This is a genomic window from Pseudomonas fluorescens (assembly GCF_902497895.1).
GTDB classification, from domain to species: domain Bacteria; phylum Pseudomonadota; class Gammaproteobacteria; order Pseudomonadales; family Pseudomonadaceae; genus Aquipseudomonas; species Aquipseudomonas fluorescens_BP.
On record NZ_CABVHQ010000007.1, the window covers coordinates 113,436 to 154,312 of the forward strand.

40 protein-coding genes (1 of these 40 only partly in view) are annotated in these 40,877 nt (G+C 60.4%); 18 read left to right on the forward strand and 22 right to left on the reverse strand.

Going from position 1 to position 40,877, the window contains the following annotated elements:
• The 3 genes in view from ybeY to lnt are tightly spaced (at most 8 nt apart) and all read left to right on the forward strand, a layout consistent with a single transcriptional unit that may run on beyond the window.
• A protein-coding gene (gene ybeY, locus F8N21_RS05700; protein WP_150641203.1) for an rRNA maturation RNase YbeY crosses the window boundary here: on the forward strand, positions 1-9 show its 3' portion. The gene continues 486 nt to the left of window position 1, outside the view; the window shows 9 of its 495 coding nt (coding positions 487-495); its start codon lies off the left edge, out of view; the stop codon is at positions 7-9.
• A 5-nt stretch (positions 10-14) separates the two neighbouring features.
• Positions 15-854: an HlyC/CorC family transporter gene (locus F8N21_RS05705; protein WP_150641204.1), complete on the forward strand. Its 840-nt coding sequence runs from the start codon at positions 15-17 to the stop codon at positions 852-854.
• Between the two features lie 8 nt (positions 855-862).
• Positions 863-2,386 carry an apolipoprotein N-acyltransferase gene (gene lnt / locus F8N21_RS05710; protein WP_150641205.1) on the forward strand — a complete coding sequence of 508 codons (1,524 nt, stop codon included), beginning with the start codon at positions 863-865 and terminating at the stop codon, positions 2,384-2,386.
• Between the two features lie 128 nt (positions 2,387-2,514).
• On the opposite strand, the gene F8N21_RS05715 is transcribed toward lnt, so the two are convergent.
• Entirely contained in the window at positions 2,515-3,276 is a 762-nt protein-coding gene (locus F8N21_RS05715) for a YdcF family protein (RefSeq protein ID WP_150641206.1), read from the reverse strand.
• A gap of 129 nt (positions 3,277-3,405) precedes the next feature.
• A complete protein-coding gene (locus F8N21_RS05720) occupies positions 3,406-3,726 on the reverse strand; it encodes a hypothetical protein (protein ID WP_150641207.1) in 321 nt (106 codons plus the stop codon).
• Positions 3,727-3,997: 271 nt separating this feature from the next.
• On the opposite strand from F8N21_RS05720, the gene leuS reads away from it, so the two are divergent.
• The 5 genes from leuS (at position 3,998) to F8N21_RS05745 (ending at position 10,167) form a co-directional block, all read left to right on the forward strand.
• The gene (gene leuS, locus F8N21_RS05725; RefSeq protein WP_150641208.1) at positions 3,998-6,604 is read left to right on the forward strand and encodes a leucine--tRNA ligase; all 2,607 of its coding nucleotides are present in this window, start codon (positions 3,998-4,000) and stop codon (positions 6,602-6,604) included.
• 90 nt (positions 6,605-6,694) lie between these two features.
• Positions 6,695-7,300: an LPS assembly lipoprotein LptE gene (gene lptE, locus F8N21_RS05730; protein WP_150641209.1), complete on the forward strand. Its 606-nt coding sequence runs from the start codon at positions 6,695-6,697 to the stop codon at positions 7,298-7,300.
• Between the two features lie 42 nt (positions 7,301-7,342).
• Positions 7,343-8,380: a DNA polymerase III subunit delta gene (gene holA / locus F8N21_RS05735; protein WP_150641210.1), complete on the forward strand. Its 1,038-nt coding sequence runs from the start codon at positions 7,343-7,345 to the stop codon at positions 8,378-8,380.
• Between the two features lie 238 nt (positions 8,381-8,618).
• Positions 8,619-8,783 carry an alternative ribosome rescue factor ArfA gene (gene arfA / locus F8N21_RS05740; protein WP_150641241.1) on the forward strand — a complete coding sequence of 55 codons (165 nt, stop codon included), beginning with the start codon at positions 8,619-8,621 and terminating at the stop codon, positions 8,781-8,783.
• Positions 8,784-8,844: 61 nt separating this feature from the next.
• Positions 8,845-10,167 (forward strand): lytic murein transglycosylase, encoded by a 1,323-nt coding sequence (locus F8N21_RS05745; RefSeq protein ID WP_150641211.1) that lies wholly within the window; start codon positions 8,845-8,847, stop codon positions 10,165-10,167.
• 136 nt (positions 10,168-10,303) lie between these two features.
• Here the strand turns inward: F8N21_RS05745 and F8N21_RS05750 are convergent, their stop codons facing one another.
• From F8N21_RS05750 to F8N21_RS05810, 13 genes are all read right to left on the reverse strand, one after another.
• Positions 10,304-11,254: a S66 peptidase family protein gene (locus F8N21_RS05750; RefSeq protein ID WP_150641212.1), complete on the reverse strand. Its 951-nt coding sequence runs from the start codon at positions 11,252-11,254 to the stop codon at positions 10,304-10,306.
• A 178-nt stretch (positions 11,255-11,432) separates the two neighbouring features.
• Complete coding sequence (gene lipA, locus F8N21_RS05755; protein ID WP_150641213.1) at positions 11,433-12,452, reverse strand: lipoyl synthase; 1,020 nt, start codon at positions 12,450-12,452, stop codon at positions 11,433-11,435.
• A gap of 1 nt (position 12,453) precedes the next feature.
• A complete protein-coding gene (gene lipB / locus F8N21_RS05760; protein WP_150641214.1) occupies positions 12,454-13,101 on the reverse strand; it encodes a lipoyl(octanoyl) transferase LipB in 648 nt (215 codons plus the stop codon).
• A complete protein-coding gene (locus F8N21_RS05765; RefSeq protein WP_150641215.1) occupies positions 13,101-13,376 on the reverse strand; it encodes a DUF493 domain-containing protein in 276 nt (91 codons plus the stop codon). The genes lipB and F8N21_RS05765 overlap by 1 nt, the downstream gene beginning before the upstream one ends.
• 81 nt (positions 13,377-13,457) lie before the next feature.
• Positions 13,458-14,615 (reverse strand): D-alanyl-D-alanine carboxypeptidase family protein, encoded by a 1,158-nt coding sequence (locus F8N21_RS05770; RefSeq protein ID WP_150641216.1) that lies wholly within the window; start codon positions 14,613-14,615, stop codon positions 13,458-13,460.
• Between the two features lie 174 nt (positions 14,616-14,789).
• Positions 14,790-15,800: a septal ring lytic transglycosylase RlpA family protein gene (locus F8N21_RS05775; protein ID WP_150641217.1), complete on the reverse strand. Its 1,011-nt coding sequence runs from the start codon at positions 15,798-15,800 to the stop codon at positions 14,790-14,792.
• The gene (mltB, locus tag F8N21_RS05780; RefSeq protein ID WP_150641218.1) at positions 15,800-16,810 is read right to left on the reverse strand and encodes a lytic murein transglycosylase B; all 1,011 of its coding nucleotides are present in this window, start codon (positions 16,808-16,810) and stop codon (positions 15,800-15,802) included. The genes F8N21_RS05775 and mltB overlap by 1 nt, the downstream gene beginning before the upstream one ends.
• A 17-nt stretch (positions 16,811-16,827) precedes the next feature.
• Complete coding sequence (gene rodA / locus F8N21_RS05785) at positions 16,828-17,931, reverse strand: rod shape-determining protein RodA (RefSeq protein WP_191624215.1); 1,104 nt, start codon at positions 17,929-17,931, stop codon at positions 16,828-16,830.
• A gap of 31 nt (positions 17,932-17,962) precedes the next feature.
• Positions 17,963-19,858, reverse strand: a complete 1,896-nt coding sequence (gene mrdA, locus F8N21_RS05790) for a penicillin-binding protein 2 (RefSeq protein ID WP_150641220.1) — start codon at positions 19,856-19,858, stop codon at positions 17,963-17,965.
• A gap of 16 nt (positions 19,859-19,874) precedes the next feature.
• Positions 19,875-20,342, reverse strand: coding sequence for a 23S rRNA (pseudouridine(1915)-N(3))-methyltransferase RlmH (gene rlmH / locus F8N21_RS05795; protein ID WP_003185785.1), 468 nt, complete (start codon positions 20,340-20,342; stop codon positions 19,875-19,877).
• 9 nt (positions 20,343-20,351) lie between these two features.
• Entirely contained in the window at positions 20,352-20,846 is a 495-nt protein-coding gene (rsfS, locus tag F8N21_RS05800; RefSeq protein ID WP_150641221.1) for a ribosome silencing factor, read from the reverse strand.
• A 73-nt stretch (positions 20,847-20,919) separates the two neighbouring features.
• Complete coding sequence (gene nadD, locus F8N21_RS05805) at positions 20,920-21,642, reverse strand: nicotinate-nucleotide adenylyltransferase (RefSeq protein WP_150641222.1); 723 nt, start codon at positions 21,640-21,642, stop codon at positions 20,920-20,922.
• Complete coding sequence (locus F8N21_RS05810) at positions 21,611-22,882, reverse strand: glutamate-5-semialdehyde dehydrogenase (RefSeq protein WP_150641223.1); 1,272 nt, start codon at positions 22,880-22,882, stop codon at positions 21,611-21,613. The genes nadD and F8N21_RS05810 overlap by 32 nt, the downstream gene beginning before the upstream one ends.
• A gap of 176 nt (positions 22,883-23,058) precedes the next feature.
• On the opposite strand from F8N21_RS05810, the gene F8N21_RS05815 reads away from it, so the two are divergent.
• Positions 23,059-23,742, forward strand: coding sequence for a DNA-3-methyladenine glycosylase (locus F8N21_RS05815; RefSeq protein ID WP_150641224.1), 684 nt, complete (start codon positions 23,059-23,061; stop codon positions 23,740-23,742).
• Positions 23,743-23,784: 42 nt separating this feature from the next.
• A complete protein-coding gene (locus F8N21_RS05820) occupies positions 23,785-25,101 on the forward strand; it encodes a bifunctional DedA family/phosphatase PAP2 family protein (protein ID WP_150641225.1) in 1,317 nt (438 codons plus the stop codon).
• 229 nt (positions 25,102-25,330) lie between these two features.
• Here the strand turns inward: F8N21_RS05820 and F8N21_RS05825 are convergent, their stop codons facing one another.
• Genes F8N21_RS05825 through F8N21_RS05835 form a run of 3 tightly spaced genes read right to left on the reverse strand, consistent with a single transcriptional unit; the run spans position 25,331 to position 27,007 of the window.
• The gene (locus tag F8N21_RS05825) at positions 25,331-25,921 is read right to left on the reverse strand and encodes an LON peptidase substrate-binding domain-containing protein (RefSeq protein WP_150641226.1); all 591 of its coding nucleotides are present in this window, start codon (positions 25,919-25,921) and stop codon (positions 25,331-25,333) included.
• A gap of 10 nt (positions 25,922-25,931) precedes the next feature.
• Positions 25,932-26,648 carry an LrgB family protein gene (locus F8N21_RS05830; RefSeq protein ID WP_150641227.1) on the reverse strand — a complete coding sequence of 239 codons (717 nt, stop codon included), beginning with the start codon at positions 26,646-26,648 and terminating at the stop codon, positions 25,932-25,934.
• On the reverse strand, positions 26,645-27,007 hold the full coding sequence (locus tag F8N21_RS05835) for a CidA/LrgA family protein (protein ID WP_150641228.1): 363 nt from the start codon (positions 27,005-27,007) through the stop codon (positions 26,645-26,647). Before F8N21_RS05835 ends, F8N21_RS05830 begins: the two co-directional genes overlap by 4 nt.
• 181 nt (positions 27,008-27,188) lie before the next feature.
• On the opposite strand from F8N21_RS05835, the gene F8N21_RS05840 reads away from it, so the two are divergent.
• From F8N21_RS05840 to F8N21_RS05850, 3 genes are all read left to right on the forward strand, one after another.
• On the forward strand, positions 27,189-27,644 hold the full coding sequence (locus tag F8N21_RS05840; protein ID WP_150641229.1) for a MaoC family dehydratase: 456 nt from the start codon (positions 27,189-27,191) through the stop codon (positions 27,642-27,644).
• Positions 27,645-27,745: 101 nt separating this feature from the next.
• Positions 27,746-29,506, forward strand: a complete 1,761-nt coding sequence (locus tag F8N21_RS05845; protein ID WP_150641230.1) for a C13 family peptidase — start codon at positions 27,746-27,748, stop codon at positions 29,504-29,506.
• Between the two features lie 27 nt (positions 29,507-29,533).
• On the forward strand, positions 29,534-30,175 hold the full coding sequence (locus tag F8N21_RS05850; protein WP_150641231.1) for an oxidoreductase: 642 nt from the start codon (positions 29,534-29,536) through the stop codon (positions 30,173-30,175).
• Positions 30,176-30,260: 85 nt separating this feature from the next.
• On the opposite strand, the gene F8N21_RS05855 is transcribed toward F8N21_RS05850, so the two are convergent.
• The 4 genes from F8N21_RS05855 to F8N21_RS05870 form a co-directional block, all read right to left on the reverse strand.
• On the reverse strand, positions 30,261-30,545 hold the full coding sequence (locus F8N21_RS05855; protein ID WP_150641232.1) for a YceK/YidQ family lipoprotein: 285 nt from the start codon (positions 30,543-30,545) through the stop codon (positions 30,261-30,263).
• Positions 30,538-31,170, reverse strand: a complete 633-nt coding sequence (gene ubiX / locus F8N21_RS05860) for a flavin prenyltransferase UbiX (RefSeq protein ID WP_150641233.1) — start codon at positions 31,168-31,170, stop codon at positions 30,538-30,540. The genes F8N21_RS05855 and ubiX overlap by 8 nt, the downstream gene beginning before the upstream one ends.
• Positions 31,167-32,516 (reverse strand): UDP-N-acetylmuramate:L-alanyl-gamma-D-glutamyl-meso-diaminopimelate ligase, encoded by a 1,350-nt coding sequence (gene mpl / locus F8N21_RS05865; RefSeq protein ID WP_150641234.1) that lies wholly within the window; start codon positions 32,514-32,516, stop codon positions 31,167-31,169. The genes ubiX and mpl overlap by 4 nt, the downstream gene beginning before the upstream one ends.
• Positions 32,517-32,607: 91 nt before the next feature.
• Positions 32,608-34,524 (reverse strand): sigma-54-dependent Fis family transcriptional regulator, encoded by a 1,917-nt coding sequence (locus F8N21_RS05870; RefSeq protein WP_150641235.1) that lies wholly within the window; start codon positions 34,522-34,524, stop codon positions 32,608-32,610.
• A gap of 310 nt (positions 34,525-34,834) precedes the next feature.
• Here F8N21_RS05870 and F8N21_RS05875 point away from each other — a divergent pair, with 310 nt between their 5' ends.
• From F8N21_RS05875 to F8N21_RS05900, 5 genes are all read left to right on the forward strand, one after another.
• Positions 34,835-36,355, forward strand: coding sequence for an aldehyde dehydrogenase family protein (locus tag F8N21_RS05875; RefSeq protein ID WP_150641236.1), 1,521 nt, complete (start codon positions 34,835-34,837; stop codon positions 36,353-36,355).
• Between the two features lie 179 nt (positions 36,356-36,534).
• Positions 36,535-37,983 carry an ethanolamine permease gene (gene eat / locus F8N21_RS05885; protein WP_150641237.1) on the forward strand — a complete coding sequence of 483 codons (1,449 nt, stop codon included), beginning with the start codon at positions 36,535-36,537 and terminating at the stop codon, positions 37,981-37,983.
• A gap of 51 nt (positions 37,984-38,034) precedes the next feature.
• Entirely contained in the window at positions 38,035-39,429 is a 1,395-nt protein-coding gene (locus tag F8N21_RS05890) for an ethanolamine ammonia-lyase subunit EutB (RefSeq protein WP_150641238.1), read from the forward strand.
• Between the two features lie 11 nt (positions 39,430-39,440).
• Positions 39,441-40,262 carry an ethanolamine ammonia-lyase subunit EutC gene (eutC, locus tag F8N21_RS05895; protein ID WP_150641242.1) on the forward strand — a complete coding sequence of 274 codons (822 nt, stop codon included), beginning with the start codon at positions 39,441-39,443 and terminating at the stop codon, positions 40,260-40,262.
• 106 nt (positions 40,263-40,368) lie between these two features.
• A complete protein-coding gene (locus tag F8N21_RS05900) occupies positions 40,369-40,827 on the forward strand; it encodes a GNAT family N-acetyltransferase (RefSeq protein WP_150641239.1) in 459 nt (152 codons plus the stop codon).
• Positions 40,828-40,877: the final 50 nt, after the last annotated feature.

Consider the following 40,877-nt stretch of genomic DNA (forward strand, 5'->3'; position numbering starts at 1 on the left):
TCAGAGTAATCGCTATGAGCGAAGATCGATCGAGCAACGGGCAAAAGTCCTGGCTGGGTAAACTCACCCAAGCTTTTGCCCACGAGCCGAAAAACCGTCAGGAGCTGCTGGAGCTGCTGCGCGAAGCCCATCAGAACAAGTTGCTGGACAGCGAAGCGCTGGCCATCGTCGAAGGCGCCATCCAGGTCGCGGACCTGCAAGTACGGGACATCATGGTTCCGCGCTCGCAGATGATCAGCATCAAGGCGACCCAGACACCTCGCGAATTTCTTCCGGCGGTCATCGATTCCGCGCACTCGCGCTATCCGGTGATTGGTGAAAGCCACGACGACGTCATGGGCGTCCTGCTGGCCAAGGACCTGCTGCCACTGATCCTCAAGGAAAACGGCGATAGCTTCAACGTCAGGGATTTGCTGCGGCCGGCGACCTTCGTCCCCGAGTCCAAGCGCCTTAATGTGCTGCTGCGCGAGTTCCGCGCCAACCATAACCACATGGCCATCGTCATCGACGAATACGGCGGTGTGGCGGGCCTGGTGACCATCGAAGACGTACTGGAACAGATAGTCGGCGACATCGAAGACGAGCATGACGTCGAGGAAGACAGCTACATCAAGCCGCTGCCCAGCGGTGACTTCCTGATCAAGGCGCTGACCCCGATCGAAAACTTCAACGATTTTTTCGACAGCCAGTTCTCCGACGATGAATTCGACACGGTAGGCGGTCTGGTGATGAGCGCGTTCGGGCACCTGCCTAAACGCAATGAAATCACCGAGATCGGCGCCTATCGCTTCCGCATCCTGAACGCCGATAGCCGGCGGATTCACCTGCTGCGCCTGACACCCATACCCCGTTAAGGATCGACATGCTGCGCTTAACCCGTCCCGGCTGGCCCGGTAATCTGCTGGCCGTGGCGGCCGGTGCACTCACCACTCTGACACTGGCGCCGTACGATATCTGGCCACTGGCGCTGCTCGCGCTGGGGATTTTCTATGCTGGCTTGCGCGATCTGACCCCACGTCAGGCACTGGGTCGTGGCTGGTGCTATGGCTTCGGCCTGTTTGCCGCCGGCACCAGCTGGATCTACGTCAGCATCCACACCTACGGCGGCGCCTCTGCCTTGCTTGCCGGCCTGTTGATGTTTGCCTTCTTTGCCGCCATTGCCTGGTTTTTTGCCCTCCCGGCGTGGATTTGGGCACGCTGGCTGCGGCGTAACGAAGCCCCCCTGGCCGACGCCCTGGCCTTTGCCGCGTTGTGGTTGGCCCAAGAAGCTTTCCGTGGCTGGTTTCTCACTGGCTTCCCTTGGCTGTATTCCGGTTACAGCCAGCTCGATGGGCCTCTCGCCGGCCTCGCACCACTGGGCGGCATGTGGTTGATCTCCTTCATCCTGGCCCTGACGGCGGCGCTGCTGTACAACCTGCCGCAACTGGTCCGCAACGGACGCAAGGGTTTCATCGCCGCCGGCCTGCTGGTGCTGATCGCGCCCTGGGGCATTGGCCTGGCACTCAAGGGCCACGCCTGGACCAGCCCCTCTGGCGACCCGCTGTCCGTCGCGGCGATCCAGGGCAATATCGAGCAAAGCATGAAGTGGGACCCGGAGCAGTTGAACTCGCAACTGGCGCTGTACCGCGACATGAGCTTCAGCTCCAAGCGAGTCGATTTGCTGATCTGGCCAGAAACGGCGATTCCGGTGCTGAAGGAATCGGCCGAAGGCTACCTGAGCATGCTCGACAACTTCGCCGCAGAGCGTAATTCCGCGCTGATTACCGGGGTTCCGATCCGCCAGGTGGTGCATCAGGAAAAACGCTATTTCAATGGCATCACCGTGGTCGGCGAAGGCGATGGCACTTACCTGAAACAGAAACTGGTGCCGTTTGGCGAGTACGTACCCTTGCAGGATCTGCTGCGCGGGCTGATCGCCTTCTTTGACCTGCCAATGTCAGACTTCGCGCGCGGTCCGGCCGATCAGCCAATGCTGCAAGCCAAGGGTTACCAGATTGCGCCGTTCATCTGCTATGAAGTGGTTTACCCGGAATTCGCCGCCAGCCTTTCGGCCCGTAGCGACCTGCTGCTGACCATCAGCAACGACACCTGGTTCGGCACCTCCATCGGCCCGCTGCAACACCTGCAGATGGCACAGATGCGCGCACTGGAAGCCGGACGCTGGATGATTCGTGCCACCAATAATGGCGTCACCGGTCTAATCGACCCATTCGGCAAGATCACCGTGCAGATCCCGCAGTTCCAGCGCGGGATTCTCTACGGCGAAGTGGTGCCGATGCACAACCTGACGCCGTACCTGCAATGGCGTTCGTGGCCGCTGATCATTGTCTGTGTGCTGCTGTTTGGCTGGGCGCTGCTGGCCAACCGGATGGCCAAGACGGTTTAACATACGGAATCCGGGTGCCGCAAAAAGATCGCAGCCTGCGGCAGCTCCTACGGGATTTACGTACACCCGAAAATCACGGGTGAATGCGATTCGTGCAGGAGCTGCCGCAGGCTGCGATCTTTTGACTTTCAACGGTAAAACAACGAATACCCGACCTGCCCCACCGCCTCATTAAGCAACTGACCGTTCTGCCAGATCGCCTTGAACTCCGGCATCCAACCGCCTAACGGCCGGGCATTATCAACGCCTAAAAACCCCACAGGTGCCGCTACGACGGTGAAACCTGCCCGTTCGAAACTCCACACCGAACGCGGCATGTGCCAGGCCTGAGTTACCACGACCACTCGCCTGATGCCCAACGGCTGAAGTACTTCGGCAGTGAACCGGGCGTTTTCCCAGGTCGTGCGGCTGCGCCCTTCCTGCCACCTCACCGTCACGCCAAAATCGTCCTGCAGCGACTCGGCCATCAGCGCCGCCTCGCTGGGTGGCGCACCGTAATGCAAGCCGCCACTGGTCAACACCGGCAGGCCCGAGGCTTTCGCCAAGCGAGCCGCATAGCGCTCGCGCTCCAGGCCAATACCGGTAGGCTGATCCGAGCCCCAAGCCGGGTCATCATGCTCGCGCCCCGAGCCCAGTACCACAATCGCATCCGCGCGTTCAGCCAGCGCCGCCCACTCGCTACGCGTCAGCGGCGGTTCACGCTCCAGCGCACCGGCACTCCACTCGACGACGATCGGCAGGCTCATCAGCCAGAAGCCACCCGCACCCAGTACAAAGCACAAACCTGCCAGGCGGGGCCGGGAACGCCGAAACCACCAGGCAAACAAAAGCAGCAGCAAAAAAATGCCGGGTGGCAGAAGCAGCTGTTTGACGAAATAGCGAAAAGGCATCGAGCATCTCCAAAAGATGCCCGAAGCCTAAGGGGGTTGAAGCTGTGCAACAACAGTTGCTGAAGGCGATTCTTTCGAAAGCCCTGGATTTTTGATGTCATGCAGAGTGCCCGAAAGGGCTGCATACACTTATTTGAACTGCAGGGACCGGACCTTTACCGCATCCCCGCCGGTTGCCTTGTCTCGCAACCAGATGATCTTGGCCGAACGTGGCGCTTCTTTATGTTTGATGGCTTCCAATACGCTGGAATGCGCTTCACGTTCACTACGGTCCAGATATGCCTTGATCAACTCGAACTCAGCGCGACTCAAACCACGTAATTCCAACTCGACAGGACGTTCATCACGCAACCGACCTGCTGTTTTTGCCGCATCCAGGGCCAGACCCAGACGGTCTATCAGCCGTTCGTACAGCTCGGGTTTTGTTACTTTTCGCTGCGACTCAACCATCCGCTCACCTCATTGAAGATAAGACTCACTCCCCTCTAAGAGCTTAGTCTCGCTGAAGCAACAGGTCTGCTGCCGCGACCAACGGCCCGCGCAGGCCGCCGCTGGTGCAATCAGGGTTTCCCTCGGTAGAGCGCGGTCATGTATGCTACGGCGCTTCCTGTAACTCCACTTCCAGCTCGACTGGGCATCGAAAACGCCACATGTGGCGTCGTCACCGTCCAGCGTCGCATTGAAGAGGATTAGGCCACCCCTATTCAGTTCAAAAGTAGCCATGCACGAACAATATCAGCCCCGTGAAATCGAAGCCGCCGCCCAGTCATTCTGGGACGAGCAAAAGTCCTTTGAAGTCAGTGAACAGCCAGGCAAGGAGACTTTCTACTGCCTGTCGATGTTCCCTTACCCCAGCGGCAAGCTACACATGGGGCATGTGCGCAACTACACCATCGGCGACGTGATCTCCCGCTATCAGCGCATGCAAGGCAAGAATGTCCTGCAACCCATGGGTTGGGACGCCTTCGGCATGCCGGCGGAAAACGCCGCGATGAAAAACAACGTCGCACCGGCGAAGTGGACTTACGAAAACATCGCCTACATGAAGACCCAACTGCGCAGCCTGGGCCTGGCCGTCGACTGGTCGCGAGAAGTCACCACCTGCAAACCCGATTACTACCGTTGGGAACAATGGCTGTTCACTCGCCTGTTCGAAAAAGGCGTGATCTACCGCAAGAACGGCACCGTCAACTGGGACCCGGTTGATCAGACCGTTCTGGCCAACGAACAAGTGATCGACGGTCGCGGCTGGCGTTCCGGCGCGCTGATCGAGAAGCGCGAAATCCCGATGTACTACTTCAAGATCACCGCCTACGCGGATGAACTGCTGGAGAGTCTCGACGATTTGACGGGCTGGCCCGAGCAAGTCAAAACCATGCAGCGCAACTGGATTGGCAAATCCCGTGGCATGGAAGTCCAGTTCCCTTACGACCAGGCCTCCATTGGCGAAGCCGGCGTACTGAAAGTCTTCACCACCCGTCCGGACACCCTGATGGGCGCGACCTACGTCGCAGTGGCCGCCGAACATCATCTGGCGACCCTGGCCGCCAAAGGCAATCCTGAGCTGCAAGCCTTCATCGCTGAATGCAAAGGCGGCAGCGTGGCAGAAGCCGACGTCGCCACTCAAGAGAAGAAAGGCCTGCCGACTTCGCTGTTCGTAGAGCACCCGTTGACCGGCGAAAAACTGCCAGTGTGGGTCGCCAACTACGTGCTCATGCACTACGGTGACGGCGCGGTCATGGCCGTACCCGCCCACGACGAGCGCGATTTCGAGTTCGCCACCCAGTACAGCCTGCCGATCAAACCCGTGGTGCGCACCAGCGCCGGCGATGAAACGCCTGCTCCCTGGCAGGACGCCTACGGCGAGCATGGCCAACTGATCAATTCCGGCGAGTTCGACGGTCTGGACTTCCCTGGCGCTTTCGATGCGATCGAAGTGGCGCTGATCAAGAAGAACCTTGGCGCTTCGCGCACCCAGTTCCGCCTGCGCGACTGGGGCATCAGCCGTCAGCGCTACTGGGGCTGCCCGATCCCGATCGTCCATTGCGACAGCTGTGGTGACGTGCCGGTGCCGGAAGACCAACTCCCAGTCGTGCTGCCCGAAGACGTCGTACCCGACGGCGCCGGTTCGCCTTTGGCGCGCATGCCCGAGTTCTACGAATGCAGCTGCCCGAAATGCGGCAAGCCGGCCAAGCGCGAAACCGACACCATGGACACCTTTGTCGAGTCGTCGTGGTACTACGCCCGTTACGCCTCACCGCATTACGAGGGTGGCCTGGTCGATCCGGCCGCAGCCAACCACTGGTTGCCGGTCGATCAGTACATCGGCGGCATTGAACACGCGATTCTGCACCTGCTCTACGCGCGCTTCTTCCACAAGCTGATGCGCGACGAAGGCCTGGTCAGTTCCAACGAGCCGTTCAAGAACCTGCTGACCCAAGGCATGGTGATCGCCGAGACCTACTACCGTCGCGAAGCCAACGGCAGCCTGACCTGGTTCAACCCGGCGGATGTCGAGCTGGAACGCGACAGCAAAGCCAAAATCATCGGCGCCAAGCTGATCAGCGACGGTCTGCCGGTGGAAATCGGTGGCACCGAGAAAATGGCCAAGTCGAAAAACAACGGCGTTGACCCGCAATCGATGATCGACCAGTACGGCGCCGATACCTGCCGGCTGTTCATGATGTTCGCCTCGCCACCCGACATGAGCCTGGAATGGTCCGACTCCGGCGTCGAAGGCTCCCATCGCTTCCTCAAGCGTGTCTGGCGCCTGGCGCAAGCCCACGTCAGCCAAGGCCTGACGGCCGCGCTGGAGCTCGCTACGCTGAACGACGAGCAAAAAGTCATTCGCCGGGCGATCCATCTGGCCATCAAACAAGCCAGCCAGGATGTCGGGCAGTATCACAAATTCAACACCGCCATTGCTCAGGTGATGACGCTGATGAACGTGCTGGAAAAAGCCCCGCAAGCCACCGGGCAGGACCGCGCGCTGCTGCACGAAGGCCTGGAAACCGTGGCCTTGCTGTTGGCGCCGATCACTCCGCACATCAGCCATGAGTTGTGGCACCAACTAGGCCACGCAGGCGCGGTCATCGATGCCAACTGGCCAGCACTGGACGAAAATGCCCTGGTGCAGGACAGCCTGCAGCTGGTGATCCAGGTCAACGGCAAGCTGCGCGGCCACATCGAAATGCCCGCCAGCGCCAGCCGCGAAGAGGTGGAAGCTGCAGCACGGACCAATGAAAACGTACTGCGCTTCACCGACGGCCTGACTATTCGCAAGGTGATCGTAGTGCCGGGCAAACTGGTCAATATCGTCGCTAGCTAATTGGATCAGGCGCCAGGTCCCGGACCTGGCGCCGAACAAAACCTCCAGGGCCGCGCAGGCGGCCCACATGGTTTCAAGGGGAGCATCAAGATGATCAAACGCAACCTGCTGGTTATGGGCCTCGCGGTACTGCTGAGCGCCTGCGGCTTCCAGCTGCGCGGTACCGGCACTACCGATCTCGCTATCAGAGAGCTCGACCTGAGTGCCCGTAACACCTACGGTCCGACCGTCACCCAGTTGCGTCAGGTATTGCAAGGCAGCGGGGTCAAAGTCTATGCCGGCGCACCGTACAAGCTGACGCTGACCGATGAACAGGAAACCCGGCGTACGCTCAGCTATGCCGGCGCAGGGCGCTCGGGCGAGTATGAGCTGACTACCGTGCTGTCCTATGAAATCCAGGGGCACGACAACCTGCCGTTGCTCAGTGACAATCTGCAAGTGCAGAAGGTCTTCGTCCACGACGGTAACAACCTGGTCGGTTCTGACCAGGAAGCCGCCCAGGTGCGCGAGGAATTGCGTCGCGACCTGGTGCAACGGATGATGCTGCGTCTGCAACAGCTGAGCCCGACGCAACTGGATCAACTGCAGCAAACCGCCGATGCCAAAGCCAAGGCTGAGGCCCAGGCATTGGAAGCGGCCCAAAAGGCAGAAGCGCAAACGCCTCGCCAGTCGCCTCTGCAACTGCAGAACCAGTAAGCCGTACGGGGCGCGCCAAACGCGCCCCGCTCGCCTCTTCTTATGAAACTCGCCCCCGCCCAACTCGCCAAACACCTGCAAGGCAACCTCGCGCCTGTGTACATCATCAGCGGTGATGATCCGCTGCTGTGCCAGGAAGCCGCCGATGCCATCCGTACTGCTGCCCGTCGGCAAGGCTTCGATGAGCGCCAGGTGTTCAGCGCCGACGCCAGCTTCGATTGGGGCTCGCTGCTGCAAGCGGGCGCCAGCATGTCGCTGTTCGCCGAAAAACGCGTGCTGGAACTGCGCCTGCCTTCCGGCAAGCCTGGCGACAAGGGCGCCGCGGCGTTCATCGAATACTGCTCACGCCCTCCTGAAGATACCTTGCTGCTGATCAGCCTGCCCAAGCTCGACGGCAGTGCGCAGAAAACCAAGTGGGCCAAGGCACTGATCGAAGGTCAGCAGACCCAGTTCTTGCAAATCTGGCCGGTGGACGCCAACCAGTTGCCACAATGGATTCGTCAACGTTTGTCCCAGGCGGGGCTTTGCGCCAGCCAGGACGCCGTCGAGCTGATTGCGGCGCGCGTGGAAGGCAACCTGCTGGCGGCCGCGCAGGAAATCGAAAAACTCAAACTGATGGCCGAAGGCGGTCAGATCACCGTCGAGACGGTGCAAGCGGCTGTTGCTGATAGTGCGCGCTTTGATGTATTCGGCCTGGTGGATGCGATTCTCAACGGCGAAGCCGCCCACGCTTTGCGCATGCTCGAAGGCCTGCGGGGGGAAGGCGTCGAACCGCCGGTGATTCTCTGGGCGCTGGCCCGGGAGCTGCGCCTGCTGGCCAACCTGTCGCTGCAATACAGCCAGGGCATACCGCTGGACAAAGCCTTCAGCCAGGCCCGTCCGCCGGTCTGGGACAAGCGCAAGCCACTGATGAGCAAAGCCCTGCAACGCCACTCGGCGCAGCGCTGGGGGCAATTGCTGCTCGATGCTCAGCGTATCGACGCACAGATCAAAGGCCAGGCGGCGGGCTCGCCGTGGATGAGCCTGAGCCGTTTGTCGCTGTTGATGGCCGGTCAGCGGTTGGCATTGCCGGCGGAATGATCGGACAATGTGGCGAGGGAGCTTGCTCCCGCTCGGCCGCGCAGCGGTCGTAAATCCGACGAATGCATTCTGCCTGACAATACGCGGTTATCGATTTTAGGACCGCTTCGCGCTCCAGCGGGAGCAAGCTCCCTCGCCACAGGTCGTCATTTCCTACACATCGCAGGGTCTGGACAGATTCCCCGCGTTGTCCGATGATCGGCAACGCAAAACCCCACCCCACCAGCGAGATCCCTTCGTGAGAAAAAAGCCATCAACGCATGGCCCCAACAAGGCCAAATCCATCATCGCCCAGCCTCTGTTCCGTAGCCGTCAGGAACAACCAGGCAAGGGCAAAGGCAGTTACCGCCGCGAAGCCTTCCAGTCTAAAAGCTGGGAGGCTTCTTACTTTCAGACCGCCTGAACGCAAGCAACCCCTCAACATGTTAAGGTCGGCACCTGATTCGTATTTTCTGGACCTGTGCATGCCCTTTTGTATTTTCCGTCGTTGGCATTTACGCCAATTGATCGCTGCCTCCAGCCTTATTCTGTTAGTCGCCTGCGCGGAAAAACCGACTGCCGCCGACGCCCAACCGCTTCAGAACGTTGCTGTCGTCCCCGCGCCCGCGGTGATTCCTCCAGTGGTCCCGACTGGCGAGAACCTGGAAATCCAGCCGACGCAGACGTTCAATGAATGGCAGACCGGCTTTCGCCAGGACGCCCTGGGCGCGGGCATCAACCCCAGCCTGTTCGATCGCGCCTTTGCTGGCGTTACACCGGACATGAGTGTGATCCGCGCCGATCGCAGCCAACCGGAGTTTGCCCGTCCCGTATGGGAATACCTTGATGGCGCGCTTTCTGCCATGCGGGTCCGCAAAGGCCAGGGGTTGCTCTACGAACACGCCGACACCCTGCAAAGCATCGAACAGCGTTATGGCGTCGATCGCCAGGCGCTGGTCGCGATCTGGGGCATGGAAAGCAATTTCGGCAGTTTCCAGGGCGACAAATCGGTGATCCGCTCGCTGGCGACCCTGGCCTATGAAGGCCGGCGTCCAGGCTTTGCCCATGCCCAATTGCTCGCCGCCCTGCAGATTCTTCAGCACGGTGATATCGAGCCCGAGAAGATGCTCGGCTCCTGGGCTGGCGCCATGGGGCAGACCCAGTTCATCCCGACCACCTACAACACCCACGCGGTAGACTTCGACGGCGATGGACGGCGCGATATCTGGGGCAGCCCGGCCGATGCCCTGGCCTCGACCGCCCACTACCTGCAAAGCTCCGGCTGGCAGAAAGGCCAGCCCTGGGGCTTCGAGGTGCAACTGGCGAGCGGTTTCGACTACGCGCTGGCCGATGGTTCGATCCGCAAGTCCGTCGCCGAATGGATGCAGCTCGGGCTCAAGCTGCCTGAGGGGACGAGAGTACCGCCCGGCTCCGAACAGCTGTCCGCGGCCCTGTTGTTGCCGGCCGGTTATCGTGGCCCGGCATTCCTGATCCTCGATAATTTCCGGGCCATTCTCAAGTACAACAACTCGTCGTCCTATGCCTTGGCCGTCAGTCTGCTGTCCGAGCGCTTCAGCGGTGCCGGGCTGATCAGCGGTGAATGGCCCAAGGATGACCTGCCGTTGAGCCGCTCCGAGCGGATCGAGCTGCAAAGCCTGCTCAGCATGAACAATTACGATGCCGGCACCGCCGATGGCATCATCGGCGCCAATACCCGCAAGGCGATACGCGCGGCGCAGCAGTCGTTTGGCTGGCCGGCGGATGGCTATCCGACGCACAAGTTGCTGGAGAGTTTGCGTAGCCGCTAAGCAAAGATCGCAGCCTGCGGCAGCTCCTGCACCGACCGCGTTCACCCGTTAATCCCGGGTGTACGCAAATCCCGTAGGAGCTGCCGCAGGCTGCGATCTTTTCTGCTATGCCCACGCTCTCACATGGGAATGAAGCCTAGGAGCGAACCACCACATCCTGCTCCAGCACCAACTCTTGAGCCCCCGCATCCAACCTGACCATCGCCCCCATTGGCAGGGTCAGGTTCGGATCGCAATGGCCACTGCGCCAGCCCGCCAGTACCGGAATCCACAGCGGCTCGAAGGTTTGCTTGAGCAACCCCGCCAAAGCCTGCTCATCTACCCCGGCAACGTCGCCCACCAAGACCCCACAGAGCTTGCTCAGCACGCCCGCGAGCCGCAGGTGGGTCAGTAGCCGGTCTATGCGGTACAGCGGCTCGTTGATGTCCTCGATGAACAGAATGACACCCTCGGCATCGATCCCGTAAGGCGTGCCCAGGGTCCCGGCAATCAGCGAGAGATTGCCTCCCAGCAAACGACCGCGCGCCACGCCCGGCACAATCGTGGTCAATGGATACGCCGGTGGGTGGCGCAACACGCTCCCGGACGTTAATTCCCCTCTGAGCATGCCGAGCAACGACGATTCTGTGGGCTGCTGCTTATCCCCCAGCAGATCGGCGTTGAGCATCGGCCCGTGGAAGGTCACGAAGCCCGCATAGCGACTGATCGCCAGATGCAGTGCCGTGATATCGCTGTAACCGACAAAAGGCTTGGCATTGCGGCGCAGCAGCTCGAAATCGATCCGGTCCAGTATTCGCGGGCTTCCATAACCGCCACGCAGGCACAGGATCGCGTCAATGCGGCTGTCGGCAAACGCCGCGTGCAGGTCGTTCAAGCGGACCTCGTCACTTCCGGCCAGGTAGCCGTCTTTGTCTTCGACACCGGGAAAGATCCGCAGCCCGTAGCCCCTGGCCTGCATCCATTGCACAGCTTTCTCGGCATCCAGCGCTGCGGGACCGGCCGGCGCGATCAAGCCGATCACGCCATTGGCTGGCAATGCAGGCACTGGCGTATGAGCACAGGCTTTGTCTGTTGATCGAATCGTCATCCATGGTTCTCCCTGCGTAGACTCTTCAACGCACAGTAGACACGAAAGCTGGCAAATAGAAGGGGAGAAGCGCTACAGGACGTGAAGGGAAAGTCTGGTTTGCGGTGGCAATGTGGTTCTGCCCCAACGAAAAAGCAGACCACCCGCCAGAATGAAGATTCTGGCGGGCGGTTGCAGATCAGGACATCAGGCTGGCTTTAACCAGTTTCGCCTGTTCATCGGCGTGGTACGAGGAACGTACCAGCGGGCCCGACGCAACGTTCTTGAAGCCCATCTTGTAGCCTTCTTCGGCGAACCAGGCGAACACGTCCGGGTGCACGAAACGCTGCACCGGCAAGTGGCTGCGCGATGGCTGCAGGTACTGGCCGAGGGTCAGCATATCGATATCGTGTTCGCGCATGCGCTTCATGACTTCGATGACTTCTTCGTCGGTCTCGCCCAGGCCCAGCATCAAGCCGGACTTGGTCGGAATATGCGGCATCATCTGCTTGAAGCGTTGCAGCAGGGTCAGCGACCACTGGTAATCTGAACCCGGACGCGCAGCCTTGTACAGGCGCGGCACGGTTTCCAGGTTGTGGTTGAACACATCCGGCGGCTCGGCGGCGGTAATTTCCAGCGCCACGTCCATCCGGCCACGGTAGTCCGGAACCAGGGTTTCGAGTTGCACGTTCGGCGACAGCTTGCGGATCTCGCGGATGCAGTCGGCAAAGTGCTGGGCACCGCCGTCACGCAGGTCATCGCGGTCTACCGAGGTGATCACCACGTACTTCAGTTTCAGGTCGGCGATGGCGACGGCCAGGCTTTGCGGCTCGTTGACGTCCAGTGGCTTCGGACGGCCGTGACCGACGTCGCAGAACGGGCAGCGACGGGTGCAGATATCGCCCATGATCATAAAGGTCGCGGTGCCGCCGGAGAAGCACTCACCCAGGTTAGGGCAGGACGCTTCTTCACAGACGCTGTGCAACTTGTGTTTGCGCAGCAACGCCTTGATACGGTCGACTTCCGGCGAAACCGGGATACGCACGCGAATCCAGTCGGGTTTTTTCGGCAGTTCGGTGGTTGGGATGATCTTCACCGGAATGCGTGCAACCTTCTCGGCGCCGCGCAGCTTGACGCCGGCTTCTACCTTGGCACGCGGGGCCGGACGCTCGGTGACATCCAGCGTCGGGATCATGGTTTGCACTGCATCAGTAGTCATATCAGTCGATTCCGCCCGTTAGGGTCGTCTGCTCAGCGTAGTCGAGGTGTTTGACGAGCTGCACACGCAGCCGGGCACTAACCTCGGCAAATTCAATCGGTCCTGTGTGAGCACTCAGCTGGGTCATTGCCAGCCCGGCGTAGCCACAGGGGTTAATCCGTCGGAACGGCTCCAGATTCATATCCACATTCAGCGCCAGGCCATGAAAGGAGCAACCGTGGCGAATCCGCAGACCCAGAGAGGCAATTTTCGCGCCGTCGACGTAGACGCCCGGCGCATCGGCCTTGGCCAGCGCCGTGACGCCATAACCGGCCAGCAGCTCGATCAGGCACAGCTCCATCCGGCTGACCAGCTCGCGCACGCCAAATCCCAGCTTGCGCACATCCAGCAGCAGATAGGCCACCAGCTGGCCAGGGCCGTGATAGGTCACTTGCCCGCCGCGGTCGACCTTCACTACCGGAATATCCCCGGGTAGCAGCAGGTGCTCGGGCTTGCCCGCCTGGCCTTGAGTGAAGACCGGAGGATGCTGAACCAGCCAGACTTCGTCCGGCGCCGTGCTGCCGCGCTCATTGGTGAAGCGCTGCATGGCCTGCCAGACCGGCTCGTAAGCCATCTGGCCGAGCTCTCGAAAGCCCAGCGTGCCGGACATCACAACACCATGTGCACGAAGCCGGTTGCCCGCAACTCGCTGTTGATGTCGTACAGCTGCTCTTGACCGGTGGCGATGATGTGCAACTGGATGGTCGTGTACTTGCCGTTGGTACTCTGGCGCTCGGCCAGGGTCTGATGGTCAACGGTTGCGTGTTTTTCAAGGATTGCGATGATCTTGTCCTTGAAACCCACGCCGGTGTCGCCGATTACCTTTATCGGGTAATCCGCGCAGGGGAATTCAATTTTTGGCGCCTTTACTTCAGTATCTGTCATGGCGTAACGGCCTCGTAAGCCGTGGCGACGGACATACCCCCCGCTCCATGTCGGAGCGAGAGGCACGCTGGACCACAATAATCAGTTGAACAAGCCGTAGAAGAATAGACGGATGCTATCCCACATGCGGCGGAAGATACCACCCTCGTCGACGGCGTCCAGTGCGATCAGGTCGGCGCTGTGCACGACTTTATCGTCCAGTTTGACTTCGACTTTACCAATCACGTCGCCCTTGGCGATCGGTGCGATCAGCTGCGGGGTCATGCTCATGCTGGCCTGCAGCTTTTTCAGCTGGCCTTTAGGCAGGGTCATGGTCAGGTCTTGAGCCAGACCGGCCTTGACCTGATTGGTGGTGCCTTTCCAGACCGGAGCCTGAGCCAGCTCGGTGCCCTTCTGGTAGAAGGTCTGGGTTTCGAAGAAGCGGAAACCATAAGTCAGCAGCTTCTGGGTTTCAGCCGCACGAGACTGTTCGCTGTTGGTGCCAAAGACCACTGCGATCAAACGCATGCCGTCACGTACCGCCGAAGACACCATGCAGTAGCCGGCTTCGTCGGTATGACCGGTTTTCAGGCCGTCGACCGTCTTGTCGCGCCACAGCAGCAGGTTACGGTTCGGTTGCTTGATGCCGTTCCAGAAGAACTCCTTCTGCGAGTAGATCGCATAGTGAGCAGGGTCTTCGTGGATGATCGCGCGGGCCAGCACGGCCATGTCATGAGCCGACGAGTAATGCTCCGGGTTCGGCAGACCGGTCGGGTTCATGAAGTGACTGTTGGTCATGCCCAGATCGGCGACGGTTTTGTTCATCATGTCGGCGAATGCGTCTTCGCTACCGGCGATGTGCTCAGCAAGCGCGACGCTGGCGTCGTTGCCCGACTGGATGATGATGCCGTGCAACAAGTCGCTGACCGTTACCTGTGTACCCACCTTGATGAACATCCGCGAACCGCCGGTACGCCAGGCGTTCTCGCTGACGGTTACCGGATCGTTTTCACCGATCTGGCCGCGACGGATTTCCAGGGTCGCCAGGTAGGCAGTCATCAGCTTGGTCAGACTGGCCGGCGGCAGACGCTGGTCACCATTGTTCTCGACCAGCACATTGCCGCTGCTGGCGTCCATGAGCACATAGGATTTGGCGGCCAGTTGCGGTGGCGACGGCATCATCTCGAGCGCCCAGGCGGCAGGCGTGATGATCAGCGGGACAAGCAGGCACAGGCGTTTGGCAAAGGTGGTGATGTTCATCCGTCTCTCGAAATTGCTAATGGAAACTTGCCCTCGCGGGCAAAACTAATCTGACAACCGGTCCCGGTTGTCGCGTGTTCAGTTGTTCGCCTTGAACCCTGTGTGGGCCTTTGTTCTTTGACGAGCCAACAACTGGAACCCGACCCCAGGGTCAGGTCCTCAATCTGATGTCACTTATTCCGCTGTTACCAGCTTTGGCTGGCCGAGATTGGCCATTCGCACGCTGTTTTGCACTTGCTGGATTTCACCCGGCGTACCGATCGGCCCCAGACGTACCCGATGGAGTGTCTGTTGATTGCGCACGATCGAACTGATGAACACCGGAGTCTGCACCATCCCGCTCAGCTTCGACCTCAACAGCTCGGCAGCGTCCGGGTTGGCGAAGGCGCCCACCTGAAGATACTGGCCAGAGGCTGCTGCAGAAGCGTTTTTTTTTGCATCCAGCGGCACTGGCACAACGGGCGCGGCATGCTGCTGCGGTGGCGGCGTCCATTGTTCCACGGTGCCGGCCGAAGCCGTCATCACCGGAGCGGCAGTTTGCGCCACTCGCGGCTCGTTGAGCATCAACGGCGCCGGCCGGCCGCGCTGGGCCCACCATTGCTGCGGGTCGATCCCCTCGACCTTGACCCGCGCGGTGCCGGTTTCGGCGTAACCAAGCTTCTTGGCGGCAGCGTAGGACAAATCGATGATTCGGTCCGAATAGAACGGCCCACGATCGTTGACCCGCAGAATCACGCTCTTGTTATTGTCCAGGTTGGTCACCCGGACATAGCTCGGTAACGGCAGGGTCTTGTGTGCGGCACTCATGCCATACAAGTCATAGACTTCGCCGTTGGCAGTATTCTGGCCATGGAACTTGGTGCCGTACCAGGAGGCCGTACCCGAAGCGACGTAATTCTTCGACTCGCTCATTGGGAAGTAGCTTTTGCCCAGCACCGTGTAGGGGTTGGCTTTGTAAGGGCCGGAGTGCAGGGTCGGTGTGGCATCGGGGATGCGCGAAACATCGACATCCCACCACGGCGCGCCATCTTTATGGGCGCGATTGATATCCAGGCCAGGTGTTGCGCGAACGACGGTCGGCGATTTCTGCTGCGGCGCGCGGCTGGTCGAACAACTGACCACCAACAACGATAGTGCAGCAACAGCCGCCAGCTTCAGGGGTTTATGTATCGGCATTGCCCGCATTACTTGACGCCCCGTGCTTGGACCAGCAAATCAGACAGCTGATGCACGGCCATGGCGTACATCACACTGCGGTTATAGCGCGTAATCGCGTAAAAATTATTCAACCCCATCCAGTACTCGGGGCCATTGTCGCCTTCCAGACGAAAAGCCGTGACCGGCATATCATCGCGCAGCGCATCATGACTTGACCAGCCCAGCGCCCGCAACTCCCCGACCGTTTTCACCGGTTCGATTCCTGGGGTCAACCCTTCGTCGACCCGGTCACCCCGCACCGTGGCCAGGCTGACCACCGGCTCGCGGGCTACCCAGCCGTGATGCTTGAAGTAGCTGGCGACACTGCCAATGGCGTCGTCCGGGTTGGTCCAGATGTTGATGTGGCCATCACCGTCGAAATCCACAGCATAGGCGCGAAAACTGCTCGGCATGAACTGTGGCAAGCCCATGGCGCCGGCATAAGACCCCTTGAGCGTCATGGGGTCGACCTGCTCTTCACGGGCCAGCAGCAGAAACTCACGCAGTTCCTTGCGGAAAAAATCGGCGCGCGGCGGGTAGTCGAAGCCCAGGGTCGACAATGCGTCGATCACCCGATAATTGCCGGTATTACGGCCAAAAAAGGTCTCAACGCCGATGATCGATACAATCACCTGGGCCGGCACCCCGTATTCCTTTTCGGCGCGGGCCAGCACGGCTTCGTGCTGACGCCAGAAATCCACGCCACGGGCAATCCGCGCGTCGGTGAGGAACATCGGGCGGTATTCTTTCCACTGCTTGACTCGCTCGGCCGGCCGGGAAATCGCGTCAAGAATCGACTGCTTGCGCTCGGCTTCGCGGAACACCCCCATCAGCTGTTCTCCCGCGAATCCGTAGTCGCGGGTCATTTCACCGACGAATTCGGCCACCTGCGGCGCGCCTTCAAAATCGCCGGCCAGCGCCTCCTGCGCTGCACCAAGGATGCCTACCAGGCCGACCCACGGAGCGTATCGAGTCGCCCAGCCATGCATTACTTGCATTGAACTCTTCACCTTATTCAAACCTGCGCGATCCACTTACGATGGGTATGGACCGACATCAAAACCCCAAACGCTGACAGCAGCGTCACCAGCGAAGTTCCGCCATAGCTAATGAATGGCAATGGCACCCCTACTACCGGCAACAGGCCACTGACCATACCGATGTTGACGAAAACATAAACAAAAAACGTCATGGTCAGGCTGCCGGCGAGCAATTTGCCGAACAGCGTCTGTGCCTGAGCGGTAATCACCAGCCCACGGCCAATCAACAGCAAGTAGATCAACAGCAAGGCACAGATGCCCACCAGCCCGAATTCTTCGCCCAGGACCGCGATGATGAAGTCGGTGTGGCTCTCCGGCAAAAAGTCCAGATGGGACTGAGTGCCGAGCAGCCAGCCTTTGCCGAATACGCCGCCGGAACCGATGGCAGCCTTGGACTGGATGATGTTCCAGCCAGTGCCCAGCGGATCGCTTTCCGGGTCCAGGAAGGTCAGGACCCGCTGTTTCTGGTACTCGTGCATGACGAAATACCACATCGCAACAGCCACCGGCACCGCGGCAGCGATCACGCTGACGATCCAGCGCCAGCGCAAGCCACCCATGAACAGCACGAAGGCGCCGCCCGCGAGAATCAGCAGTGAAGTACCAAGATCGGGCTGGCGCACGATCAGGATAAACGGGATCCCGATCAGCATCAGGCTGATGCCGACGTGCTTGAGTTGCGGTGGCAGTGAGCGTTTGGCCAGATACCAGGCGATGGTCGCCGGCATGATGATCTTCATGAACTCCGATGGCTGGAAACGAATCACCCCGGGAATGTTGATCCAGCGCGTAGCGCCCATGGCGTTGTGGCCCATGACGTCCACTACCACCAGCAGCACCACGCCGCACACATAGGCCAATGGCACCCAGCGCGCCATGAAGCGCGGCTCGAGCTGGGCGATGATGAACATCGACACCAGGCCGATGCCGAAGGAGGTCGCTTGTTTGCCCAGCAGATCCCAACTCTTGCCACTGGCCGAATACAGCACGAACAGACTGCCCGCCGCGAGGGTCAGCAACAGAATCAGCAAAGGCCCGTCGATATGCATGCGTTGCAACAGCGTCGCGCGGCGACGCATCACATCCTCACTGGAGAGGATGCGATCAAAATTACTCTTCACGGGCCGTAGCCTCCGCGCTTATAGGGCTGGCGAGCTCAGGCTTGAGCCGGCCGTCCTGGTCGAGCAACCAGGCGTCCATGATCTGGCGAACCACCGGAGCGGCCACGCCGGAGCCGGACTCGCCGTTCTCGACCATGACTGCGACAGTGATTTTCGGGTTATCGGCAGGGGCAAAACCGACGAACAAGGCGTGGTCACGATGGCGCTCCTGAACCTTGGAGCGGTCGTACTTCTCGCCTTGCTTGATGGCGACTACCTGGGCCGTACCACTTTTGCCGGCGATCCGGTATTGCGCGCCGATAGCCGCTTTGCGTGCCGTGCCGCGCGCGCCATGCATCACCTGCTGCATACCGTGATTGACCTTGGTCCAATCGGACGGGTCGCGCAGGATGATGTCCGGCATCGGGTCTGCATCGACCGGCTTCTCGCCTTCGATGGTTTTGGCCAGGTGTGGGCGATACCACTTACCTTTGCTGGCCACCAGCGCAGTGGCCTGGGCCAGTTGCAGCGGGGTTGATTGCATGTAGCCCTGACCGATCCCGAGAATCAGTGTTTCGCCCGGGAACCAGGCCTGGCGCCGGGTCGCGCGCTTCCACTCGCGCGACGGCATCAGCCCCGGCGATTCTTCGAACATGTCCAGCGAGACCTTCTGGCCGATACCGAACTTGCCCATGTAGGCCGACAACCGATCGATCCCCAGCTTGTGGGCCAGGTCGTAGAAATAGGTGTCGTTGGAACGCATGATCGCCGTATCCAGGTCCACAAAGCCGTCGCCGGTGCGGTTCCAGTTACGGTATTTGTGATCGTAGTTGGGCAGTTGGTAGTAACCCGGATCGTAGACCCGCGTCGACGCGCTGACCACGCCCGAGTCGAGCCCGGCAATTGCCACTGCGGGCTTGATGGTCGAGCCTGGTGGATAAAGACCGCGCAACACACGGTTGAACAGTGGACGGTCGATCGAATCACGCAGCTCGGCATAGGCCTTGAAGCTGATGCCGGTGACGAACAGGTTCGGGTCGAAACTCGGCTGACTGACCATCGCCAGCACCTCGCCGGTGTTCGGGTCCAGCGCCACCACTGCGCCACGTCGCCCTCCCAGCGCGAGCTCGGCGGCTTCCTGCAGCTTGATGTCCAGGCTCAGGACGATGTCCTTGCCGGGAATCGGATCGGTCCGTTTGAGCACCCGCAATACACGGCCACGGGCGTTGGTCTCGACCTCTTCATAACCCACCTGACCATGCAGCTCCGGCTCGTAGAAGCGTTCGATGCCGGTTTTGCCGATATGGTGGGTGCCGCTGTAATTGACCGGATCGAGGCTCTTGAGCTCTTTCTCGTTGATCCGCCCCATGTAACCCACGGAGTGCGCGAAGTGCGCCCCTTGCGGATAATGCCGCACCAGCTGCGCGACCACTTCCACCCCCGGCAAACGGAACTGATTGACGGCGATGCGGGCGATCTGCTCTTCATTCAGCTCGAACAGTATCGGTACTGGCTCGAATGGCCGGCGCCCCTGCTTCATACGCTTTTCGAACAGCTGCCGATCTTCCGGTGTCAGCTCCAGCACTTCGACGATCACGTCGAGCACTTGCTGCCAATCCCCCGAACGCTCGCGTGTCATGCTCAAGCTGAAACTGGGCCGGTTATCGGCCACCACCACGCCATTGCGGTCGAAAATCAACCCGCGGGTCGGTGGAATCGGCTGTACATGAACCCGGTTGTTCTCCGACAGCGTGGAGTGATACTCGTACTGGATCACCTGCAGGAAATACAGTCGGGCGATCAGTACCCCGATCAGACACACCACCGCTATTGCACCGAACACGACCCGGCCACGCACCAGACGGGCGTCTTTCTCGTGGTCCTTGATGCGGATCGGTTGAGACATTGAGTAGGGCGCGATGCTATTTGTGATAAGGGTGCCCGGACAGAACCGTCCAGGCGCGATACAGCTGTTCACCGATCAGAATCCGCACCAGCGGATGCGGCAACGTCAGGGGCGACAGCGACCAGCGCTGATCGGCCCGCGCACAAACCTCCGGCGCCAGCCCCTCGGGGCCGCCGACCATGAAATTCACCGTGCGCGAATCCAGCCGCCAGCGATCCAGCTCGACCGCCAGTTGCTCGGTACTCCAGGGCTTGCCGTGCACTTCGAGCGTGACAATCCGCTCATTCGGGCCGACTTTGGCCAGCATGGCTTCGCCTTCCTGACGGATGAAGCGCGCCACGTCAGCGTTCTTGCCACGGGTATTGAGCGGTATTTCCACCAGTTCCAGCGCCAGTTCGGATGGCAGACGCTTGGCATATTCATGCCAGCCTTCTTCCACCCATTTGGGCATGCGGGAGCCGACGGCGATCAGACGCAGTCGCACAGCGATCCCTTATTGCTGGTCTTTGTTGAGCTTGATGAAGTGCTCGTGGGAGTTTTCCGGGCTGTGGTGTGCAGCGTTCATCGCACGGCTTTGTTCCGCACCCGACCACAGACGCTCCAGATCGTAGAACTGACGAGCGTTGGCGGTCATCATATGAACGATGACAGTATCCAGGTCCAACAGAACCCAGTCGCTGTCGCCCTTGCCTTCTTCGCCCAGCGGCTTGACGCCCTGGGCCTTGACCGCCTCGCGGACCTTATCCAGCATCGCGCCGATCTGGCGGTTGGAAGTACCTGTAGCGATGATCATGAAGTCGGTGATGCTCTGCTTTTCACGAACGTCGATCACCAGAATGTCCTGGGCCTTGACGTCTTCCAGGGCCGCTACGGCAACCTTGACCAGCTCTTCGCCGGCGAGGACCACACCAGTTTCAGCCGGTACTGGCAGGGGGGCGCTCTTGAATGTGCCTTTGCGCTTTACTTTAGTTACGTCTTTGTCAGTCATATAAAACTCGTTTTGCTCGTATGTTCGGGCGCTTCAATACACGTCATTACGTGCCTGGAAGCGTGCCCTCTTTTCAGTTCGACGCACAGTAAAGACCGTGCGCATCGATGTAGGCCAGGACCGCGTCAGGCACCAGGAAACGTACCGACTTACCGCTGGCCAGCAGTTGACGGATCTGGGTGGCGGATACCGCGAGCGGTGTCTGCCAGACGAATGCAATCTGTCCGCTCGGCCCTTTCAGGGCCAGCGGGTCGCTCACCGAACGCGCTGCCAGCAGGTTGCGCAAGGCATCCGGTGGTTCGCTGTCGGCATCCGGGCGTTGCAACACCAGGATGTGGCAATGCTGGAGCAACTCCTCCCAGCGGTGCCAAGTGGGCAGGCCGCAAAATGCGTCCCAGCCCAAAAGCAGAAACAACTGGTCATCAGCGGCCAACTCGGCCCGCATCAGTTCCAGGGTGTCGATGGTGTACGACGGTTTGTCCCGTTGCAGCTCACGGGCATCCACCACCAGTGGCGCAAGACCCGCCACCGCACATTCGACCATCGCCAGACGGTCGACGGCCGACACCTGTGGCGTACCTCGATGCGGCGGCCTGGCACTGGGTGTCAGACGCAGCTCATCGAGCGCCAGCGATTCGGCCACCTCCAGCGCACTGCGCAAATGGCCGATGTGGACTGGATCGAAGGTTCCGCCCAGCACGCCAATGCGTCGAGGTCGGGGTTCGCTTGGGGTCAGGGCAGCCGGCTGGCGGATATCGGCCAAGTCAGACCGACTCCTGACCGCGCAACTGACCATCACCGACCACGATGTACTTCTCGCAGGTCAGACCTTCGAGGCCCACCGGGCCGCGGGCGTGCAGCTTATCAGTAGAAATGCCAATCTCGGCACCCAATCCATACTCGAAGCCATCGGCAAAGCAGGTCGGGGTGTTGATCATCACCGAACTGGAGTCGACCTCAGCTACGAAACGCCGGGCTTCGCCCTGGTGCTCGGTGACGATCGAGTCGGTGTGATGGGAGCCGTAATGGTTGATGTGTTCGACCGCCTGATCCAGACCGTCGACCACACGGATCGAGAGGATCGGCGCCAGGTATTCGGTATTCCAGTCTTCTTCGGTAGCCGCTACCACCTCGATGATCGCCCGCGTGCGTTCGCAGCCGCGCAGCTCGACGCCCTTGGCGCGGAATTGCTCGGCCATCGCCGGCAGGAAATCGGCGGCGACCGCTTGGTCGACCAGCAGGGTTTCCATGGCGCCGCAAATGCCGTAACGGTAAGTCTTGGCGTTGAACGCGATGCGCTGGGCCTTGGGCAGTTCGGCGTGGGCACTGACATAAACGTGGCAGATCCCATCCAGGTGCTTGATCACCGGCACCCGGGCGTCACGGCTGACTCGTTCGATCAGGCTTTTGCCACCTCGAGGCACGATCACGTCGACGTATTCGGGCATGGTGATCAGCGCGCCAACCGCAGCACGGTCGGTCACTTCGACCACCTGCACCACGGCAGCTGGCAAACCGGCCTCGGCCAGGCCCTGCTGAATGCAGACAGCGATGGCACGATTGGAATGAATCGCCTCGGAACCGCCCCGCAGGATGGTCGCGTTGCCCGATTTCAAGCACAGGCTCGCGGCATCGATGGTCACGTTCGGCCGTGACTCATAGATGATCCCGACCACGCCCAGCGGCACACGCATCTTGCCGACCTGGATGCCCGACGGCCGATAGCTCATGTCGCGGATCGCCCCAATCGGGTCCGGCAGGCTGGCCACCTGACGCAAACCGACAATCATGCTGTCGATCCGTGCCGGGGTCAGCGCCAGACGCTCGAGCATGGCCGGCTCCAGACCATTGGCCCGGCCAGCGGCCAGGTCCAGTTCATTGGCGGCGGTCAACTCGGCGCGAGCAGTATCCAAAGCCGCGGCGGCAGCGTGCAGCGCGCGGTTTTTCTGCGCAGTGCTGGCACGGCCGATCACGCGGGAGGCTTCGCGGGCAGCGCGACCCAGGCGGGTCATGTAGTCAAGAACGGACTCAGTCATGGTCTCAATGGTCTTGGCAAAGAGGAAAGCGGCAGATTATAGCTGTCGCGCTCTCCTACTAACAGCAGTGACGGGCGGATGGTCGAAATGGAGGGCAAATAGAGGACGTTCAGCCGTGATTAAGCCTGGAATTGCTATCATCGCGACTCAATCAGCTGCAATTGCCGTTAGCCATTATGTCTAATCCGACCGCTCCGAGCATGCCCAAGGCGCTGCCTGATGAGTTTTTCAACCGTGATGCCCAGATCCTGGCCCGCGAACTGTTGGGCAAAATCATCCGCCATCGAGTCGGCGATATATGGCTCAGCGCGCGAATCATCGAGACCGAAGCCTATTACTGCACCGAGAAAGGCAGCCATGCTTCCCTGGGCTACACAGAAAAACGTAAGGCATTGTTTCTAGACGGCGGCCACATCTATATGTATTACGCCCGTGGTGGCGATTCGTTGAACTTCAGCGCTCACGGGCCAGGCAATGCAGTCCTGATCAAATCCGCCTATCCGTGGATCGACGAAGCGTCCGGCCCGGCCAGCCTGGCCCAGATGCTGTTAAACAATCCTCATGCCAATGGCCATCCGCGCCCCTCGCAGAAACTCTGCGCCGGGCAAACCTTGCTCTGCAAGGCGCTGGGCCTGAAAGTGCCGACCTGGGACGCAAAACGCTTCGATCATGAGCTACTGTTTGTCGAAGATGTCGGCCTTCCACCGATCCACATCATTCAAACTACTCGCCTGGGCATCCCACACGGACGCGACGCGCACTTGATGTACCGCTTCGTCGATGCCTCCTACGCCCCATACTGCACCCGAAACCCGCTGCGCCGTGGCCAGGTCGAAGGTCGCGACTATTTTCTGATCTGAAACACGACCCCCCGGTCAATAAACAATGATGGAGTTGAATCTATGGGCCCATGGCTCGATGGCCTGACCGGATGGTTGACGGCAAACCCGCAATGGCTGGCCGCCGCGGTATTCATAGTGGCCTGCGTCGAGTGCCTGGCGATTGCCGGACTGATTGTCCCGGGCACGGTCTTGTTATTCGCCGTCGCGGTATTGGCCGGCAGTGGCGCGCTGTCCCTGGGCGAGACCCTGCTGCTGGGGTTTGTCGGCGGTTTGCTGGGGGACCTGGTGTCGTATTTCCTGGGGCGGCGCTTTCACCAGAACATTCGCCGCCTGCCGGGATTGCGTCATCACCCGGAATGGATGGCCGGGGCTGAAGCGTACTTCCAGCGTTATGGCATTGCCAGCCTGCTGGTCGGGCGCTTTATTGGTCCGTTGCGCCCGATGCTGCCGATGGTTGCGGGAATGTTCGACATGCCGTTTCCGCGATTTGCCGCTGTCAGTATGTTGGCGGCAGCGGGCTGGACCGTAGCGTATCTGTTGCCGGGCTGGGCGACTGGTGCGGCCATCCGCTTGCCCCTCCCGGAAGGGTTCTGGCCGCAAGCCGGGGTCGTCGTCGGCAGCATCGTCGTATTGATCGGCCTGAGCATCAACAGCACCTTGCGCCGACATCGCAGCGCCACAGTACTGATCACAGTCCTGAGCTTCGTCATTCTGGTCGGGATGTTTATCGGCTATCGCTACCTGAATCAGTTCGACCAGGGCCTGATGACCCTGATCCAGGAACACCGCAGCAGCACCGTAGACTCCGCCGCCGTGGTGGTAACTCGCCTCGGCGATTTTCGTACATTGCTCTTTGCCAGCGGCCTGCTAACCATTTTGCTGCTGGTGGCGCGCCAATGGCCCCACGCGATCTTCGCTGGCAGCACCTTGCTCTTCACTTCCCTGGGCAATACCGGGACCAAATGGTTTTTTGCCCGCGTGCGCCCGGAAGTGCTGACCGACCCGCTGACCACCTACAGCATGCCCAGTGGCCACAGCTCCGGCTCGTTCGCGCTGTTCCTGACCCTGGCAGTCCTCGCCGGTCGTGGCCAACCACCCCGAATGCGCCTGACCTGGCTATTGGTCGGGTGCCTGCCTGCAATGGCGATCGCTATGTCGAGGGTTTATCTCGGGGCTCACTGGCCGACCGATGTGCTGGCCGGCGCCATGCTCGCGGCCTGTTTCTGCGCCGCCAGTCTGAACCTGAACCAACGCCAGACCTCCTTGAGTGCAATGTCTGCCAAAGTCTGGTGGCTGGTGCTGCCGGCGCTGGTGGCGTTGTTTGGGTTCTTTGCGCTACGGCATTTGCCTGATGCGATGTTGCGGTATGCATATTGAGCAAATACTGATGTTTGCACGCTAAAAGATCGCAGCCTGCGGCAGCTCCTACAGATTTTGCGTACACCCGCACATTCACGGGTGTACTCGGTCGGCGTAGGAGCTGCCGCAGGCTGCGATCTTTTCAAGCCCACCCCGGTTTTCTGTACACCCTCGCAAGACAACTCTCTTTCGCCAGGGTGATATAGCGGCAATCCAAGACCACGCGATGCGCGGCTTTTGGTAAACATCAGGCAAACAACTCCCCCTGCAACTCATCAAGCAACGCCTGAATCGCATCCAGGCGTTGCTGCGGATCATCGAGTTGCAATAGATCGATCTTGTCCAGTTCGGAGAATGGCAGCAGGTAAGCCAACTGATTGGCCAGGGATTGCTGGCCGGTGGCTTCGGTGCCCATGTTCAGGGCTTCGACCATCGGGTGCTCGGCCAATGCCCTGAGCAAGGCCACCAGGTCGGCGTCTTCATCCTGCAGTGGCTGTTCGGGCACGTCGTCGAGCCATTCGACTTCAGCCACCATCAGCTGATCGCGCTGCACTTCGGTGCGCAGCACCCGGAACCTGCGCCCACCCTCGACGCGAATCCCCAGCAGGCCGTTGTCCTGCTGCTTGAAATCACGGATCAGTGCCTCGCAACCCACCAGGGCATAGCCCTCAGGCGCGACGCCCACCTCTTCACCCTCGAGAATGCACACCACGCCAAAGCCGCCGCTCTGCTTCATGCAGCGGCTGATCATGTCCAGGTAGCGCGCCTCGAAAATCTGCAGATCGAGGGTGCAACCGGGGAACAACACCGTGTTCAGGGGGAAAAGCGCCAGGCTCATATAGGTTTCCTTAAACCATCATTGACACAGCCAGCGGCAGGAACACCGCCGTGGCCACGCCCATCAAACTCATCGCCAATGCGGCGAAGGCTCCGCATTCCTCACTTTCCTGCAAGGCAACCGAGGTACCGACCGCATGCGCCGTCATGCCTAATGCCATGCCGCGGGCTTCAGGGCTATGGACACCCAAACGAGTCAAAATACTCGGCCCGAAAATCGCTCCGATCACGCCGGTGATCAACACGAAAACTGCCGCCAGCGCCGCCACACCGCCAATTTGCTCGGCCACCAGCATAGCGATCGGTGAGGTCACCGATTTCGGCGCTATGGTCATCAGAATCATGTGCTCGGCACCGAACCACCAACCCAGCACCACGCCGAGACTGGTCGCCACCACACCCCCTATCACCAGCGTAGTAAATATCGGCCAGAACAACTGCCGAATCCGCCGCAGATTGAGATAGAGCGGTACCGCCAGGGCGACGGTGGCCGGCCCCAGCAGGATGCTGAGAATCTCGGTGCTTTTGCGATATTCGGTGTAACTCAGGCCACACCCGACCAGCACGCCGATCACCAGCAGCATCGACACCAGCACCGGCTGCAAGAAAATCCAGCGGGTTTTCTCATACCCGATCAGCACCAACTGGTAGGCCCCCAGAGTGATGCCAATGCCGAACAATGGATGATGAATCACTGCAGCCCACGCGCCCTGCCAATCAAAGGTCATCGGGTCTCCTCGCGGCGAGCCTGGCGCTGGATCATCTTGTGCATCAATACGCCAACGAAGGCCATGGAGATCACCAACGACAGCACCAATGCGCCGACGATCGCCCAGAAGTCCGCAGCGATATCGCTGGCGTAGACCATCACCCCCACCGCTGGCGGCACCAGCAGCAATGGCAAATAACGCAGCAGACTGCTGGCCGCCAGGTTCAGCGGTTCACCGACTGTGCCGCGACTAATCAGAAACACCAGCAACAGCAGCAGGCCGACAATCGGCCCCGGCAGTACGGGTAAAAATAAATGGTTAATAGCCGTGCCGAGCAATTGAAACAGCACCAGCCAGGTCAAGCCGCGTAACAACATCTGTCATCTCCCGCAAATTCGCGCCGGGCATTATAAGCATGTCGAACGCTATGAACCGGCATTCGCAAACACCATAAATGGTTGACCGCAGCCATTGGCCATGATGATCTAAAGTGGTTGCCAGGGGGCCAGGCCCCCAACCCAGAAAAATATAAAAACGATGAACCCAAGGAGAGTCTCAATGCCCTACGTTCCAGTTGCAGAGCTCAAGGATTATGTCGGCAAGGAACTCGGATGTTCCCAATGGCTCACTATCGATCAGGAACGCATCAACCTGTTCGCCGAAGCCACGGGTGATTTTCAGTTCATCCACGTTGATCCGGTAAAGGCTGCACAAACACCCTTTGGCGGTACGATTGCCCACGGCTTTCTGTCTCTGTCGCTGATCCCCAAACTGATGGAAGACATTCTGGTATTGCCGCAAGGTTTGAAGATGGTCGTCAACTACGGCCTGGACAGCGTGCGCTTCATCCAGCCGGTCAAGGTCGACTCCAGGGTTCGACTCAAGGTCGATCTGGCCGAAGTCACTGAAAAGAAACCCGGCCAATGGCTGCTCAAAGCCACCGCGACCCTGGAGATCGAAGGCCAGGAAAAGCCGGCCTACATCGCTGAGCCGTTGTCTCTCTGCTTCGTTTAACCCTCCCGGATGCGAAACAGCTTCCCTGCTGTTTCGCACGGCTCTATATATACGACACATAGCTGCGGCATACTCGGTTGCCTAATTGACCGGATCCCGTTATGCGCTCACTTGTTCCCCTCGCTCTAATCCTGTTGCTTACCGCATGCGGCGATGGCGAATCGCTGCTGCCGCCCGATGCCCGCTTGCCGGACGGTGGGCGCTATCGCGGTGATATGGTCGACGGTTTGCTACAGGGCCAGGGTCGCATCGACTACCCGAATGGCGGCTGGTACGTCGGGCAATTCGACAAGGGTCAGTGGCATGGCCGGGGTGAATGGCACGGCAGCAATGGCGAGGTCTATCGCGGACAGTTCGAGCACGGGCTGTTCCACGGCCAGGGCACCCTGACCACCAGCGGCAGCAGTTACACCGGCGGCTTCAAGCTCGGTCGGCGCGACGGTGAAGGCACGCTCAAAGAAGGCGGCATGACCTACCGTGGTGAGTTCAAGGCCGACCAGTATTCCGGGCTCGGCCGTCTGGAACTCGAAGACGGCAGCCAGTACCAGGGCCAGTTCGCCCACGGCAAACCCAACGGCGAAGGCCAGCGTGGCGATGCCAGCGGTAACCTGTTCACCGGGCACTTCGTCAATGGTCAACTGGAGGGCAACGGCACCTTCAACAGCGCCGAAGGCGACCAGTATGTCGGCGCTTTCAAGCAAAACCAGTTGCACGGCAAAGGCCGCTACGAAAATGCTGACGGCGATGTCTGGATCGGCCAGTTCAAGGAGGGTGCGCTGACTGGCAAAGGTGAGCTGATCGGTGTCGATGGCAGCCATTATGTCGGCCAGTTCAGTGACTGGCGCCTCTCTGGTCAAGGCCGTTTGAACCTCAGCGATGGCAGTTTCTATGTCGGCCAGTTCGATAATGACAACTATCAGGGCTATGGCACCCTGGTGCGCCACGATGGCGTGGTGCAAAGCGGCTATTGGGTCAACGGCCAACGGGTGCGCGACGCCAGCGGCAAGCTGCTGCCTGATACCCTGGAGGTCGGCGTGCTGGCTCAGGGCCGCTTGCTCGAACAGGCCCTGGCCAATGTGCCCGCTTCCACCTCTGCGGTGGAGTTGTACAGCCTGACGCTGGCGGGTGACGGCAAACAAAGTGTGTTCCTGCGCGAAGCCGACTACGTCAGCAATATGCTCGCCAGACGCTTTGGCGCCTATGGTCAGATCCGTCTGGTCAATCACCGTGACCATCTGGGCGAGCGCCCCATGGCGAGCCGGGAAAGCCTGCGGCGCGCAGCACTGACCCTGGCCGAGCGCAGCGGCCCGGAAGATTTGCTGTTCATCTACCTGACCAGTCATGGCACCCACCAACATGAATTGGTGCTGGATCAGCCGCGCCTGGAACTGGCCGACCTGCCGGCCGACGAACTGGCCTCCGTGCTCGCGCCACTGAAGAATCGTGACAAGGTCATTGTGATCTCGGCCTGCTATTCCGGTGGTTTTATCCCTGCACTCAAAGATGACCGGACGTTGATCATGACCGCCCCGCGGACTGATCGGGTGTCCTTCGGTTGCTCGGAAGAGGCCGATTTCACCTACTTCGGCGACGCCCTGTTTGCCCAGGCATTGAACCAGACCGACGACCTCCAACAAGCCTTCGTCCTGGCCAGGGCAACGGTCGCCGAACGGGAACTGGCCGACAACTTCGAAGCCTCGGAACCGCAGATCTGGGCACCCAAGGCGGTCCTGGCGCGCTGGCAGTTGTTACGCAAGCAGCAAGCACGCAAGGCCCTTGAAAACGCCGCCTTAAAAGGCCCGCAAGCACTAAAAGTAGGCGAAAGTGCCACGTTGAAAGGCACGCAAGCAAAGTACAACTAAGCTGAACAGTATCAAGGGAGAAACACTATGTACTTGACGCCTCAGCATGTCTTGCTTGCCGGAGCCACCGGTCTGACCGGTGAACATCTACTTGACCGGCTGCTCAACGAGCCGACGATCAGCCGTGTATTAGCACCCTCACGCAGGCCATTGGCCAGGCATCCTCACCTGGAAAACCCGGTGGGCGACCCCGATGTCGTTCTTCCAAAGCTCAGCGGACGCGTCGATATCGCTTTCTGCTGCCTGGGGACCACGATCAAAAAGGCTGGTTCCGAGAATGCCTTCCGCGCGGTGGACCTCGACTTGGTCGTAGCCTTTGGCAAACGCGCCCGGGAAATGGGTGCACGGCATCTGATCGTAATCAGTGCCATCGGCGCCGATCGGAGGTCCTCGGCGCTCTACAACCGCGTCAAAGGCGAAATGGAATATGCCTTGAAAGCCCAGAACTGGCCGCAGCTGACCATCGTCCGCCCGTCCCTGTTGCTGGGTGAGCGCTTGGAACCGAGGCTGGCCGAACAACTGGCTGGACCATTTTCCAGACTGTTACCCGGCAAATACCACGGTATCGAAGCCTGTCAGCTGGCCCGAGCCATGTGGCGCCTGGCGCTGGAAGAACAGGATGGAGTGCGAATCGTCGAGTCGGATGAGTTGCGCAGGCTGGGCAAGTAAGATCAAAAGATCGCAGCCTATCGGCAGCTCCTACATTGACCGCGTACACCTGTAGGAGCTGCCGAAGGCTGCGATCTTTTGGGTGCTACAACCCACCCGTCGCCTGAAACTCAACCCCGATCACCGTCAACAACGACAGCGGCAACAGCAAGGTGTCGAGCAAGGCGCTGGCCGGCAGGTCGACGCCGGGATAGCTCGGCGCTTCGGCGCCGAAACGGTCCATGGCACAACACCCGCCCTGCATCGCATACCAATCCAGACGCGTGCCCGAGTACACGATCGGCGCCCCCGGCTTGGCGGCGTCCAGGGTTCGGGCCGTGGCGCAACCGGCCAATTGCAGGGCCAGGACCAGGCTCAGTAGCTTATTCATCGCTGCTCAAATGATGTTCGCCCCACCGCGGCAGCATGTCTTGCGGGATGTTCAACAGATTGAGAATCCGCGCCACCACGAAGTCCACCAGGTCGTCGATGGTCTGCGGCTGGTGATAGAAACCCGGCGAAGCCGGCAGGATGGTCACGCCCATGTTCGACAGCTTGAGCATGTTCTCCAGGTGGATGCTGGAATACGGGGCCTCACGCGGCACCAGAATCAGCTGCCGACGCTCCTTCAAGGTGACGTCCGCCGCGCGCTCGATCAAGTTGTTGCACGCGCCGCTGGCGATTGCCGCCAGGGTACCGGTAGAGCACGGCACCACGACCATCGCACTCGGCGAGCCAGAACCGGAGGCCACCGGCGACATCCAGTCTTCCTTGCCATACACGCGAATCTGCCCGGCGGCGGCGCCGGTGTATTCGGTGAGGAAGGCCTGCATCATCTGGGTCTTGGGCGGCAGCAAAACGTCGGTTTCGGTGGCCATTACCAGTTGAGCGGCCTTGGAGATCAGGAAATGTACTTCGCGGTCCTCACGCACCAGACAGTCGAGCAGGCGTAAACCGTATTGCGCGCCAGAGGCGCCGGTCATTGCCAGGGTGATGCGTTCCGGACCGTTGTTCATTGCAGCGCCTCGGCCAGTTTGCCGTGCAGGCCGCCGAAGCCGCCATTGCTCATGATCACCACGTGGGTTCCGGGTTTGGCCTGGCTTTTCACCCGCGCGATGATGCCTTCCAGCGAATCGCTGACGATCGACGGCACGCTGCACAGCGCCGCAGTCGCACCCAGGTCCCAACCGAGGTTGGCCGGCGCGTACCAGATCACCTGATCGGCATCGACCACACTGTCCGGCAAGCCATCACGATGGGCACCCAGCTTCATGGAATTGGATCGTGGTTCGATGATCGCGATCAGCGGTGCATCGCCGATGCGTTTGCGCAGGCCATCAAGAGTGGTGGCAATCGCCGTCGGGTGGTGAGCAAAGTCGTCATAGATGGTAATGCCGTTGACTTCAGCAACCTTTTCCATTCTACGCTTGACGCTTTTGAAGACGCTCAACGCGGCGATGCCCATGGCCGGTACTACGCCAACATGGCGTGCCGCCGCCAGGGTGGCCAGGGCGTTGGCGACGTTGTGCTGACCGGTCATATCCCAGTCGACCACGCCTTGAGCCACGCCTTCGAACATCACTTCAAACTTCGAACCGTCTGCGCTGAGCAGCTTGACCTGCCATTGGCCGCCGACGCCAGTGGTTTGCACCGGGGTCCAGCAACCCATGTCGATTACCCGCTGCAATGCTGGCTCAGTGGTCGGATGGATCACCAGGCCTTCACTCGGAATAATCCGCACCAAGTGGTGGAACTGCCGCTCGATGGCTGGAAGATCGGGGAAGATGTCCGCATGATCGAACTCAAGGTTGTTCAGGATCGCCGTGCGCGGGCGATAGTGGACGAACTTCGAGCGCTTGTCGAAGAAGGCGCTGTCATATTCATCGGCCTCGATCACGAAGAACGGCGTATCGCCCAAACGCGCCGACACCGCGAAGTTCTGCGGCACTCCGCCGATCAGGAAGCCCGGGCTCATGCCGGCATGCTCCAACACCCAGGCGAGCATGCTGCTGGTGGTGGTCTTGCCGTGCGTACCGGCTACCGCCAGCACCCAGCGACCTTGCAGCACATGGTCGGCCAGCCATTGCGGGCCGGAAACGTACGGCAGGCCTTTGTTCAATACGTATTCGACCGCCGGATTGCCGCGAGACATGGCATTGCCAATCACCACCAGATCCGGGGCCGGATCGAGTTGGGCAGGGTCATAGCCTTGAGTCAGCTCAATGCCCTGCGCTTGCAACTGGGTGCTCATCGGCGGATAGACATTGGCATCGGAGCCAGTCACGCGATGGCCCAGCTCTTTGGCCAGAACCGCCATCGAACCCATGAAGGTGCCGCAAATACCAAGAATATGAATGTGCATAGTCGACCTCGTAAAACATCGAGGCAGGTTAGCGTAGAGGGCTGGAAATCGCACCTGATGTTTCAAGAACACCACTGAGCCTGTCGCCGTTCTACCGCGCGATTCCATGCTTGCGCAGCTTTCTATAAAGGGTATTGCGGCTGACTCCCAACTGCTCGGCGGTATGGGTCATGTGCCAGCGCTGTTGCTCCAGGGCGTTGAGCAGCGCCAAACGTTCGGCGTCGTCCAGCGGCCGCTCGGAAGGCTCGTCGACGGCCATCAGCAGCGGAGCCGGCCGGCTTTGGCGGATCATCACCGGCAAATCCTCGAAGCCGATCCGCTCGTCCTCGCACAGCGCAGCCAAAGTCCGCAGCACGTTGCGCAATTGCCGCACATTGCCCGGCCAGGCGAAGTCCAGCAGCGCCTGACGCGCGGGCCCATCGAGCAGGACGATTTGTTCGCCGGCCTCTTCGGCCAGCAAGAAGTCCAGCAACTGCGACTTGTCGCTGCGCTCGCGCAACGCCGGCAAGGCGATTTCCAGGCCGTTGAGCCGGTAATACAAGTCCTCGCGAAAACTGCCGTCCTGCACCCGATCGAGCAAGTTACGGTGGGTCGCGCTGATGATTCGCACGTTGACCGCCTGGGGCTCGCCGCCGATGGGCACCACCAGCCGATCCTCCAGTACCCTTAATAGACGGGTCTGCAAGGCCAGCGGCATGTCGCCGATTTCATCGAGAAACAAGGTGCCGCCATCGGCCTGTTGCAACTTGCCGCGCATGCCTTCTTTACGTGCGCCGGTAAAACTGCCGCCGCGATAGCCGAACAGTTCACTCTCGATCAGGCTTTCCGGGATCGCCGCGCAATTGAGTGCGACAAAGGCTTTATTCGCTCGCTGACTGGCCTGGTGCACGGCCTTGGCGAAGGCTTCTTTGCCGGAGCCGGTTTCGCCATTGATCAGCAGCGGCACATCACGTTCGAACACCCGCAGAGCCTTTCGGAAGTCGTTTTGCAGCGCCGCATCGCCCAGGCAGATGCCGGACAGCCGCGCACGCTCAGTCACCTGCGGAGTTGGAATAAACGGCACCGGAACACTTCGCGGCTGCCCCCGCAGCACTGCGAACAAGCCACGCCCGTCGCGGGTGCGCAGTGGCCAACTGGCGCTGGCGTTCACGCTGGCGCGCCCCAGCAGTTCATCCAGGGAGCAATCGAAAAAAGCTTCCACCGGTTTGCCAAGCAGCCCGCCGCGCACATGCCCCAGCAGATTCAAGGCACTCTGGTTGACCGCACTGATCCGCCCTTCGCCGTCAAACGCCAGCAACCCTTCGCTGAACAGCCCCACGGACTCGGCCTGCAAGTGAAAGCGCAGCAACCATTGGTTGTCGAAGTAACGCAGGAAATAACAGCTCTCGATCATCTTCGCCGAGAGGTTGACCAGTGCCATGGTGTGGAACTGGCTCTGACGCGAGACTTCATGGCGCGCCGATGACACGTCGAGCACCGCCAGCAACTCACCATGGGGGTCGAACACCGGACTCGCCGAACAGGTCAGCCCGGTGTGGCGACCGCGAAAATGCTCGTCCTGATGAATGGTCAGCGACTGGCGCTCCACCAGGCAGGTGCCAATGCCATTGGTGCCTTCGCAGGCTTCACTCCAGTCCGCACCGAGCCAGAGTCCGGCGCGCTCGAAAATCTTCCGTTCGGCGGGCGCGGTGACGCAGTTGAGGATCACCCCACGGGAATCGGTCAGCAACACGGCATGGCCGGCACCGGAGAGTTGCTGATGCAGGCTGGCCATTTCGTTGCCGGCGATCTGCAGCACTTGCTGCAAACGCTCGCGGCTTTCCAGTACGCGACCATGCTCAAGCACCGTCGGCGCGATGCTCAGGGCCGGATCGAGATGATAATCCTCAAGGCAGCGCAGCCAGGAACGGGCAATGGACGGATCGCTGCCCGGGCCATGCAACTGGGTTTTGCCCTGAGTCACCGTCAACACCTGCCGGGCGTGCCGACTCAGATGATTGTTGTGCATTTCTTATTGTTCTCCCGGCAGAGCCTGGCTCGCTCCTGTGTAGGACCACTCGGACGCCCAGCATCCTCCAGCCTCCGACGCATTGCAATCCCGGCTCGACGCCGAGTCACAAGCTGTACCGCTTGTGGCACAAAGTGTCACCCGGGCCGTGCCAGAACTGTCACAGCGAAGATCAACTCGTCTCGCTGAAAACTCGTAACCCATTGATTTTATTGACCTACAAAGCACTGGCCCGACCTTTGCTCTAAGCTTATACAAGCGCTACAGCGCGTTTCCTCCGAATAAACACAAAAGCCAGGAGATACCCACCATGCGTTACGCTCACCCCGGTACTGAAGGCGCAATCGTTTCGTTCAAGAGCAAATACGGTAACTACATCGGCGGCGAATTCGTCGCGCCTGTCAAAGGTCAGTACTTCACCAATACCTCGCCGGTAAACGGCCAACCTATTGCAGAGTTCCCGCGCTCCACCGCCGAAGATATCGACAAAGCGCTGGACGCCGCCCACGCTGCCGCGGATGCCTGGGGCGCGACCTCGGTGCAGGCCCGCTCGCTGGTGCTGCTGAAAATTGCCGACCGCATCGAACAGAACCTGGAAGTTCTCGCGGTCAGCGAGTCCTGGGACAACGGCAAAGCCGTGCGCGAAACCCTGAACGCCGACATCCCGCTGGCCGCCGACCACTTCCGCTACTTCGCCGGCTGCATTCGCGCCCAGGAAGGCAGCGCCGCGGAAATCGACGGCAACACCGTGGCCTATCACATTCATGAACCACTGGGTGTGGTCGGGCAGATCATCCCGTGGAACTTCCCGATCCTGATGGCCGCCTGGAAACTCGCTCCAGCCCTGGCCGCCGGTAACTGCGTAGTCCTCAAGCCTGCAGAGCAAACCCCGCTAGGCATCACCGTGCTGATGGAACTGATCGGCGACCTGCTACCGCCTGGCGTGCTCAACGTGGTGCAAGGTTTCGGCCGTGAAGCCGGTGAAGCCCTGGCCACCAGCAAGCGCATCGCCAAGATCGCGTTCACCGGTTCCACCCCGATCGGCTCGCACATCATGAAATGCGCGGCTGAAAACATCATCCCGTCGACCGTTGAGCTGGGCGGCAAGTCGCCGAACATCTTCTTCGAAGACATCATGCAAGCCGAACCGACCTTTATCGAAAAAGCCGCCGAAGGCCTGGTACTGGCGTTCTTCAACCAGGGCGAAGTCTGCACCTGCCCATCACGGGCATTGGTGCAAGAGTCGATCTACGACGACTTCATGAAAGTGGTGATGAAGAAAGTCCTGGAAATCAAACGCGGCGACCCGCTGGACACCGACACCATGGTCGGCGCCCAGGCCTCCGAGCAGCAATTCGACAAGATCCTGTCCTACCTGGAAATCGCCAAGGGTGAAGGCGCCGAACTGCTGACCGGCGGCAAAGTAGAGAAACTCGAGGGCAACCTGGCGACCGGGTATTACATCCAGCCGACCCTGCTCAAGGGCACCAACAAAATGCGCGTGTTCCAGGAAGAAATCTTCGGCCCGGTGGTGAGCATCACCACCTTCAAGGACGAAGCCGAAGCCCTGGCGATTGCCAACGACACCGAGTTCGGTCTGGGTGCCGGTCTCTGGACCCGTGACATCAACCGCGCCTACCGCATGGGCCGGGCGATCAAGGCCGGTCGTGTGTGGACCAACTGCTATCACCTGTACCCGGCGCACGCCGCGTTTGGTGGTTACAAGAAGTCCGGCGTCGGTCGTGAAAACCACAAAATGATGCTCGATCACTACCAACAGACCAAAAACCTGCTGGTGAGCTACGACATCAATCCACTGGGCTTCTTCTAAGCAAGCCGCCCCCCCTGTGGGAGCGAGCTTGCTCGCGATAGCGGACTGACAGTCAACATCAATGTTGAATGTTCTGCCCTCATCGCGAGCAAGCTCGCTCCCACATTAGATCTTCGCAAACTCCGCTACACCCATCCGACCACAACGTCGGACAAAACAATAAAAACAGGTGAACTGCTATGCCTAGCGAACCTATCGGCGCCCCGGCGGCCGGCGCTTCCGTCGACTTCGAAAAAGTCGGCTCCGAATACTTTCAGCAACGCGAATTGAAAAAGGGTGCCGCAGGCTGGGTCCTGCTGGTCGGCCTGGGCGTTGCCTATGTGATTTCCGGTGACTATGCCGGCTGGAACTTCGGCCTGGCGCAAGGCGGCTGGGGCGGGATGTTTCTCGCCACCCTGCTGATGGCCACCATGTACCTGTGCATGTGCTTCTCGCTTGCCGAGTTGTCCTCGATGATTCCCACCGCGGGCGGTGGTTATGGCTTTGCACGCAGCGCCTTCGGCCCCTGGGGCGGCTTCATGACCGGCACGGCGATCCTCATCGAGTACGCCATCGCGCCCGCGGCGATTGCGGTGTTCATCGGCGCCTATTGCGAGTCGCTGTTTGGTATCGGCGGCTGGATGATCTACCTGGCGTTCTACATCATCTTCATCGGCATCCATATTTTCGGGGTCGGTGAAGCGCTCAAGCTGATGTTCATCATCACCGCCGTGGCAGCCATTGCCCTCGCGGTGTTCCTGATGGCGATGGTCCCGCACTTCAGCGTCGCCAATCTGCTGGACATTCCGGTCACCAGCGCTAAAGGTGCCAGCAGCTTCCTGCCGTTCGGTTATGTCGGCGTGTGGGCGGCGATTCCCTACGCGATCTGGTTTTTTCTGGCCGTCGAAGGCGTGCCCCTGGCAGCCGAAGAAACCAAAAACCCGAAACGCGACCTGCCTCGCGGCTTGATCGGCGCGATGCTGGTGCTGGTGAGCTTTGCCTTGCTGATTCTGGTGATCGGTCCCGGTGGTGCCGGTGCCAATGCCCTGATGACGTCCGGCAATCCCTTGGTGGAAGCTCTGGCCAAGGCCTACGGCGGTTCGACCTGGATGGGCCACTTCGTCAATCTGGTGGGCCTCGCGGGCTTGATCGCCAGTTTCTTTTCGATCATTTACGCCTACTCGCGGCAGATTTTCGCCCTGTCCCGCGCCGGTTACCTGCCGCGCAAGCTGTCCGAGACCAACAAAAGCAAAGCGCCGGTATTGGCACTGATCATCCCCGGCATCATCGGTTTCGGCCTGTCGCTGACCGGCCAGGGAGATTTGCTGATTCTGGTGGCCGTGTTTGGCGCCACCATTTCCTACGTGCTGATGATGGCCGCCCACATCACCCTGCGCATTCGCCGCCCCAAAATGGAGCGCCCATACCGTACACCGGGTGGCATCTTCACCTCCGGCGTAGCTCTGGTGCTGGCCTGTGTCGCGGTTGTGGCAGGCTTCCTGGTCGATCCGCGGGTGGTCATTGGTGCGGTGATCATCTATGGAGTACTAATTGCTTACTTTGCTTTCTACAGTCGGCATCACTTGGTAGCAGGTACGCCGGAAGAAGAATTCGCGGCCATTCAGAACGCTGAAAAAGCCTTGCACTAACCGCCGAAAACCACGACGCAGGTATCGCCTGCGTCGTCATGGAGAACCTGTATGGCAAGTTTTTCCCACTCGGTCGGCACCCAGACCTATCGCTTCGACAGCCTCAAGGAGGTCATGGCCAAGGCCAGTCCGGCCCGCTCCGGAGACTTTCTGGCCGGTGTCGCTGCGCTCAACGATGGCGAACGGGTCGCCGCGCAGATGGCCCTGGCCAATATCGAGCTCAAGCACTTCCTCGAAGAGATGCTGATCCCCTATGAAGTCGATGAAGTGACCCGGCTGATTATCGACAGCCACGACACCGCTGCTTTTTCCGTGGTCAGCCACCTCACCGTCGGCGGTTTTCGCGACTGGCTGCTCAGCGACGCGGCCGATGAGCAAAGTCTGCGCGCGCTGGCGCCGGGCTTGACCCCGGAAATGGTCGCTGCCGTGTCGAAGATCATGCGCGTGCAGGACCTGGTGCTGGTGGCGCAGAAGATTCGTGTGGTCACCAAATTCCGCGGCACCATGGGCCTGCGCGGGCGCCTGTCGACCCGCCTGCAACCGAACCACCCGACCGACGAACCGGCCGGGATCGCCGCGAGCATCCTCGACGGCCTGCTCTACGGCAATGGCGACGCGATGATCGGGATCAATCCGGCCACCGACAGCACCGCCTCGATCTGCGCCATGCTGGAAATGCTCGACGCGATCATCCAGCGCTACGAAATCCCCACCCAGGCCTGCGTGCTGACCCACATCACCACCTCCATCGAGGCGATCAATCGTGGCACACCGCTGGATCTGGTGTTCCAGTCGATTGCTGGCACCGAAGCGGCCAACGCCAGTTTCGGGATCAATCTGAATGTCCTGCAGGAAGGTTACGACGCCGGCTTAAGCCTCAATCGCGGGACGCTGGGGCAGAACCTGATGTATTTCGAGACCGGCCAGGGCAGCGCCCTGTCGGCCAACGCCCACCATGGCATCGATCAGCAAACCTGCGAAACCCGCGCCTACGCCGTGGCACGGCACTTCAAGCCGTTTCTGGTAAACACGGTGGTCGGCTTTATCGGCCCGGAATACCTCTATAACGGCAAGCAGATTATCCGCGCCGGGCTGGAAGATCACTTCTGCGGCAAGCTGTTGGGTGTACCCATGGGCTGCGACATTTGCTACACCAACCATGCCGAGGCCGACCAGGACGACATGGACACCCTGCTGACCCTGCTCAGCGTGGCGGGGATCAACTTCATCATGGGCATTCCCGGCTCCGACGACATCATGCTCAACTACCAGACCACCTCGTTCCACGACGCGCTCTATGCCCGCCAGACCCTGGGCCTCAAGCCAGCACCGGAATTCGAACAATGGCTGGCGAAAATGGGCATCTTTACTCAAGCGGATGGCAAAGTGCAGTTCGGCAACAGCCTGCCACCCGCCTTCCGCCAGGCCATGGCGCAACTGGGATGAGTGATCTATCGATGGATAAGCCTCCTACCGACAACCAGAACCCCTGGCTGGAACTGCGCCGCCTGACCCCGGCCCGGATCGCTCTCGGCCGCACCGGCACCAGCCTGCCGACTGCTGCGCAGCTGGATTTCCAGTACGCCCACGCGCAGGCCAGGGATGCGGTGCATCTGCCCTTCGATCATGCGGGCCTGGGCACGCAACTGGCCGAGCGTGGGCGCGACAGCCTGTTGCTGCACAGCGCCGCGACCGATCGCAACAGCTATCTGCAACGCCCCGACCTCGGCCGACGGCTGAGCGACGAGTCGGCGCAAAAACTGCGCGAGCATGCCCAGGCCAATCCCGGCGGCATCGACCTGGCGGTGGTGGTGGCCGATGGCTTGTCAGCGCTGGCTGTACATCGCCATACCCTGCCCTTTCTGGCACGCATGGAAGAACAGACTCAGGCCGAAGGCTGGTCACTGTCGCCGGTTATCCTGGTGGAACAGGGCCGGGTCGCGGTGGCCGATGAAATCGGCGAACTGCTCGGCGCCAGGATGGTGGTGATCCTGATCGGCGAACGCCCCGGCCTCAGCTCGCCGGACAGCCTCGGCCTGTACTTCACCTACGAGCCCAGGGTCGGCCTGACCGACGCCTACCGCAACTGCATCTCCAATGTGCGGCTGGAAGGGCTGAGTTATGGCATGGCCGCTCATCGTCTGCTGTACTTGATGCATGAAGCCTGCCGCCGGCAGCTGTCAGGGGTCAATTTGAAAGACGAAACACAGGTTCAGACCCTGGATTCGGACACTGCCGTCCACTCAAACGGCAACTTCCTACTCTCAAAACCGGTGTAATTGGCGGGATCCTGATTGCGCTTTTTACAGGCTTTAGGCAGCATCGGATCACGGCTGCTCGAGTAATGATCCGTTTTGCCGTACCCACTTCAAGTTGAGGCCAATCATGCGGATTACTCAAGCGACCCTGGAACACCTGGACTTGCTGACCCCCTTATTCGTCAAATACCGTGAATTCTATGGTGCGCTGGCGTATCCCGATTCCTCCCGCGTCTTTCTCGAAAAGCGCCTGCGACGCAAGGAATCGGTGATCTACCTGGCCCTGTCCGATGAAGACAACGGCAAGTTGCTGGGCTTTTGCCAGCTGTACCCGAGTTTTTCCTCCCTGTCGCTGAAACGCGTGTGGATTCTCAACGATATATATGTTGCCGAAGAATCCCGTCGACAGCTGGTGGCCGACAACCTGATCCGCACCGCAAAAAAAATGGCCAAGGAAACCCATGCCGTGCGCATGCGGGTGTCCACCAGCAGCAACAACGAAGTGGCGCAGAAAACCTACGAATCCATCGGCTTTCGCGAAGACACCGAATTCAAGAACTACATACTGCCTATCAGCGACGAGTAGTCACCCGGCGACGAGCTGTGGTGAGAGGGATTGCCCTGATCATGTAGGAG

Bases quoted from the DNA above. Each gene is read 5' to 3' on its own strand.
- mrdA (WP_150641220.1), bottom strand. From the start codon at position 19,858: ATGTCTCAACCGATCCGCATCAAGGACCACGAGAAAGACGCCCGTCTG.
- F8N21_RS05845 (WP_150641230.1), top strand. From the start codon at position 27,746: ATGCGCTCACTTGTTCCCCTCGCTCTAATCCTGTTGCTTACCGCATGC.
- ubiX (WP_150641233.1), bottom strand. From the start codon at position 31,170: ATGAACAACGGTCCGGAACGCATCACCCTGGCAATGACCGGCGCCTCT.
- holA (WP_150641210.1), top strand. From the start codon at position 7,343: ATGAAACTCGCCCCCGCCCAACTCGCCAAACACCTGCAAGGCAACCTC.
- F8N21_RS05850 (WP_150641231.1), top strand. From the start codon at position 29,534: ATGTACTTGACGCCTCAGCATGTCTTGCTTGCCGGAGCCACCGGTCTG.
- rsfS (WP_150641221.1), bottom strand. From the start codon at position 20,846: ATGACTGACAAAGACGTAACTAAAGTAAAGCGCAAAGGCACATTCAAG.
- leuS (WP_150641208.1), top strand. From the start codon at position 3,998: ATGCACGAACAATATCAGCCCCGTGAAATCGAAGCCGCCGCCCAGTCA.
- F8N21_RS05705 (WP_150641204.1), top strand. From the start codon at position 15: ATGAGCGAAGATCGATCGAGCAACGGGCAAAAGTCCTGGCTGGGTAAA.
- F8N21_RS05715 (WP_150641206.1), bottom strand. From the start codon at position 3,276: ATGCCTTTTCGCTATTTCGTCAAACAGCTGCTTCTGCCACCCGGCATT.
- F8N21_RS05900 (WP_150641239.1), top strand. From the start codon at position 40,369: ATGCGGATTACTCAAGCGACCCTGGAACACCTGGACTTGCTGACCCCC.
- F8N21_RS05775 (WP_150641217.1), bottom strand. From the start codon at position 15,800: ATGCGGGCAATGCCGATACATAAACCCCTGAAGCTGGCGGCTGTTGCT.
- F8N21_RS05830 (WP_150641227.1), bottom strand. From the start codon at position 26,648: ATGACCTTTGATTGGCAGGGCGCGTGGGCTGCAGTGATTCATCATCCA.
- F8N21_RS05820 (WP_150641225.1), top strand. From the start codon at position 23,785: ATGGGCCCATGGCTCGATGGCCTGACCGGATGGTTGACGGCAAACCCG.
- F8N21_RS05840 (WP_150641229.1), top strand. From the start codon at position 27,189: ATGCCCTACGTTCCAGTTGCAGAGCTCAAGGATTATGTCGGCAAGGAA.
- lipA (WP_150641213.1), bottom strand. From the start codon at position 12,452: ATGACTACTGATGCAGTGCAAACCATGATCCCGACGCTGGATGTCACC.
- F8N21_RS05870 (WP_150641235.1), bottom strand. From the start codon at position 34,524: ATGCACAACAATCATCTGAGTCGGCACGCCCGGCAGGTGTTGACGGTG.
- F8N21_RS05825 (WP_150641226.1), bottom strand. From the start codon at position 25,921: ATGAGCCTGGCGCTTTTCCCCCTGAACACGGTGTTGTTCCCCGGTTGC.
- F8N21_RS05855 (WP_150641232.1), bottom strand. From the start codon at position 30,545: ATGAATAAGCTACTGAGCCTGGTCCTGGCCCTGCAATTGGCCGGTTGC.
- rodA (WP_191624215.1), bottom strand. From the start codon at position 17,931: ATGCGTCGCCGCGCGACGCTGTTGCAACGCATGCATATCGACGGGCCT.
- eat (WP_150641237.1), top strand. From the start codon at position 36,535: ATGCCTAGCGAACCTATCGGCGCCCCGGCGGCCGGCGCTTCCGTCGAC.
- F8N21_RS05745 (WP_150641211.1), top strand. From the start codon at position 8,845: ATGCCCTTTTGTATTTTCCGTCGTTGGCATTTACGCCAATTGATCGCT.
- F8N21_RS05815 (WP_150641224.1), top strand. From the start codon at position 23,059: ATGTCTAATCCGACCGCTCCGAGCATGCCCAAGGCGCTGCCTGATGAG.
- lipB (WP_150641214.1), bottom strand. From the start codon at position 13,101: ATGTCCGGCACGCTGGGCTTTCGAGAGCTCGGCCAGATGGCTTACGAG.
- F8N21_RS05835 (WP_150641228.1), bottom strand. From the start codon at position 27,007: ATGTTGTTACGCGGCTTGACCTGGCTGGTGCTGTTTCAATTGCTCGGC.
- F8N21_RS05810 (WP_150641223.1), bottom strand. From the start codon at position 22,882: ATGACTGAGTCCGTTCTTGACTACATGACCCGCCTGGGTCGCGCTGCC.
- lnt (WP_150641205.1), top strand. From the start codon at position 863: ATGCTGCGCTTAACCCGTCCCGGCTGGCCCGGTAATCTGCTGGCCGTG.
- F8N21_RS05720 (WP_150641207.1), bottom strand. From the start codon at position 3,726: ATGGTTGAGTCGCAGCGAAAAGTAACAAAACCCGAGCTGTACGAACGG.
- F8N21_RS05770 (WP_150641216.1), bottom strand. From the start codon at position 14,615: ATGAACATCACCACCTTTGCCAAACGCCTGTGCCTGCTTGTCCCGCTG.
- mltB (WP_150641218.1), bottom strand. From the start codon at position 16,810: ATGCAAGTAATGCATGGCTGGGCGACTCGATACGCTCCGTGGGTCGGC.
- F8N21_RS05890 (WP_150641238.1), top strand. From the start codon at position 38,035: ATGGCAAGTTTTTCCCACTCGGTCGGCACCCAGACCTATCGCTTCGAC.
- nadD (WP_150641222.1), bottom strand. From the start codon at position 21,642: ATGGTCAGTTGCGCGGTCAGGAGTCGGTCTGACTTGGCCGATATCCGC.
- mpl (WP_150641234.1), bottom strand. From the start codon at position 32,516: ATGCACATTCATATTCTTGGTATTTGCGGCACCTTCATGGGTTCGATG.
- lptE (WP_150641209.1), top strand. From the start codon at position 6,695: ATGATCAAACGCAACCTGCTGGTTATGGGCCTCGCGGTACTGCTGAGC.
- F8N21_RS05875 (WP_150641236.1), top strand. From the start codon at position 34,835: ATGCGTTACGCTCACCCCGGTACTGAAGGCGCAATCGTTTCGTTCAAG.
- F8N21_RS05765 (WP_150641215.1), bottom strand. From the start codon at position 13,376: ATGACAGATACTGAAGTAAAGGCGCCAAAAATTGAATTCCCCTGCGCG.
- F8N21_RS05750 (WP_150641212.1), bottom strand. From the start codon at position 11,254: ATGACGATTCGATCAACAGACAAAGCCTGTGCTCATACGCCAGTGCCT.
- eutC (WP_150641242.1), top strand. From the start codon at position 39,441: ATGGATAAGCCTCCTACCGACAACCAGAACCCCTGGCTGGAACTGCGC.